This window comes from Evansella clarkii, assembly GCF_002019695.1.
Taxonomy (GTDB): Bacteria; Bacillota; Bacilli; order Bacillales; family Salisediminibacteriaceae; genus Evansella; species Evansella clarkii.
Genome location: NZ_KV917376.1, coordinates 273,789 through 331,459 on the forward strand (window position 1 = coordinate 273,789; position 57,671 = coordinate 331,459).

At 40.3% G+C, this 57,671-nt stretch carries 56 protein-coding genes (1 of these 56 only partly in view); 8 read left to right on the forward strand and 48 right to left on the reverse strand.

The window, feature by feature from the left end:
- On the reverse strand, positions 1-1,385 hold the 5' portion of the coding sequence (gene arfA / locus BK582_RS01130; protein WP_078597734.1) for an arabinosylfuranosidase ArfA. The gene continues 106 nt to the left of window position 1, outside the view; only the first 1,385 of its 1,491 coding nucleotides appear in the window; the start codon lies at positions 1,383-1,385; its stop codon lies beyond the left edge, outside the window.
- Positions 1,386-1,980: 595 nt separating this feature from the next.
- On the opposite strand from arfA, the gene BK582_RS01135 reads away from it, so the two are divergent.
- Positions 1,981-2,835, forward strand: a complete 855-nt coding sequence (locus BK582_RS01135; RefSeq protein ID WP_078592609.1) for a malate synthase — start codon at positions 1,981-1,983, stop codon at positions 2,833-2,835.
- A 270-nt stretch (positions 2,836-3,105) separates the two neighbouring features.
- Here the strand turns inward: BK582_RS01135 and BK582_RS01140 are convergent, their stop codons facing one another.
- From BK582_RS01140 to BK582_RS01300, 33 genes are all read right to left on the reverse strand, one after another.
- A complete protein-coding gene (locus tag BK582_RS01140) occupies positions 3,106-4,386 on the reverse strand; it encodes a TRAP transporter large permease (protein WP_078592610.1) in 1,281 nt (426 codons plus the stop codon).
- Positions 4,383-4,862: a TRAP transporter small permease gene (locus BK582_RS01145; RefSeq protein ID WP_139368195.1), complete on the reverse strand. Its 480-nt coding sequence runs from the start codon at positions 4,860-4,862 to the stop codon at positions 4,383-4,385. The genes BK582_RS01140 and BK582_RS01145 overlap by 4 nt, the downstream gene beginning before the upstream one ends.
- A gap of 23 nt (positions 4,863-4,885) precedes the next feature.
- Positions 4,886-5,983 (reverse strand): TRAP transporter substrate-binding protein, encoded by a 1,098-nt coding sequence (locus BK582_RS01150; protein WP_244895309.1) that lies wholly within the window; start codon positions 5,981-5,983, stop codon positions 4,886-4,888.
- 201 nt (positions 5,984-6,184) lie between these two features.
- Complete coding sequence (locus BK582_RS01155; RefSeq protein ID WP_078592611.1) at positions 6,185-6,373, reverse strand: 2-hydroxymuconate tautomerase; 189 nt, start codon at positions 6,371-6,373, stop codon at positions 6,185-6,187.
- Positions 6,374-6,377: 4 nt separating this feature from the next.
- A complete protein-coding gene (locus BK582_RS01160) occupies positions 6,378-7,151 on the reverse strand; it encodes a 2-keto-4-pentenoate hydratase (RefSeq protein WP_244895310.1) in 774 nt (257 codons plus the stop codon).
- A gap of 71 nt (positions 7,152-7,222) precedes the next feature.
- Positions 7,223-8,002, reverse strand: coding sequence for a 2-keto-4-pentenoate hydratase (locus BK582_RS01165; protein WP_078592612.1), 780 nt, complete (start codon positions 8,000-8,002; stop codon positions 7,223-7,225).
- Positions 8,003-8,734: 732 nt separating this feature from the next.
- Positions 8,735-9,529: a 2-keto-4-pentenoate hydratase gene (locus tag BK582_RS01170; protein ID WP_078592613.1), complete on the reverse strand. Its 795-nt coding sequence runs from the start codon at positions 9,527-9,529 to the stop codon at positions 8,735-8,737.
- Position 9,530: 1 nt separating this feature from the next.
- Positions 9,531-10,559 (reverse strand): 4-hydroxy-2-oxovalerate aldolase, encoded by a 1,029-nt coding sequence (gene dmpG / locus BK582_RS01175; RefSeq protein WP_078592614.1) that lies wholly within the window; start codon positions 10,557-10,559, stop codon positions 9,531-9,533.
- Positions 10,560-10,582: 23 nt separating this feature from the next.
- Entirely contained in the window at positions 10,583-11,458 is an 876-nt protein-coding gene (locus BK582_RS01180) for an acetaldehyde dehydrogenase (acetylating) (protein WP_078597738.1), read from the reverse strand.
- A gap of 41 nt (positions 11,459-11,499) precedes the next feature.
- Positions 11,500-12,279 carry a 2-keto-4-pentenoate hydratase gene (locus BK582_RS01185; RefSeq protein WP_078592615.1) on the reverse strand — a complete coding sequence of 260 codons (780 nt, stop codon included), beginning with the start codon at positions 12,277-12,279 and terminating at the stop codon, positions 11,500-11,502.
- Between the two features lie 108 nt (positions 12,280-12,387).
- On the reverse strand, positions 12,388-13,857 hold the full coding sequence (locus BK582_RS01190) for an aldehyde dehydrogenase (RefSeq protein ID WP_078592616.1): 1,470 nt from the start codon (positions 13,855-13,857) through the stop codon (positions 12,388-12,390).
- Between the two features lie 12 nt (positions 13,858-13,869).
- Positions 13,870-14,331 carry a RidA family protein gene (locus BK582_RS01195; protein WP_244895311.1) on the reverse strand — a complete coding sequence of 154 codons (462 nt, stop codon included), beginning with the start codon at positions 14,329-14,331 and terminating at the stop codon, positions 13,870-13,872.
- Complete coding sequence (locus BK582_RS01200) at positions 14,328-15,347, reverse strand: amidohydrolase family protein (protein ID WP_078592618.1); 1,020 nt, start codon at positions 15,345-15,347, stop codon at positions 14,328-14,330. Before BK582_RS01200 ends, BK582_RS01195 begins: the two co-directional genes overlap by 4 nt.
- Entirely contained in the window at positions 15,344-15,892 is a 549-nt protein-coding gene (locus BK582_RS01205) for a 3-hydroxyanthranilate 3,4-dioxygenase (protein ID WP_078592619.1), read from the reverse strand. The genes BK582_RS01200 and BK582_RS01205 overlap by 4 nt, the downstream gene beginning before the upstream one ends.
- A gap of 24 nt (positions 15,893-15,916) precedes the next feature.
- On the reverse strand, positions 15,917-16,435 hold the full coding sequence (locus BK582_RS01210; RefSeq protein ID WP_244895312.1) for an FAD synthetase: 519 nt from the start codon (positions 16,433-16,435) through the stop codon (positions 15,917-15,919).
- Positions 16,436-16,482: 47 nt separating this feature from the next.
- Positions 16,483-17,970, reverse strand: a complete 1,488-nt coding sequence (locus BK582_RS01215) for a 4-hydroxyphenylacetate 3-hydroxylase family protein (RefSeq protein WP_078592620.1) — start codon at positions 17,968-17,970, stop codon at positions 16,483-16,485.
- A gap of 608 nt (positions 17,971-18,578) precedes the next feature.
- Positions 18,579-19,370, reverse strand: coding sequence for a cyclase family protein (locus tag BK582_RS01220; RefSeq protein ID WP_078592621.1), 792 nt, complete (start codon positions 19,368-19,370; stop codon positions 18,579-18,581).
- A 40-nt stretch (positions 19,371-19,410) separates the two neighbouring features.
- Positions 19,411-20,727, reverse strand: coding sequence for a TRAP transporter large permease (locus BK582_RS01225; protein ID WP_078592622.1), 1,317 nt, complete (start codon positions 20,725-20,727; stop codon positions 19,411-19,413).
- A gap of 158 nt (positions 20,728-20,885) precedes the next feature.
- Complete coding sequence (locus BK582_RS01230; protein ID WP_078592623.1) at positions 20,886-21,377, reverse strand: TRAP transporter small permease; 492 nt, start codon at positions 21,375-21,377, stop codon at positions 20,886-20,888.
- A gap of 31 nt (positions 21,378-21,408) precedes the next feature.
- Entirely contained in the window at positions 21,409-22,413 is a 1,005-nt protein-coding gene (gene dctP, locus BK582_RS01235) for a TRAP transporter substrate-binding protein DctP (RefSeq protein WP_078592624.1), read from the reverse strand.
- Positions 22,414-22,534: 121 nt separating this feature from the next.
- On the reverse strand, positions 22,535-24,031 hold the full coding sequence (locus tag BK582_RS01240) for an aldehyde dehydrogenase family protein (protein ID WP_078592625.1): 1,497 nt from the start codon (positions 24,029-24,031) through the stop codon (positions 22,535-22,537).
- A gap of 105 nt (positions 24,032-24,136) precedes the next feature.
- Positions 24,137-25,846, reverse strand: a complete 1,710-nt coding sequence (locus BK582_RS01245; protein WP_078592626.1) for a thiamine pyrophosphate-requiring protein — start codon at positions 25,844-25,846, stop codon at positions 24,137-24,139.
- 123 nt (positions 25,847-25,969) lie between these two features.
- Complete coding sequence (locus BK582_RS01250) at positions 25,970-26,581, reverse strand: Crp/Fnr family transcriptional regulator (RefSeq protein WP_078592627.1); 612 nt, start codon at positions 26,579-26,581, stop codon at positions 25,970-25,972.
- Between the two features lie 32 nt (positions 26,582-26,613).
- Positions 26,614-27,240 (reverse strand): Crp/Fnr family transcriptional regulator, encoded by a 627-nt coding sequence (locus BK582_RS01255; protein WP_078592628.1) that lies wholly within the window; start codon positions 27,238-27,240, stop codon positions 26,614-26,616.
- Between the two features lie 192 nt (positions 27,241-27,432).
- A complete protein-coding gene (locus BK582_RS01260) occupies positions 27,433-28,185 on the reverse strand; it encodes an IclR family transcriptional regulator (RefSeq protein ID WP_078597740.1) in 753 nt (250 codons plus the stop codon).
- A gap of 193 nt (positions 28,186-28,378) precedes the next feature.
- Positions 28,379-29,575 carry an MFS transporter gene (locus BK582_RS01265; RefSeq protein WP_078592629.1) on the reverse strand — a complete coding sequence of 399 codons (1,197 nt, stop codon included), beginning with the start codon at positions 29,573-29,575 and terminating at the stop codon, positions 28,379-28,381.
- Between the two features lie 212 nt (positions 29,576-29,787).
- Positions 29,788-30,531 (reverse strand): arylamine N-acetyltransferase family protein, encoded by a 744-nt coding sequence (locus tag BK582_RS01270; RefSeq protein ID WP_078592630.1) that lies wholly within the window; start codon positions 30,529-30,531, stop codon positions 29,788-29,790.
- A gap of 89 nt (positions 30,532-30,620) precedes the next feature.
- Positions 30,621-31,193, reverse strand: coding sequence for an NADPH-dependent FMN reductase (locus tag BK582_RS01275; protein WP_078592631.1), 573 nt, complete (start codon positions 31,191-31,193; stop codon positions 30,621-30,623).
- Positions 31,194-31,464: 271 nt separating this feature from the next.
- A complete protein-coding gene (locus BK582_RS01280) occupies positions 31,465-31,983 on the reverse strand; it encodes a cucumopine synthase-related protein (protein WP_078592632.1) in 519 nt (172 codons plus the stop codon).
- Positions 31,976-32,410 carry a hypothetical protein gene (locus BK582_RS01285; RefSeq protein ID WP_078592633.1) on the reverse strand — a complete coding sequence of 145 codons (435 nt, stop codon included), beginning with the start codon at positions 32,408-32,410 and terminating at the stop codon, positions 31,976-31,978. Before BK582_RS01285 ends, BK582_RS01280 begins: the two co-directional genes overlap by 8 nt.
- A 24-nt stretch (positions 32,411-32,434) precedes the next feature.
- The gene (locus BK582_RS01290; RefSeq protein ID WP_078592634.1) at positions 32,435-33,931 is read right to left on the reverse strand and encodes a sodium:solute symporter family protein; all 1,497 of its coding nucleotides are present in this window, start codon (positions 33,929-33,931) and stop codon (positions 32,435-32,437) included.
- An 18-nt stretch (positions 33,932-33,949) separates the two neighbouring features.
- On the reverse strand, positions 33,950-34,228 hold the full coding sequence (locus BK582_RS01295; protein WP_078592635.1) for a hypothetical protein: 279 nt from the start codon (positions 34,226-34,228) through the stop codon (positions 33,950-33,952).
- Between the two features lie 28 nt (positions 34,229-34,256).
- Entirely contained in the window at positions 34,257-35,417 is a 1,161-nt protein-coding gene (locus tag BK582_RS01300; RefSeq protein ID WP_078592636.1) for an aminotransferase class V-fold PLP-dependent enzyme, read from the reverse strand.
- A 103-nt stretch (positions 35,418-35,520) separates the two neighbouring features.
- Between BK582_RS01300 and BK582_RS01305 the strand changes: the two genes are divergently transcribed.
- Both BK582_RS01305 and BK582_RS01310 read left to right on the forward strand, forming a co-directional pair.
- Entirely contained in the window at positions 35,521-36,231 is a 711-nt protein-coding gene (locus BK582_RS01305; protein WP_078592637.1) for a Crp/Fnr family transcriptional regulator, read from the forward strand.
- Positions 36,232-36,233: 2 nt separating this feature from the next.
- The gene (locus BK582_RS01310) at positions 36,234-36,602 is read left to right on the forward strand and encodes a hypothetical protein (RefSeq protein WP_078592638.1); all 369 of its coding nucleotides are present in this window, start codon (positions 36,234-36,236) and stop codon (positions 36,600-36,602) included.
- A gap of 269 nt (positions 36,603-36,871) precedes the next feature.
- On the opposite strand, the gene BK582_RS26355 is transcribed toward BK582_RS01310, so the two are convergent.
- From BK582_RS26355 to BK582_RS01340, 6 genes are all read right to left on the reverse strand, one after another.
- Positions 36,872-37,543 (reverse strand): thioredoxin family protein, encoded by a 672-nt coding sequence (locus BK582_RS26355; RefSeq protein WP_139368196.1) that lies wholly within the window; start codon positions 37,541-37,543, stop codon positions 36,872-36,874.
- A gap of 350 nt (positions 37,544-37,893) precedes the next feature.
- Positions 37,894-38,355, reverse strand: a complete 462-nt coding sequence (gene gerQ / locus BK582_RS01320) for a spore coat protein GerQ (RefSeq protein ID WP_078592639.1) — start codon at positions 38,353-38,355, stop codon at positions 37,894-37,896.
- Positions 38,356-38,379: 24 nt separating this feature from the next.
- Entirely contained in the window at positions 38,380-38,856 is a 477-nt protein-coding gene (locus tag BK582_RS01325) for a cell wall hydrolase (RefSeq protein WP_078592640.1), read from the reverse strand.
- A 213-nt stretch (positions 38,857-39,069) separates the two neighbouring features.
- Positions 39,070-40,209, reverse strand: a complete 1,140-nt coding sequence (locus BK582_RS01330) for a mannitol-1-phosphate 5-dehydrogenase (RefSeq protein WP_078597742.1) — start codon at positions 40,207-40,209, stop codon at positions 39,070-39,072.
- Between the two features lie 5 nt (positions 40,210-40,214).
- Entirely contained in the window at positions 40,215-42,302 is a 2,088-nt protein-coding gene (locus BK582_RS01335; RefSeq protein ID WP_078592641.1) for a BglG family transcription antiterminator, read from the reverse strand.
- 109 nt (positions 42,303-42,411) lie between these two features.
- Positions 42,412-44,325: a PTS mannitol transporter subunit IICBA gene (locus tag BK582_RS01340; protein ID WP_078592642.1), complete on the reverse strand. Its 1,914-nt coding sequence runs from the start codon at positions 44,323-44,325 to the stop codon at positions 42,412-42,414.
- Between the two features lie 397 nt (positions 44,326-44,722).
- On the opposite strand from BK582_RS01340, the gene nhaC reads away from it, so the two are divergent.
- The 3 genes from nhaC (at position 44,723) to BK582_RS26700 (ending at position 49,036) form a co-directional block, all read left to right on the forward strand.
- Positions 44,723-46,114: a Na+/H+ antiporter NhaC gene (gene nhaC / locus BK582_RS01345; protein WP_078592643.1), complete on the forward strand. Its 1,392-nt coding sequence runs from the start codon at positions 44,723-44,725 to the stop codon at positions 46,112-46,114.
- A gap of 343 nt (positions 46,115-46,457) precedes the next feature.
- The gene (locus BK582_RS01350) at positions 46,458-48,530 is read left to right on the forward strand and encodes a cation:proton antiporter (RefSeq protein WP_078592644.1); all 2,073 of its coding nucleotides are present in this window, start codon (positions 46,458-46,460) and stop codon (positions 48,528-48,530) included.
- Positions 48,531-48,892: 362 nt separating this feature from the next.
- Positions 48,893-49,036, forward strand: coding sequence for a hypothetical protein (locus tag BK582_RS26700; RefSeq protein WP_169910717.1), 144 nt, complete (start codon positions 48,893-48,895; stop codon positions 49,034-49,036).
- A gap of 387 nt (positions 49,037-49,423) precedes the next feature.
- Here the strand turns inward: BK582_RS26700 and BK582_RS01355 are convergent, their stop codons facing one another.
- From BK582_RS01355 to groES, 8 genes are all read right to left on the reverse strand, one after another.
- Positions 49,424-50,548 (reverse strand): NADH-dependent flavin oxidoreductase, encoded by a 1,125-nt coding sequence (locus BK582_RS01355; protein ID WP_078592645.1) that lies wholly within the window; start codon positions 50,546-50,548, stop codon positions 49,424-49,426.
- Between the two features lie 633 nt (positions 50,549-51,181).
- The gene (locus BK582_RS01360; protein ID WP_338066790.1) at positions 51,182-51,658 is read right to left on the reverse strand and encodes an FAD-dependent oxidoreductase; all 477 of its coding nucleotides are present in this window, start codon (positions 51,656-51,658) and stop codon (positions 51,182-51,184) included.
- A gap of 62 nt (positions 51,659-51,720) precedes the next feature.
- Positions 51,721-51,888, reverse strand: coding sequence for a hypothetical protein (locus BK582_RS28200; protein ID WP_338066791.1), 168 nt, complete (start codon positions 51,886-51,888; stop codon positions 51,721-51,723).
- The gene (locus tag BK582_RS01365; protein WP_078592646.1) at positions 51,885-52,295 is read right to left on the reverse strand and encodes an SRPBCC family protein; all 411 of its coding nucleotides are present in this window, start codon (positions 52,293-52,295) and stop codon (positions 51,885-51,887) included. The genes BK582_RS28200 and BK582_RS01365 overlap by 4 nt, the downstream gene beginning before the upstream one ends.
- A 32-nt stretch (positions 52,296-52,327) precedes the next feature.
- Entirely contained in the window at positions 52,328-52,921 is a 594-nt protein-coding gene (locus BK582_RS01370) for a YdeI/OmpD-associated family protein (RefSeq protein WP_078592647.1), read from the reverse strand.
- A gap of 118 nt (positions 52,922-53,039) precedes the next feature.
- A complete protein-coding gene (locus BK582_RS01375) occupies positions 53,040-53,360 on the reverse strand; it encodes an ArsR/SmtB family transcription factor (protein ID WP_078592648.1) in 321 nt (106 codons plus the stop codon).
- Between the two features lie 371 nt (positions 53,361-53,731).
- Positions 53,732-55,366, reverse strand: a complete 1,635-nt coding sequence (gene groL, locus BK582_RS01380; protein ID WP_078592649.1) for a chaperonin GroEL — start codon at positions 55,364-55,366, stop codon at positions 53,732-53,734.
- Between the two features lie 59 nt (positions 55,367-55,425).
- Positions 55,426-55,710: a co-chaperone GroES gene (gene groES, locus BK582_RS01385; RefSeq protein WP_078592650.1), complete on the reverse strand. Its 285-nt coding sequence runs from the start codon at positions 55,708-55,710 to the stop codon at positions 55,426-55,428.
- 446 nt (positions 55,711-56,156) lie between these two features.
- Between groES and BK582_RS01390 the strand changes: the two genes are divergently transcribed.
- Together BK582_RS01390 and BK582_RS01395 are read left to right on the forward strand one after the other, a co-directional pair.
- Positions 56,157-56,888, forward strand: coding sequence for a CPBP family intramembrane glutamic endopeptidase (locus BK582_RS01390; protein WP_078592651.1), 732 nt, complete (start codon positions 56,157-56,159; stop codon positions 56,886-56,888).
- Positions 56,888-57,097, forward strand: coding sequence for a YdiK family protein (locus BK582_RS01395; RefSeq protein ID WP_078592652.1), 210 nt, complete (start codon positions 56,888-56,890; stop codon positions 57,095-57,097). Before BK582_RS01390 ends, BK582_RS01395 begins: the two co-directional genes overlap by 1 nt.
- Positions 57,098-57,671 lie beyond the last annotated feature (574 nt).

Genomic DNA, 57,671 nt, shown 5'->3' on the forward strand with positions numbered 1-57,671 from the left:
TGTTCATTGCCTGATGTATTGGCACCCTTCGGATCATCATTTTGTAATACGACGTGTTCAGCTACTTCATATCCTTCAAATGATCGGGCGTCTATATCCACTTGCAATGTATTTTCCAGATGACGGTTTACAGCAAAAATAACAACCTCGTCTTTTTCCTCGTTATACACTACTGATGTATCTAAATAAGGCACGTCTGTATAGTCGGTACTATCATATTTTGGTGAGCTGATTATTGGGTTGAGTGCCACCCCTCTTCCATAAACAGAGGTGTAGTAAAAAGGATAGAAAATGGTTTGCTTCCAAGCCCCTCCGCCATTTTTTGTCATGATCGGTGCAATGACATTGACTAATTGTGCCATGGCGGCAATTTTCACACGGTCAGAATGGCGGATCAGCGTATTCAACATACAACCTACAAGAAGAGCATCCTCAAATGTATACACATCTTCTAATTGAGGAGGTGCAACTGACCATGGTTCCAGCTTTTTATCCTGGTCCTTGGAATGGAACCAGACATTCCACTCGTCAAAACTTAAATTAATCGTTTTCTTACTGCGCTTTTTTGCCTTTATATAATCACATGTGGATATAACCGTATGAATAAAATTCTCCATATCCAGGGAATTAGCAAGAAAATTTGCTGTATCATTATCGTGGTTTTCATAATATTGGTGCAGTGATACATAATCGGCAAAATCATATGTATGGTCTAACGTAATAGCCTCCCACTCCGGGAAGGTAGGCATGCCTGCACCGGAACTGCCGCAGCTTACCAATTCTATTGAAGGATCAACTAAACGCATTGCTTTTGCTGTTTCTGCTGCCAGCCGGCCATATTCCACAGGAGTCTTCTGTCCTATCTGCCACGAGCCGTCCATTTCATTTCCCAGGCACCAGGTTTTTATATTATGGGGTTCCTTATAACCGTGTTGTTTCCTTAAGTCGCTCCATGCAGTTCCCCCTGAATGGTTCGCATATTCCACCAGATTCCTGGCCGCATCGATTCCCCTTGTTCCGAGGTTAACTGCCATCATGACTTCCGAGTTTGCTTTCTTTGCCCAATCCAAAAATTCATTGGTGCCAACCTGATTTGTTTCAATCACACCCCATGCCAGCTCCAGCCTCCGGGGACGGTCCTCTTTTGGCCCAACACCATCTTCCCAGTTATAAGCAGATACCATGTTTCCGCCAGGGTATCTGATAATCGGCACTTGCAGCTCCTTCACCAGATCGAGAACATCCTGTCTGAACCCTTGTTCGTCTGCGCTTGGGTGGTCAGGTTCATAAATCCCTCCATAAACAGCCCGTCCAAGATGCTCGATGAAAGATCCGTAAATACGTTTATCAATGTTAGAGATTATGAAATCTTTATCAATTATCATTTTTGCTTTGGAAAAATCAGTTGCCAATCCACTCCGCCCTTTCTTCTGTACTTATTCAACGAGATCCTTTAAAGCGTTTCAAAGTCCTGTCTTTAATTGTATAGTTTCACCTCTGTCTCTACAAATTTTTTTAAGGTTGTATACAAATGAAGTAGCTCCCCATAATTTGATCAACTTATGAGAAGCTTCATTTTAAATTTCAGAATCGGAAAATCAAAAGAAATCTTCCTTTCTTTTATCCCGGCATTTTTGGATCAATGGTAATTCTTTTGTTGAATACACCTCTTGCCCTATATAGTCGTCAGGCGGGAGCTATTGTTTCCTGTTCCTGAACACAAAAGTATAAATCAAAGAAAATAACCTTTTATTTTAAACCACACTCAAATGTACTGTCAATAATAAATTTGCTAAATTTCTAAAAAATGTTATAATAATATTAGAGTTATTTTTTAATCGTATTCAAATTCTTTTGTAACCCTTTGCAGATAGAATTTGGATACGTTTTTTTATATCTATCCTTCAAAAGACGAGGACTAAATCGAACTAACCAGGACTCTGATAGAGAGAACCAGCTTATTACAAGGAGGCAAAAATAATGAATTTAATCAATAAAGAGGTAACCCACGAGCGTTTTGGCCAAGGGAGTGTTGTTGAACATACTGATTCTTTAGTAGAAATACACTTCGCAACGGATAATAAAAAGTTTGTTTTCCCAGACGCATTTGCAAAGCACCTGAAGCTGCATGACAAAATTACTGCCAAATCACTTGAAAAGGTTTTATTAAAAAAAGAGAGCGAACGGGAGAAGGCAGAACAGGCAAAGGAAGAAGAAATACAACTGCAGCGTGAAGAACAGCAGTTTCGCCTGGAACACGAAAAACTGATGAAGGCTCATAAACTTCATTCCAAATCACAAATGGTATTTTGGTGTGATACGGACGAACTGAGCAGTGTTTTTAAAGAGTGGAGAGTTTTTACTGGTGTAGTTAAAAGCGGTAATGACAAAGGAAAGCCAAAAAAACCTACCCGCACATTTCCAAACAGTGTCTCCCTTATAACAGCCAGAGATTCCGGCATGGCCGAAAAAGACAGACGTATCTTAGGTGTTTATATGGTAAATGAAGAGTTCATCGGTAAGTTCTGTGAAGATGGATATATTCCTGCTCATTCAGAATACAGGCTGCAACTTACAGAACAGGAATCTGACAGAATGCGTTTTTGGAAATATTACGTAAATGAAACCTCCCCTCACAGAATGAACTGGAATACAGGTAAATACCGTTATTTTGAAAATGTATGGATGGCTCAAATTTTACTTGATATCGTTTCTTTAAAAAGTGACACACAGGAACGAGAACTGGCACAGGACTTTTTTGAACATTTTTGCAGAATGAACCGGATTAGAGAAGATGAGTTACCAGAGCCAAATGGAGCTTTAATGCGTATATAGATTACTGCTCGTACCAATCAGAACGGGTATTTATACACAACCAATGCTGTCTCAAAAAGGTACTCTAAAATCTAAAGAAAAAAGGTCACGAGAATAACTCGTGGCCTTTAACTTATTGATACTTCTCCTCAAACGTATTCTACAACCAATCGCCGTATACCCACATTCGGCTATCAGGATTTTAATATTTCACTGTATTTAACGAAAATACTGGATAACTTTATTTAAAAGATGCAATTTAGACTGCATCTTATCTTTCATACTTTCATATTACAAACCTGCTATTCTTGGGATTAATAAGACAGCATCTTCCCAGTAAGTGATGATTAGCAGAACAACTATACCCATAATTAAAAATGGAAAGACTGCTTTTACTAATTTTTCAAATTTCACCTCAGCAATGGAAGAAACAATAAACAGTCCAGTACCAACCGGAGGTGTTAATAACCCGATTGTTAAGTTTATACAGATAATGACCCCAAAGTGAATCGGATCAATACCAAATGCCATAACCAATGGCATTAGAACTGGGATTAAAATAATTAATGCAGCAATACCATCAAGCACAGCACCTAGAAGAAGCAGCATTAAATTTAATAGTAAGAGAAACACCAGCGGATTGTCTGATAAGGACAGCATCGTATCAGCCACCATTTGCGGTATCTGCTCAAAAGCAATCATCCACCCGAAAATATTAGCCATTGCTATTAAAAAGGTTACAGTGGCGGTGCTGATTACCGTATTTAATAAAATCTTTGGTGCATCTTTAAATTTCAGTTTTCTGTACAAAAATGCGCCAACTAAATATGCTACCAGGCATGCAATTGCTGCAGATTCAGTTGCTGTAAAAGCTCCGCTTAATATACCAAAAATAATAATCAATGGGACGAGGAGTGATGGCAGCACATTTACAAAACTTAAGAAGATTTCCTTTCCTGTTGCCTTCTCGCTTTTTGGAAAATTATATTTGTAACCTAAGTATGAAATTAAAGCAATGAAACCAGCACCATACATAATTCCCGGAATAATCCCAGCCATAAAAAGTCCCCCGATAGAAGTACCGGATAAAGTTCCATATATGATGAAAATCATACTCGGCGGGATGATAGGAGCCACAATTGATGAAGAAAGTGTGAGTGCAGAAGAAAACTCCCTCTTATATCCCTCCTTTTCCATCTCGGGAACCATCACTCTGCTCATCATTGCTGCCTGGGCATTAGCAGAACCAAGAATGGATGCTAAAAACATATTAGAGATTACTGTTACGTATGCCAATCCCCCGCGAACATGGCCGATTAATACTCGTGAAAATTTCACCAGCTTAGTTGTTATCCCTCCGCTGTTCATTAACTCTCCAGCGAGCATAAATAAAGGGATTGCCAGCAGGCCGAAGTTTTCCAGACCTGTAAAAAGCCTCATTGGAGTAGTTTCCAGTAGCATAGGATTGCCCGCAAGCAGTAAATATAATACTGTTGTCATGCCAAGGACAAGGGAAATGGGTATTCCGATCAGCAGCAAAACAAAAAATGCTATGATAACTATTAGTGTCATTTAAGCTTTCCCTCCTGGATTGTTCCAATGAGATTATTCAAAATATGGACCGAGGCAAAAGTAAGACCTACAGGAACAGCACTATATGGGATCCACATAGGAATCTGCAGAGCGGTGGACCTCTGAAAACCAACACTAGGAGACATTACCCATTTATAACAGTAATACAAAATAAAAACTAAAAACAAAAGCATGAGAAGATAGCCTGTAATCTGAATTATCCGCCTTACATTGGCGGGTACATAATCGATTAAAATTGTTACAGAAGCCTGGGACTTATATTTAAGTCCCAGACTTCCGCCTATGAAGCTGATCCACGCTAACAAAAAGATTGATACTTCCCCTGCCCAGGATAAGGGGGAATTAAGGAAGTATCTGAAAATAACCGAGGCAGCTACAACAACGGCCATTATAAGCATCAGGAAAGCAGCTGTTACTTTTTCTATTTTTGCTATGCTATCACTTATTGTTTGCAAGAAGCTTCCCCCTTCAATCTGACTTAATTCCTGTATTGATCAATAAATTCCGCAATTAAAGGATCCAGCTCACGATATTTCTCATCAAACATTTCGATCTGCTCTGTAAATACGCTCCTGTCAAGTTCGTATACATTCATTCCTTCATCAGCTAATTGCTGTTTGAATTCTTCCTCCTGTGCAGATCTTTCTGTTACAGCATAATCAGCAGCTGCAGCTAAAGCATCTCTGATTATTTGCTGATCTTCCTCTGGCATATCTTCAAACACTTCTTTATTTACAACAGCTACTGACGGCCAAACCATATGATTTGTCACCGCTGCATGGTCCACAACCTCGGAATAATTATTCGTAATTGTTGCATCCAGGTCCATATCCATTCCGTCAATGACCCCTGTCTGTACAGCGGCATATACTTCCGGTAAAGGCAGCCCTTCTGTTGAAGCACCGGTAGAATGGTAGAAATCCTGCATTGGCGGACTAGGTGTTACGCGAAGCTGAAGTCCTTCCATATCCTCAGGTGACTGCACTTCTACATCTTTGAAAAGCATAACTCGCATTCCCGCAAATAAATAATCTAATCCGAGAAGGCCTTGTTCTTCAAGAGTACCAAGAATTTCTTTAGAAACATCTGACGTACGCGCTTCGTGTACCTCCTCCAGGGAATCAAAAGCATACGGCATGAACCAGGCAGAGAATGCAGTTGATCTCGAGCTTAAATATGCTGAAGTAATTAAACCGAAATCTACAGAACCTTGAATGATCTGCTCGACCATATCTGCTTCTGTTCCAAGCTGACTTGCAGGATAAATCTCAAGACTCATCCTTCCTCCTGATCGTTCATCCAGCTCTTCTCCAAATCTTTCGGCTGCCAGATGCCACATATGGTTTGTCGGTGTTATATGAGCCAGTTTGAAAGAATACGTTTCTCCAGGGCCTGCTGCATTGTTACCCGCCTCTTCATCTACCTCATCTTCAGTCTCTGAATTATTTGTATCTGAATTATTTGTATCTGAAGTACTTGTATCCTGAGCACCAGAATTGTCATCCCCGCAACCAGCCATAAACATAAACAATCCCATAAATACTAGAATGTAAAAAGCATTCTTTATAAATTTCATTTCGTCTCCTCCTGAGATCATTTTAATATTCAGAACATTATATATTTGCTGCACTGGTCCTTTACCAGCCCAGTAATTTTAAAAGTTTTGCTTTTCACCTAAATCAGCTAATTCTCTGACCCTGGAATATAATGTAATTAAGCCACTATCATACAGACAGTCTGGACAGCAGGATGACTCCAAGCTGCACTTCGGTTCACTTTAACCCTCCTCCAATTTAGTTATCCCAGCTGTTGCCCAATTTTCTTTTTTCACCTCTATCAGAAGAACCTTTATTTTTTCCGGCGGGGCACCTAAAGAACTTGCTATAGCATTAGTGGTTTCTGTAATAAGTTTCTTCTTCTCTTTCTGTGAACGGCCTTCGAGAATGTGGATATGCGCTATTGGCATTGCTCTACTCCTTGACTTCCAGTTTTACTTCAGCTAAATCATCGAAATAAATTTCTATTCTGTCTCCAGCATAAATATTGACTGCTTCTGTAATTCCACCGGCTAAAACAACCATGCCCGCCTTCAGAGAATGCCCTGAATTACTGAGCATTTTCACAAGCTCCACAACGGATTTTACAGGATGCTCCAGTACATCTGATCCCAGCCCGCTCTGTAATTTCTCTCCGTTACGATACATACTAACTTTCATTTTTTCCCACGAGGTATGGTATGGTGAGAAAGCTTGGTTACCCAGGTAAAACTTAGTCGAAGAAGCATTATCTGCGACAACATCAACTAATGTAAAGGAAAAATTTTTATATCTGCTGTCAATTACTTCAAGCGCTGGAAATATGCACTCTGTTGCAGCCCATACATCACGAACTGTGACATCTGGACCAGACAGGTCTTTATTGAGCACAAAAGCAAGCTCTGGCTCTACCCGTGGATGAATCAACCCCTTCATATGAAGAACTGGTTCTGAAAGCTCCATCGATTTAGTCAGCCTTCCATAAATCGCTTCATCTACCCCTACAGACTTTTGTTTAGCAAGGCTTGTCAGCCCCATTTTCCAGCCAACAAGGCTGTCACCTCGTTCTATAGCTTCATCGACGGCTAACTCCTGTATCTTGTATGCATCTTCTACTGTCAATCTGGAATTTTCAATGGTAATTTTGTCCATTTCCACACCAGTTTGCTGGTGTTGGTCAATTTTTAAAGCCAGTTCCTGTAAATTCAAGTTGTTACCTCCTCATAAACTTCTATTTTTTACACAAAAGACATTTTTACATCAATATTCATAGTATCCCTTTAAATAAACGTGACCGCCGCTTCCCCAAGTTCACTAATACTTGCCCGGAAACTATCGCCCGGCTTAGCATCCACTGCTGCTGACAGAGCCCCGGATAAAATCACCTCACCGGCTTTTAGGCTGATCCCGTAATCAGCAAGCTTATTTGCGAGCCATGCAACACAATTAGCAGGATGTCCCAGAACATCGGCTCCTGCCCCTGTATTAATAAGTTCCTCATTTTTATACAAGTGCATTTCTATATCAGCCAGATTTACTTTATCAGGGTTAATCCGCTTTTCACCGAGAACATACAATCCAGAGGAAGCATTATCAGCTATTGTATCTGCAAGTTTTATTTTCCAGTCAGCTATTCTGCTGTCAACAATCTCAAGTGCCGGAAGCACAAAGGCCGTTGCCTTTAAAACGTCCTCAGATGTAATATCCGGGCCGATTAGGTCTTCTTTTAAAACAAAAGCCACTTCCCCTTCAACTTTCGGTTGCATTACACGGTTAAATGGTACTGAACTATGATTCTTTATATCCATGTAATCAAATAAATGACCGTAGTCCGGTTCCGATACACCCAGCAACTGCTGCATTGCTGCTGAAGTCAATCCGATTTTCTTTCCAGTAATCTTATGTCCCTGGTTTAGTTTATAACCTACAGTCTCAAGCTGGATCTTATAAGCTTGTTCCACGGTAATTTCAGAAACTGTTTCTGTAATCGCTTTAACTCCTTCACGCTTCTTCTCTGCCTGCAGCAGGTATTCGGAGTAGTCTTTTATTTTTACACTCATTTTTTTCTCTCCTTTCTATTACGCTCTTAGTTTAATAGTTAAATTTGATAAAGTACTGTTAAATCAAGCTATGCATACCGACCTCCTGCCCTATGTCTATGAGTAATCAGTAAGCGCTTTCAAGTAACTTCATATAACCTAGCTCTTTGAAATGAGCTTTGCTGTTTTACCACACTCTGAATTATGTATCTTCCTTCAAGACAAACTAAAGGAATAACCAACTACTCTGGAAATAGAAATCTTCATCTCGTATAAACTTTTGATATAAATTGTTAAATTAACAAGCTTTCCACTATCATTACCTAGTTTTCAGCAATATTATAAATTAGCTGAAAATTATAAAATATCTTTAAATTTCAAATTATGAAACTTTTAGTTATTTTTTATGATTTTTCCTTCTTTTAACAAACTAATTATGTGCCAGTACCAGATCCATCTGGACGGGTTACACTAGTGAGTGGGGAATGATTTCTTCCTACGGAGATTCAAATAGGAGATTCTTATATGTTGACGTATGTGATATGTCATGAGGAATTTGAGAATGAGCGAGACTTTCTCTGCCTTGCGAGGCAGCCGGAGTAGTGAATATTATTTTACAAAAAACAGAGACGGCTTTCTTGCAATTGAACAAGAAAGCCGTCTAGTTATGAGGTCAATTTATTTTTCATACAGACAATACTAAAATTACCAGTATAATCCATTCAGCGCTAATAATAGGGTGATGTTAACTTATCACTCTGAAACTGATATCGACACTACACCTAGACCATCAAAGGCAGCAATCACGGAATCACCAGCATTTATTGTAATTGCTTCAGACATTGCTCCACTTAACACTATATCACCTTTTTTAAATCCTCTTCCTCTTTTGGCAAGACTTCGTGCTGCCCATACCATTGCTTTTAAGGGATGCTCTAGAACAGCTGCACTTGAACTTGTCTGTTCAACATATCCATTTTTACTCATAACCATCCCTATATTCCCCAAATCCAGAGACTCAGGCAACACTAACTTACTTCCAATTATAAATTTAGCTGAGGAACAATTGTCAGCAATAACATCAACAAGTTTAAATCGAAAGTCCTTATATCTGCTATCGATAATTTCCAGAGCTGGGGCAACATACTTCGTTCCTCGCAAAATATCTTCTTCCGTTATATTTTCCCCCTGGATATCTTCACCAATCAAGAATGCTATTTCCGGCTCGACTTTCGGGTGTATTAATTCAGAAAAGCGAATCGGCTCCCATTCATATGCAAGCATATCAGCATGTAAATATCCATATATAGATTCATTTACACCCATCATTTTTTGTTTCGCTTTACTTGTTAATCCTAATTTTATCCCGGCTGTTTTTGTATTTTTTTCTTTAAGCCGTCTTTCAAGCAACCCATCCTGCAGTTCATAGGCTTGACTGATTGTCAATTCAGAATGTTCATCCGTAATTTTAATAACTTCATGAGCATCTCTTTCAGCATACAGCAAGTATTCGATTATGTCTTTATCCGTACTTGTTTTCAATGTCATGCTACACCTCCACCCTCTTCTCCTTTGCCAGATTAGCTGCCACATCTAAAATCATATCTTCCTGACCGCCTATAACTTTCAATCTTCCAAGTTCCATTAAAATATCCCGGGGATCAACTCTAAATCGTTTGCCTGCTTTTTCTGCATGGAGCAGGAAGCTTGAATAAACCCCTGCATATCCGAGGGCCAGGCTTCCTTTTTTGATTTCCTGCGACCCTTGAAGAAGAGGACCTACTACATCTTCAGCAAGATCCATCATTTTATAAATATCAATCCCCAAATCATAGCCCATCCTGTCTAATACAGCGAGCAATACTTCTGTCTGTGTATTGCCTGCTCCTGCACCGAGACAGCGGACACTTCCATCAATTCTTGTTGCGCCTTCTTCAATAGCAGCAAGTGTATTTGCTACAGCGACGGAGAGATTATTATGAGCATGGAATCCTACTTCTATCGATAGATTCTCAGCTAGAGCACGGACACGGTCCCTGACTTCATCTGGAAGTAATGCTCCCGCAGAGTCCGTAACGTATACCGCCTGTGCTCCGTAACTTTCCATTAATTTAGCCTGCTCGACTAATTTTTCCACAGGGACAGAATGGGCCATCATTAAAAAACCAAGTGCCTCCATTCCTGCTTCCCTTGCATAATTTATATGCTGGGCGGATACATCTGCTTCCGTCACATGGGTCGCAACCCTGACGAGACTCGCTCCACGATTTTTCGCTTCTTTTAAATCATGTATCGTGCCAATGCCAGGCAAAAGGAGAACGGCAATTTTAGAGGTTTTCGCTTCTTCAACTGCAGCCTCAATCAGCGCCAATTCATCAACGAGTGACCTTCCGTACTGTAGTGTCGAGCCTCCCAGTCCATCTCCATGGCTCACTTCGATGTAATGCATTCCCGCATCGTCCAGTGCCCTTGTTACATCCCTGACCTGTTTTTCTGTAAATTGATGTGAAACCGCGTGGCTTCCATCACGTAATGATACTTCAGTAAATTTAATATCTTTACCTTTTTGTTCCGTCATTGGATTACTCCTCTCATTCGAAATTACGATACGGTATTTAATTTACGTGCGAAGTCCTCGCCAACTTTCTTTGCAGCCGCAGTCATAATATCTAGATTTCCTGCATAAATTGCAAAATAATCCCCTGCGCCTTCCACTTCAACTAAAATCGTCACTTTATTACCGTCAAACAGGGGCTCTTGTTTTAAATGGTAGCCCGGTACATATGATTGAACGGTTTTCACCATATCGTGAATGGCTTTACTAATCTTTTCTTCGTCTAAGTTTTTCACTTCACAATAAATTGTATCTCTCATCATAATTGGAGGATCGGCTGGGTTTAGAATGATAATCGCTTTCCCCTGATCTGCCCCGCCGACTTCCTCAATGCCCCGTTTTGTGGTAATGGTAAATTCATCAATATTTGCTCTCGTTCCAGGTCCGGCACTGGCACTTGAAATCGTCGCGACTATTTCCGCATACGTGACATCCGCCACTTCATTAACCGCATGAACAAGGGGAATAGTTGCCTGACCGCCGCATGTAATCATATTTACATTATCATACTCTTTGTTCTCTTCCGGCTGCCCGACTGCCGGACAAAAGAATGGACCTACTGCAGCGGGAGTTAAATCGATCACCATCTTACCAAGCTCTTTTAAAACTTTCGCATGTTCGATATGAGCTTTTGCCGATGTGGCGTCAAAAAATAAATCAGCGAGGTCCGGATTGTCAATAACTGCCTGGATTCCATTTACAAAAGTTTCGTAGCCTTTTTGCTGAGCTCGTTTAATTCCATCAGAATCCGAATCAATTCCTATCATAGCTGCCAATTCAACAACATCGCTGTTTTCAAGCTTATACATTAGGTCGGTACCAATATTACCACTGCCTATGATTGCGGCTTTTACCTTTTCCATCATTTACCCCTCTCTTTCGTTAGCCTTTTACAGCCTTAAACTTACTTAAAAACCACTCTCACTGTGCCAAGCTGTCCAAAATCTGCTTCAACCTTATCATCTTTTGTAACAGGAACGGCAGCAGACAGGGCTCCTGGTAAAATTAATTCTCCTTTTTTCAATTCAATATTAAAATCAGCGAGCTTATTGGCGAGCCAGGCAATTGCTTCCGCCGGGTGACCGAGGACCGCGGAACCTGAACCTGTTCCGACAATTTCATTATTCTTTCTCAAAATCATCCCATTGGAACGCATATTGATTTCATTTAAATGTATTCTGTCATCTCCAACGACCACCTTGGCACATGAGCCATTGTCCGCCACTGTATCCTCGAGTTTAATTTTCCAGTCCGCAATACGGCTGTCAATGATTTCGATTGTTGGCACAACATAATCCGTTGCCATAAGTACATCCAAATATGTAATATTTGGACCGGCCAGATCTTCATTCAAAACAAAACCTATCTCTGCTTCCACTCTTGGCGCAACCAATGAATCAATGTGCACCGTTCCACCATTCTTGACTTTCATCCCTTCAAAGAGGTGGCCATAGTCCGGCTCCTTCACGCCTAACATATCCTGCATTGCTTTACTAGTTAACCCAACTTTTTTCCCAATGACTCCTACGCCCCGCTCTTCTTTCAGTTTCACAGTTTCAAGTTGTATATGGTAGGCGTCCTCAACCGACAATAATGGGTCACGTTCTGTAAAAGGCTGAATTCCTTCTGTTTTCTCCTCTGCTTCCTGAAGTTCTATTGCATAATTCAATAGTTTTAAAGACATCGAGCTACCCTCACTCTCCCTTGCGAGAAATTTAAAATAACAAGACGCCATTCAGTTTAGGAGTAAATGGCGTCCTAATCAAACATTGAGCAAACGATTAACCGGGATTTACTTTTTTATCGTAATTGTTTTAGCTTCTGAATAAAATTCAAAGCTGTGCCTTCCCCCTTCACGTCCGATTCCACTCGCTTTCGAACCTCCAAAAGGTGTGCGTAAATCTCGGACGTACCAGCAATTGACCCATAACAGTCCGGAATCGATGGAAGAAGTTACCCTGTGGGCTCTTCTTAAGTCATTTGTCCAGACCACTCCCGCAAGTCCGTAAATCGAATCATTCGCTATATTTATTGCTTCTTCTTCAGTTTTAAAAGGAATGATGACTGGAACAGGACCGAAGATTTCTTCCTGTGCTACCCGCATTTTATTGTCTACATCGTATAAAACAGTAGGCTTATAGAAATTTCCTTCTTCAATTCCTTGCGCTCTTTCTCCCCCGTAAGCAAGCTTTGCTCCTTCATCAAGTCCGATTTGAACATAATTATCTACAGTTTCCAGATGGCTTTTTGATACAAGAGCCCCCATATCCGTCTTCTCATCCATTGGATTGCCCACTTTTATTTGCTTGACGGCTGCTGTAAATTTATCAAGAAACTTGTCGTAAATACTCTCTTGTACGAGAATCCGTGAGCCAGCCAGACATATTTCCCCCTGGTTGCGGAAAATTGCTTCTATGGATCCTTCTACCGCTTCATCTAACTCAGCGTCTTCAAATACAATATTTGCAGATTTTCCACCAAGCTCTAAGGAGACTGGGATAAGGCTTTTTGCGGCGTTTTCCATCACTGTTTTACCAGTTTCCGTTTCGCCGACAAATGATAAACGGCGAACGTTTGGATTTGTCGCCATTTCTGTTCCCACCACACCCCCAGGACCGGTAATTATATTTAATGCCCCGGGAGGGAGACCCGCTTCATTAGCTATTTCCCCTAATTTAACGGCACTTAATGGCGTGTAGGATGCTGGCTTCACAACAACTGTATTCCCGGCAGCAAGCGCGGCGGAAGCTTTCCATGTCATCTGCATGAACGGTAAATTCCAGGGAATAATGAGACTCGTAACCCCGGCCGGCGCATACTGAGAAAATGACATAAATTTACTCATGTCATAATGTTCCTGAGTCATATATTTGGCCAATTCTGCGAAAAATCTGAAATTGGAAGCCGCCCTTGGGATATCAAAATCTCTGCTTTCCCTAATCGGCTTTCCAACATCCATTGTTTCAATATAAGCAAGCTCATCCACCTTCTCAAGAATCAGGTCGGACATTCTGCATAAAATTTCGGATCTTTCTTCAACCGGCATTTTACTCCATACACCGCTTTTAAATGTCCTTTGAGCCGCGTCAATTGCCCGCTTCGTATCAACTTCATCTGCACTGGCTACCTGCGCCAGTACTTGATTGTTTGCCGGATTAATAGTTTCAAATGTTCTTTCGGAATGAGCATCCACATATTCCCCGTCTATAAATAGTTTTGCATCTTGTAAACGCTTTTGATTAGAAATTAATTCCTTCGCCACCGTCATTCCCCCTTAGTCTTCAACTTCAACGATTATTTCTATTTCAATCGCTGTGTTATTCGGCAGTTGAGCCATACCTACTGCTGAGCGTCCATGCTTCCCCTTTTCGCCGAATACCTCGCCTAACAGATCCGAGGCGCCATTTGCCACAGCCGGCTGCTCCGTAAAATCTTCAGTGGAATTTACCATAACAAGGAGTTTCACAAATTTATTTACCTTGCTTAAGTCTCCTAATTCATTTTTGACTACAGCCAACAGGTTCAGCATCGATTGCCGGGCTGCTAAATAACCATCTTCGGTTGTCAGTTCACGTCCCAGTTTGCCGTGATACTGATCAACACCTTGCCCTGCTGTAAACAGCAGGTTTCCCGTCCGCACACAACTTATATAATTACCGACGGCAGGACGCAGCTCAGGGAGTTTCAGCCCAAGTTCCTCCAGCTTATCTTCCGGGCTTTTCACTTGACTATTCACTTGCCAATCACTTCCCTCACATCAACATTTAAGAATTCCAATGCATTCATCCCTAATATTCTTTTTTTGACACTGTCCGAGAGTTCCACTGTTTCATCAACAACTTTTCCAGGCGGAATTTCTCTTAACAGGAATGGATAATCTGATCCCATCACAATTTTTTCATAGCCAAAGCGTTCGATTAAGTAGTTTAAATTTTGCGGATCATAATTTAATGAATCAAAGTAAAAGTTCTTCGCATAGTAGCTTGGAAGTTCGCTCGTTTTCCGAAGATGCGGCCAAACTTTCCAGCCTTGATCCAATCTCGGCAAAATGTAAGGGAATGAACCTCCCCCGTGGGCAAAACATACCTTGAGATTCGGGAACTGCTCTATAACCGCCCCGCATATCAGACTGGCGGCGGCAAGTGCCGTTTCACTTGGCATACCGACCGTATACATGAAATTATGACGGGGCATTCTTTCCCTGCCCAAAGTTTCCCATGGATGAACAAACAGAGGTACCTGCCATTCTTCCGCTTTTCTGAAAAACTCGGTAAATGCAGGATCATCCAGGTTTTTCCCATTTATATTCGTTCCGATTTCAATTCCCTTTAAACCAAGCTCTTTTACGCATCTTTCCATTTCACGAATCGAAACATCCACGTCCTGAAGCGGAACAGTCCCAAGCCCGATAAATCTATCCGGATTATGTTTAACGGTTTCGGCAATAAAATCATTCTGAATTTTAGCCATTTCTTCGGCCGCTTCTGGTTTCGCCCAATAAGAGAAAGTCACAGGAATGGGCGACAACACTTGAATGTCGACGCCTTCCCTGTCCATATCCTCAATCCTTTTTTCCGGACTCCATACCTGATCCGTTACCTCACGGAACACTTTTCCATCAACCATAATGTTTGCTCCGCATGAACATGTTTTTTCCAGTGTAGGCCAGCGTCCTCCCCCATACTTTTCTGCAAAATCAGGAAGGCTTTCAGGAATAATATGAGTATGGAAATCTACTCTTACATCCTTCATTTAACTTCCTCCGGGGTCCATTCTTTGACTTCTTCAGGCATAACATGGCCGCAGTGATCGCAAGTTCTCAAATCTTTGCTGGCATTAAATTGATTAATCGCTTCCTTTAATTGTGTCGCAATATCTGTGAGCTCCAATGTGACACGGTGCATTTCATGGTTACAGTTATCGCAATACCACACCATGTGCTCCTTAATTCCCTCACCTCTAGGCTCTTCTATAACCATTCCAATCGTATCGGCAATCCTGTGAGGGGAATGCGGCACATTAGCCGGGAGCATGAAAACTTCTCCTTCTTTAACAGTTACGACTTCCCGTTCTCCCTCATCGTTAATGATTTCAACAAAGCAGTCGCCTTTAATCTGGTAGAAAAACTCTTCTGCCGGGCTGATATGAAAATCGCGGCGTTTGTTAGGACCGCCTACCATCATGACAATCATGTTTGATCCTGGGAACATTTCCTTATTATTTACCGGCGGCTGAAGCCTGTCCTCATTCTCCTTAATCCAGCCTTGTAAACTAACTGCATTAAATTCTCTAGCCATTTCTATTACCTCCAATTTTATTTTTTACAGAAGAGGGATTGCCTGTTCCATCTTCCCTTCTGAAATCAACTGTCTAATCCGCGTAGACGAAATCCGTTCACCGTCTGCACAGCATACCGGGCGGATCGTCTCCACCTTAAAATAATCTCTCAGCATATTTACATCTCCCGCCCTTTTATAACCAAACTTAAAGTCTTCACCAACGATAATATGGCGGGGGTTCATGTTTTTTAATTCACAGATAAAGGAAAAGGCGGATCTGTTTAAATACTCCCTATTGAACTTAGCAACAACTACGTAATCGACTCCAAGCTCCCTTATTTTCTCAATCTTTTCTTCATAAGGAAGAAGAATCCGGGCCTGTTGAAAATAAACACGCGGCGAGGGAGAGAAGGTATAGATCACACTCGGAACACTAAGCTTTGCTGCTCTTTCGACCGTACACCTTATTACTTCCTGATGTCCTTTATGAATTCCGTCAAAGGCGCCGATCGCCATTGCAGACCCTTCAAGCTTAAAATTGTGAGAATGATGGACTTGCACGATTTTCCCTCCCCTTTAACAAGAATGAACAATTCTCGTTTACTGTTTCAGGCTTTTAACTTGCTTTCATCAGCTAATTCAATGCCTTCTTCAAGCGCTCTTTCCACACGCGGATAAGTTGGGTTCTTACCTTTATGCACTTTGTAAAAAACGGCCATTTTTCTTACCGGGTCTCCTGAATAGTAACGTTCATACTGAACAAGTCTCTGCCCGAACGCTTCTCCGCATAAATCCCATGCCAGCTTGAACAGGCGCACTCTTCTTTCTGAAGTAACATCCGTTCTTCCTACATAATACTTTGTCATTTCGTCTGCAATAGCAGGGTTATTGAAATCGGCTTCTGTCGGCGACATTAAGAGGCCTCCCGCTCCAATAGTCTGAAGAATCTGAATCGCCCTTGGATAAGCGTGGGGCATTAATCCACGAATAGTTTCTAACGGAACTAAATTCGGTCTGACTTCGCCTGTTTCTGTTACTTCATATTCTCTCTCTGCAGTCCTGACTAAAGCGCGGATTGTCTCTGCCGATTGAATCAGCTCAGACAGCTGGTTCTGCACATTCAGATAACCATCTACACCAATAGAATCTGCTACGGAACAAGCTACATCAGCAACAAATGAAATTTTTGCCAAAGCTCTCACTGCTGATTGATGGGAAGGCTGCTGATTAACACCGGTTCCTGCATAAAGTTTATTCCCGGCTTCCGCATTTTGATTAATAAATACACGTTCCCAAGGGACTAACACATCTTTAAATACCAGCAGTGCATCTGCCTCTTCAAATCTGGAGGCTAACGGATGATCCCAAGTAGAACGTTCTCCCGATTGTGCTTGTTCCCGGCAGTAAAGGCTGAGTCCCGGCGTATCAATCGGCAGAGCAAACGAAATCGCATATTTATCATCTCCCGGAGCAAAACCAGGATAAGAATAAACGATAACTTCGTCTGTGATTGGCGCTAATGTGGCAAGCATCTTTGCTCCCCGAACAATGAGCCCGTCTTCTGTTTCTTTCACGACGCCCAGGTGAGTGAATTCATCCTGCTGGCCATGAGACGATTGGCTCCGGTCATTCTGGGGATTGACAATTGCATGTGTTAAGAAAAGATCATTATCTCTGACATGTTTATAATAATTTATTATGTTGTCTCCGTACTGCTCTCCATATTGTCTAAAGAACCCGTCATTTGCAGCCATACCGGTGACAACAGTGTTTAAGAAATCAGGTGTTCTTCCCATTAAACCAAAAGTAGATTCTGCCCAGACTTCGAACAGACGCCTGCGCATTTGTAAATGTTCCGGTTTTGTCGGGTTGAGAAATGAATTATTTATCCTTTGACCTGTTTCTTCGTCAATATGTGTAATTTCATCCTGGTATTCCGGATCATGCTGCATATCATATAATTTTGCTATTTCTTTAACTGGCTGTGCGAAATACGGGTGATCCACCACATTTTCTATTTTCTCGCCACCAAGCCACACATCTGGTTTTTGTTTTCTGATTGCTTGAATATATTGTTCTCCTGTTCTGATACTCATTTAATAAATTCCTCCTTTGTCCTCTTACTGAGTGTTATTATTAGCTCTTGAAAATTTTTCTTTATAAAGCAACAGACTGTCATTTTTCCGCCCGATACCACTTCCGGTTTAAAAAGAAAGTTAATCTTTTACACTGCGGATCCAATGAAGCAGATGTAAATTTGTTAAGGTTATTCCTCTTCAGCTACCATCCCCATCATTCCAAGTCACCACTGTGATAAGGGGGCAAATGATCCAAGCATTCTCTTAGCACCTTTACATACATTTATTAACCTCCTTCATTTTCTACTATTTACACTATAGTGAAAGCGTTATCATTCCTCAACGTGACTATCTCATAATATGAGATTTAATTAAATTTTCTCAAATTTTTGAATTTACTTTTTTATATGAAAGGAAATATAGTATTAATAAGTGACTAACAGGAGGGGGGGCCGCACTTTCTATAAGCTATTCAAAAAAATAAAACAGATTAAGTCCTTGTGCGACTTAATCTGTTTTATTTAGTATAATTTTTTGGTTTTACAGGCTATTTTATAGTCTCTGTCCCCAGCAGCCCACGCTGTAATGAAACCGAGTTCTTCTAAGATTTTCGAGAATTTTAAGGCTTATTTTTCCACCAGAGCCATTACCCGCGCAGGGCTTCCACTTCCACCTTCTATTTTTAAAGGACTCGCTATTACTATTGACCCTCTTGGAGGAAGCTTATCTAAATTTGTCAGGGAAGCTAAACCGTATTTATTTGCTCCATGCAGGAAGTAATGATTCGGAAAAGGCGGATCAAATGCAGCTGCTAATCCAGCATCCGTACCTACTGTTTCAACACCCACGCCGAGAATATTTTTCTCATTGGCCAAAAATTTCGCCGCTTCCACGGTCGTCCCAGGTGTGTGAGGATGGCCGTCCTCTCCCACATTAAAAAACTTCTCATGATCATCGTTATACCTGGCCCAGCCTGTATAAATCAGCACCCAGGAATGATCTGGAATTTCTCCGTATTTCGCTTCGAATGCTTCAATATCCTCAATCTTGAGACAGTAATCCGGATCTGCCTCGCACTTATCTGCTATATCAATAACACAACCTTCGCCAATCAGCTTTTTTGCCGGAATCTCATCAACGTGTTGGTAGTCCTTCCCGGATATCCAGTGCACCGGCGCGTCGAAATGAGTTCCGCAATGTTCTCCCATGGATATATTATTCCAGAAAAAGAAAGGGCCGTTATCGTCATACTTTGATATTTGTTCCTTTTTGAAGCCTTTCGTATCAACAAATGGATCGGGCAGAGAGATTATGGGAGTTTCTTCATTCAATACGTGCGTCAAATCCACCACTTCAATTGAGTTGTCCCTTAACTTATTCACCACATCTGTTAATACGTTTTGGTTTAAAGATTTCATTATACTTCTCCTCTCCGTCTAATAGAATTTCACTGATTTTTTACGTATGCATAATTTGTGGAAGCCAAGTCGCTATGGACGGTACCATCATAACGATTGCCAAAAGTACAAATAGAAGAATGATGAAAGGCGTAGAAGCTCTGTAAATTTCCATCATTGTCGTACCTTCTGGAGCAACCCCTTTCATAACAAACAATCCCAGACCAAAAGGTGGGGTTATTTGACCAATTTCAATAGCGATTAACAGTAATACAGCAAACCATAACAAATTAACATCCAGCACTTCTGCCAACGGGAAATAAATTGGGACAGATACCATCATTATTGAAAGTGATTCCATAAACATGCCCAGAAACACAATAATAAGCAACATCATAATGACAATCGCAATAGATGGCAGTTCAAACGAGCTGACAAGAGCCACCAGATTACTTGCTATACCTGTAAAAGACAAAATTTGGCTGAATGCAATAGACCCAGCTACTATCATTAAAATCATTGCTGTCAGCTTTAACGTACCTGCCAATGATTTAATTAGAATTTTCAGATTCATTTGCCTGTATACGGCCGCTAATATAAAACTGCCCAGCGCACCCATTGCAGCCGCTTCTGTCGGTGAAGCAATCCCTAAAAAGATGGAACCGATAACTAAAAGTATAATAATACTAAGTGGAAGAATATACATCATCGTATCTTTCAGTCTTTCAGGCATAGATACAGGAGCAACAGTATATCTTGGTGTGAAATCAGGACGGAGTTTAACTATTGTAATGATATAAACTATAAACAACAATGCCATGACCAATCCCGGCACAATAATCGCTATTAAGAATTGTCCAACTGAAATTTTTCCCAGTGAAGCAAGTAACACACCTAATGCGCTAGGTGGTATCATGACAGCCAGTCCCCCGCTTGCTAATATAGGGCCAATCGACATTCTTCGGTCGTATTTTTTCTTTTCCATTTCCGGAACCAGTGTTGAACCAAGCATAGCCGTGGTTGCCATTGTTGAGGCTGTTAAAGTTGATAATAAAGTTCCCCCGCTTACCGCCAGCAGACTTAATCTTCCAGGTATATTACCTAACCATTTGTCCAGCGTATTCAGCATTTTTGGTGCCACACCGGAATGGAACATAATTTCTCCCATTAAAATAAATAATGGGATCGGAACAAGAGTAAAGGTTGTTAATGAACTTTCTATACTATTAACTAACAACTTTAAACCTTCTTCACCATTCCAGAAAATAAAGGTTGCAACAATATTAACGATTAAAAAAGCAAATGCTACCGGAACTCTAATAAACATTAAGGTGAATAAACTTAGCAGTATGATGATCAATATAAGCCACCAATCCATAATAACTCCCCTCGCTTGCAGTTTAGACCGCTGACTCCAAATCCGCAACGGTCTGCATGGAATGTTCAGTTTTGGAAAAAAGAGTATACAAGCACTTTAACAGATGAACGAAATTACAAGACTATTCCGAGCAAGCCACTTTCAGGAAGCCTCAACCTTTACAGTGCTGATTCATTAAAAGAATGAGTTAATGATCTGATAAACTCCAGCAGCATCAAGAAAGAACCGACTGGAATAACGATATACACATAAAATTGAGGAGTTCTCAGCACTGTTGTACTGGTCACACTATTTGCCAGCATGTCATATGTGACAAGTGAACTGTAATAAACCAATATGGCCATTGAGAGCACTCCAAGTATTGCTACAATGATTTTCAATATTTTAGAAGAGCCTTTACTTATAATGTTATCAATCAGGTTAATAACAACATGGCCATGATTGCGTAAAAGCCAGGCTCCAGCCAAAAATGGAATATATAATAATAAATATTCATTATACTCTTGCACCCAGACAAAGGAGCGGCCTGTCATATTGCGCCTTATGATTTCTACTACGATGGTGATCATGGAAACAAAGATTAAGGTTCCGGCGATTATAGCTAACATATCTTCTATTTTTGTCAGACACTTACCAAGCCAGTTCATCATATTAAAGTCACCTTCAAACCCTCATTTATTCCTAATCTTCAGATAATAAGAGCGATTTTAATGTCTCTATTTGGTCAGGAGCATCGCGTTCCAACATCGACCAGTACACATCATCGACAATCTGCTGAAATTCCCTGGAATCTTCTTCCTTCAAAGTAATTCTTTCAATTCCTTCTTCTTCAAGCAGCTCCCATGTCTTTTCGTTCTCATTGTTAAAGTGTTCGTACATTTCTTCTTCAAATTCTGCTGTTAATGTAATTAGTTCTTCCTGTACATCTTCTGGCAATGATTCGAATGTATCTTTATTGATCAATATTGTCCCATTCTGATTTAAAAATGGTTCGTCAACAAGATATTGCGTAACTTCTGTCCACCCATCCTCGTATGGACCAAGCAGCGGGAACCCGAAGCCATCCACCATATTTCTCTCAAGTGATGTATATACTTCACCAGGAAGCACATCTACCGGCGTTGCATTTAAAGCCTGCAATATTTCGTGATATGTGGGATTTGACCTTATTTGTAATCCCTGAAAATCATTAATTGTACTGATTTTTTCATTTGTCCAAAAGTAAAATGGGTTTGGTCCCAAAAACCTTCCTAAATAAACCTGGTTTTTCTCATTATATCTTTCGTTCAGAAAATCAAAGTACCCGTTTTCTCTTTCTTCTAGAGGTGTATAAGGTGACATATGCAAAGAAAGGGTTTCAGGCATTAAGTGGCCATAAAAGGAACTCGTATTGAATCCAATGTCAACAATTCCATTACTTACGGCATTAAATTGATCAGGGGTCGGAATCGATTCAGGACCGGCCGTCCATTCAAGTTCCAGCTTCCCGTTTGTTCCTTCCTCAATCTTTTCGATCCACATCGGAATAATGTCCCTGACAAACTGGTGATTTTCCGGAAGGAAACTTACAATCTTAAGTGACGTAGAATCTGCACTGTCTCCACTCGCTGTCGTATCTTCCCCGCATCCTGCAAGTATAAGGGAAAATATGATAATTATAAGGGGGATTACTACTTTGTTTTTCATATATTTATCTATTCTCCTTTTGACTTTTCGTTTAATATAGCCGGGACATCGTAGTTTGTTTTTTAAGATTGCTCTCTTAAAAACTATGTCCCGGCTATTTGTAACCTATTACATTATATTTCTACAAAAACGTCCCATAAGGCGGCCGCTTATAGGCAGCTACTATTGTTTTTGACTGGCTGTAGGAGTCAAGAGCTTCTTTGCTGTACTCTCTTCCTACACCGCTGTTTTTATACCCGCCAAATGGCGCCCCTGTCTGGAAGTTAAAGTAGGAGTTAATCCACACACTGCCTGCTTCCATTCTGTTGGCCACAGCCAGACCATTTTCCATGTTATCAGTCATAATACCGGCTGCAAGGCCATAGTCCACCTCATTAGCAGCTTTCACGACCTCATCGATATCTGACCAGCGCGTTACAGTAGCTGCCGGTCCGAAAATTTCTTCCTGTGCAATCCGCATATGCGACTCTGCTTCAATGATGGTAGGTTCTATGAAATACCCATGCTCATGTCCCGGCACAGTTACCCTGTTTCCTCCATATAAAATTTTCGCTCCCTCATTTCTTGCAATTTCAAAATAATTTAAAACTCGCTTGCCCTGTTTTTCGTTAATGAGGGAAGCTAACCTGGTCGAACGATCTGTCGGCGGCCCAATTTTTATTTCCTTTGCCCGCTCGATTAGCTTATCAACAAACTCATCATAAATATCATCATGAATGAACAAACGCGTACCAAGAATACAGCTTTCACCATTAAAGAAAGTATAGCCGAGAGTCGCATTTTCCACTGCTGTCTCGATATCAACATCGGGAAAAATAATATGAGGTGCTTTTCCACCCAGCTCTAACGTAACTGGAAGAATTCTGTCCCCTGCCGTTCTCCCTACGAGACGGCCAACTTCAACACTTCCGGTAAAAGCAAGTTTATCTATGTCAGGGTGATCGATTAGTGCCTGTCCCGCCTCATTTCCGTAACCTGGAACCATATTGACGACACCTGGAGGCAAAATATCAGACAGCAGTTTTCCGAATTCAATGACAGAGATACATGCATCTTCTGCCGGCTTTAGCACAATTGTGTTTCCCGCAGCGAGTGCTGGAGCAAGTTTAAAAGAAGTCATAATCATCGGGACATTCCACGGAATAATCTGTGCACAAACGCCGAGAGGTTCTTTTTTTGTAATCAAATAACCATTATCAACAGGCCGTGAATCTCCTTGATAATGTGTCAGAATCGCTCCCGCAAAATAGCGGAATTGATTTATTGCCAGCTGATAATCCAAATCAAATTCATGTATCGCTCTTCCTGTATCCATACATTCGATTAATTTTAAACGGTCCTGGTTTTCTTCGAGGACTTCCGCAATCTTATTTAACAGAATCGACCGTTCTTCGATGGAGGTGGACGCCCAGGATGGAAAAGCAGCCCTTGCTGCTTCAACTGCTTTATCCACATCTTCTTTACCGCCGCGTCCCAGCTGCGCGAGCACTTCACCTGTTGCCGCATTCACCGAATCAAAATAACCATTCGCCGCTTCAACAATTTCTCCGTTAATGAGCGGACCGTATTGATCAGCCAATTTTAAATCAGCCACATTCGCTTTACCTATTGCTTCCATATCATATCTCCTCCACTTTCTTAATGTTTTTTTGCAGAGTGAACCTGTGCTTCTGATACTTCTTGCTTCAGCAGGAAGGCATCCCCCCTTAAAAGTTTCAGATTATCAGACTTTAGGAATTCTTACATCCAATACAGCAGAACGACCATTTTTCACATGTGTTAGCGCAGTTTCCAATGCTCCCTTCACTCTTCCTGGCTCTTCTACTACTTCTGCATAAGCGTTGCCTGCAGCCTCGGCAACTTTCGCCAATTGGCTGTTCGGATTAAAGTTAATCCAAAATTGATTGGATTGTTTTGCGATCCCTTCCGGATGCACGCCTAAAGTCGAATGTTTCGGCGCGTTCCAGCCAAAATTGTTATAAATGATAGTGAGAAATGGCGTCTCATATTGCTCGGCCATCGTATGGACAACAGAAGGGACACTAAACAAATAACTTCCGTCTCCCGTTAAGCTAATCACTGTTTTATCCGGATGAGCCAATTTCATTCCGAGCGCTGCTCCTCCATTCCACCCAAGTGAACCTGCCCCGCTGCTGAAATAGGAGCCTGGCCTTGTTGCACCAATATGTGAAGTGACTACGCCATAATTAGTGATTGCTTCGTTTAAAATAATTGTATTGTCATCCATTACTTCACGGACACAAGCAGTAAGATATTCAGGGGTAATAATATCCCTGTTCAACTGTTCAGCGTTTTTTACTGCTTCCTTCATTTCCGAATGAAAGGCGGTGATCTGTTCCCGTCTTGCAGACACTAAAGACTCATCTGGTGATTCTTTCTCCAGAGCCAGATTGATCTGTTTCAAAGCAGTTAAAGAATCTGCCTGATGAAATCGTCTGGACGGTATATACCAAAGAGGCATATCTTCTTTCAGTGGATCTGCATCAATATAATAGATCACTGCATCTTCTGACGGCTTATTTTTCACAGGGATCCACGGGACATCACTGTCAATGGCCAGGATGACATCGGCTTTTGCCAAAACCGGGTGCTGTTTATCTTCATTCCACTGATAACCCACATGCATCGGATGGTCGGCCGGGAAATTCATTGTTTGAGGAACGGATTCAAAAACAGGTATTGCCAGCTTTTCAGCGAGTTTAACCAGCTCCTCCACCGCCGCTTCTTTTTTCCCAAGGTATGATGTGACAACCAACGGATTATTGGCTTTTAGTAAATGGGAAACCAGTTCCTGTACGTTCTCAACCGGTAATGCACTCGGTGAGACTGGTGTCCACAAAGATGAATCTATTTCGACCCGTTCTGTTTCTTCCTCCATCGTCTCTCTCGGCCCCATTAAGTAAACAGGGCCCTGCGGTTCGCTTTTTGAAATTTGCAAAGACCGGTGGACCAGTTGTTTCACATTTTTTCCGGTGCGGATTTCATTATCATACTTCGTGTATCCTCGCATAATGCCGCGCTGGTCATTGACATCCTGGTACCAGTGAATAAATTCATTCCGACTTCCAGTCAATTCACCTTCCTGGGTGTAGGGCGATGCGCCAGCATATACAAGAACAGGAACTTTAGCTTTAAAAGCGTTGTGAATCGCTCCTCCTAAGTTTTGTGTGCCGCACTCCACATGAACGATGACTCCCTGCGGTTCTCCGGTTAGCTGCGCATAGCCATGTGCTGCGCTCATTGCTACAAACTCATGGGGACTAATAATCACTTTCGGCAACTCTTTATTTTTATTTGCCGCATCTGTTAAGCTTTCAATTATTGCTGGATGGTCACTCCCGAAGTTTGCAAAAATATAAGAAACACCGGCCTCTTGAAGCGCTTCCAAAAATGCCGTGCTAGTTGTGTACATAATGAACCCTCTCCTGTCTCCTTACGATTTATAAAAATTATAATCCAGGAGAGAACAACTTAATGTTAACTAATTAACATTATTCTAAATATTTAGATATTTATATGTAATAAAAAAAAATGACTATTTTACTGCACTTTCGATTTCTCTCAGCGCTTCAATATCTTTTATAATAAACGTTTTACCTGATGTAACCACAATATTTCTTAAACGCCAGTCTTTTAGAACTTTCCAGACAGCAACCCTGGATTTTCCGATATAATTTGAAATCAACTTTTGTTCAACTTCAAGTGCGTTTTGCCTTTTCTTCTCACGTAAATTCAATAAAAAATGCGCTAATTGAATATCTATCGGCGCATTTTTCATCGAATTAATTTTCGCAAGCATACGGAGCTTCTTAATTAATGAGCAGCTGAATTCCCGGGAGACCTCGGGATACTGTTCTGTCAGGCTTTCAAAACGCTCTTTTGAAAAATAGTAAAGGGTGGAATCCATTAGCAGCGTTGCCGTGGTGAAAGAAGTATTCCCGTCAATCAGCTGCTCCCCAAGAAGAGTGTCTGGAAAGACAAGGTCAATGATACGATCATATCCGTCTTCCCGTAATACACTGATCATTACTTTACCTTCGTTTAAAAAATAAAAGCCGTTTAATACATCTCCCTGTCTGAACAATACCTTACCCTTTTTAAGGCTTCTTTTCTCTGCATGATCCAAGTACGGCGACCAATCAAACATCAGGCTGTTCACCTCACTTTACATGGTTACGTTTAATATGCCGCAATTTTTTCCAGCACTCCAATATTTTTAATCGTTATACTTCGGTTTCTCAAAGAAATAACGTCGTTGCCCCATTTTTTAAATATGTTGTAAACGGTAACCCTGTTTAAGTTTGTATACTGGCTCAGTTCCTGCTGGGTAAACGGAATCTGATCACTCAGAAATATCTCCTGAAGTGTTAATAATTTTCTGGCCAGCAGTTTTTCTGAAGGCAAGGAAGCTGTTAAAACATTATCAGATAATATCTTTAATTTTTCTGTCAGACTGTTGTAAATGAGCATTCTATACCGGTCATCTTTCTCCAGAAGCATGCTGTTCACTTTATCAGGAAAATAATATATAATACTATTTTTAATCGCGATTGCGGTTGAGAAATACTTTTCTTCATCCACGGCCTGTTCCCCAAAAGGTTTGCCATTGCAAACAATATCGAGAATACGTTCCTCTTCCAGGTGATTCGTTCCGGAAATTTTCACCAGTCCTTCCTCCAAATAAAAAAAACCATTGCAGCTGCTATCCTTCTCTTTATAGACTACTGATCCTTTTTCATAATATTTCCTTTCACCATATTTAAGAAACGGTTCCCAGCTGACATGTTCCGCAACTAAATTTGACATGGCCAACCTCCGTATATATTGATTCTCACTAACAGTTCCAACCGGCTGAATATGTATGAAAAAAGCTGGTCAGAAAACATCCCTGAATCCTGACACGAGTGTTTTCCCAGCATGCTGTAAATCGAACAATCAAGAAAGGCGTTTTCCAAGATACTCCCCATTTCACTTTAGCAAGTAAACGGAAAACAGAGGTTATTGCTCAAGCTCTATATAGCCTAATTCACGTGAAACAGCATTCCCTGTGTTTACGATACTCGCAATAATTTCTTTTGTGTTTATACTTTGCATATAACTGATTGGACCAACTAAATTAACTGCAGCAATGGTTTCACCTGAATAAGATTGAATTGGAGCTGCAACAGCATAAGTAGAAGTATCATTTTCGTTATTGCTGATAGAATAACCTTTTCTCCGGATGTCTTCTAATTCTCTTTTTAAGGCATTTACTTCCGTAATTGTATTTGGTCCTTGCTTGGAGAGACCTCTTGAAATTGTCTCTTTCAAGTATTCACGATTAAAGGCTAAAAGCACTTTTCCAATACTAGTACTATACGCAGGTTTTCTCGAGCCTAAAAAGGTTGGCACAAAATCCGCTTCAGCTGAGGAGATTTTTAATACAAAAATGACATCTCCCTTATCATACATTCCGATGTGTGCAGTTCCGCGAAATCTTTCCGTCAATCCTTTGACAAGAGGTAAAGCGATATTGTAAATATCATGCTGGAACATCACTCCATTATTCCATTCAATAATCTTCCAGCCAAGCCGGTATTTGCGGGAACCATCTCGCATTAAAACACCTTGATCACACAACGTTTTAATTAAATGATGCGTGGTGCTCCTGCTTAAATTCAGCTTCTCGGCAATTTCAGCGTTTCCAAGCACAGGTTCCTCAACTGTAAAACAACTTAAAATATCAATTGCTCTTTTTACTGAACCAATCACCATTGCTCCTCCTGACTGTTTCACAGTTATTTTGTTTTTCCCATTCGACGCAAAGGAATTTTTCGGCCCTCCAATTAAATAAAGCGCTTTCAATTCTAAATATTCTAAATAGTTTATATATAATGATATACAAAACAATATCAAAAGACAAATATAAAATTTAAAATAGTGAAATTTGAACCATTTCTTATTTTTAACTTTCTTTAACGAACAAAAGAGACAGGATTGAAATCACCATTAATAATGTCACAAAATTCCAGCCAATGGAGTAAAGCCCGGTCCAGTCAATTAAAATTCCAAAAACAGGCGGGAATAAAATCGCCCCCCAGGAACTGAGAGTTATACTTGCTCCTGTTGCCGTTCCGGCATAGGACTGGGGTGCAATTTCCGAAGTGGCGTTCATCCATACACCATTAAACCCAGAAGCGCCGAAACCAAATATAAAAACAATAACAGCCATGAGGTGAAATGGCGTATTTTGAGGCAGCAGAGATGTAATGAAGGATACGACAGCAACAAGTAAAGATATTAGCAGTAATACGATTATTCGTTTTCCGGCAAACAATCTGTCACTTAAAATACCCCAGGTCAATCTCCCCAGTGCTCCACCAAATTCGGCGATTCCTAATAATACACCGGCCAGCATAATACTGATCTGCAAATAATCATAAGCAAATATGACGATAAATGTATTTAATATTGTCTGGGATGCGGTAAGCAGCATAGCGCTTAACGTTACGAGCAGAAGCCCTGGGTGTGTCAGCAGTTTGGGCAAACTTACCGGCTTCCTTCTGGTTAGAGATGAAGCCGGGCTTTTTGGTTCTTTATATGCCAGGTAAAGAATTATTCCGATAACGAGCAGGCTGATAGCAGGGATGAACACGGCCGTTCGCCAGCCGAACTGACTAGCAGCCGGCAGGAGAAGAAGAGCAGAAAGAGCTGAGCCTGCTGTCACACCCATCTGCTTTATTCCCATCGCGGTTCCTCTTCTTTTCGAATTAAACCAATCATTTACCCCCTGGTTTGTCGCCGGATGGGACGCTCCGTAACCAAAACCGGCAAGAAAAATAAAAAACAAAATAAGCATAAAAGAAGAGGAAAATGACAGCAGAAAAAAACTACCGCTTAAACCGAGAATAATCATTAACAGGATCTTTTTAGAACCTGCTTTATCCGTGAGTATTCCCGCAGGCATAGATATGATAGATTGTCCCAAAAATAACGCAGCTGGAAGTATACCTACCTGGGACATCGTCAATTGTAAATCTTCTCCAATCTTCAGGCCGAGTGGAGCAATGCTTCTCGCTGTAAAAGCTATGAAAAGCTGAATGAGGAATAAATAAGCGAGCATTTGCCATGGATTAGGCTTGTTATAGTAATAATTTTCCATATATTATTAATCCACCTTTTTCATCTCTAGGACCAATATTAATCAAAAGGGATACTAATAATTTCTTACTAAAATTCAGTAGTGAAAAGTAAAGTAAAAGCAGCCGCAAACAATCTGCAACTGCCTTCTCCATTCGGCGCATGTCTCGCCGGGCTTTTTTTTCAGTTCATCTATTTCATGAATAGTTTAGTATTTTTTCCAGTGAAAACATTTTACATTATAATACCAAAATACTCTTTCAAAACAGCGCTCTTCTCCCCGTCTGAAACTTCCTTTTTATTCTTTTCCCCGTTACCAGTAATGGTTAATACGCTTCCGGTCAATGTGATCCTTCCGTCTTTTGTAGCAATTGTAGCCATGTCCCTTTTCGTTAAGTTGGAGTCTGGGGATACCTGGTGAAAAACACAGCCTCGATAAAAGAAAGACAATTCTCTCTCCAGATCACTAAACCTGTATAAAGTCAGGTTCGCTGATTCCTCTTTACGAATTAAATCAAAATAATGATCGGACTGCAGTTTAATTTTATAAGTGCCGCTAATGTCTCTGTATTCCTTCCCATCTAATGTTAAAGGCTGCCGGAAAGAGTCTCCGAACCCCACATCTACAAGGTATGGCTGATCCAGTTCCACGATAATCGCAACATGGGAATCTTTTTTTACCCAGCCTCTATCCGGGGTGTTGACCGTTCCTGCCACCATCCGCGCATTATAGCCCAGCTTTTTCAATAGCCAGGTAAATAATCCATTGAGCTCATAACAAAAACCGCCACGATGGTTCTCAACTAATTTTTTATAAAATTTACTCAAATCGAGATAAATCGGACTGCGGTACATAACATCCAGATTTTCAAAAGGAATATTATACATGTGCAGCTGCTGTAATTCCGTTAAGCTGGCCAAGCTGATTTCTTCCAGTCCTGTCGCATCAAAACGGGCCATATATTTTTCATGGTTCATGTGTTCTTTCACCCGCCCTGCCAAGCGATTTATGCTTCAATAAAAACAGCTTTGAGATAACAAAAGATATTATCTCCATTATTAAGGCTTTATCTGACAGTCTGAGGGTTATATTGCACGAGGGGGCCTGCATCCAGCACTCTCTGAAAAGCCACCATTTCTTCTGCAAGAATTCGAATGCGTCTTAATACATCTTCGTCAATGATTTGATTATTTAAGTCAAAATGGTCACTATTCGCGTAAACATAATTTGGTGCCACATACGAACGGAAAAAGCCTGCAATCGGCTTTAACTGGTTTTCAATCATAAGATAATGCTGATAGGTGCCTCCATTCACTACAAATCCCATAAGCTTATGGCGAAATATTGATGGGTCTACCAGATCAAATGCGTTTTTCAGCGGTGCCGGTATAGAGCCATTGAATACAGGGCTGCCGATGAGATATGCATCAGCATTCTTTATTTCTGTAATAATCTTTCTCGTATCCTCATTATACGAATCGAAGTTTCGTCCGTCGCTGAATTCCATCTTATAGTCTCTTAAATCCAGTATACTCGTTTCCACATTTGAATCGGCTTGTTTTATTTCATCAATAACCGAATTAACCAGTATAGAGGTTTTCGCTCCTACAATTGTCCCTGAGATACCAAGAATTTTCATTCAACATTACCTCCGTTTTTTAGTTTATATACTTTAAAGTATTTTAATGTTGTTTATATTATCTGTAGTCCCGGGATATATAACAACGCGAGGATTTCATAATGGCAAACTTTTTTAAAAGTTTTAAAAATATTTCGATATTTTTAACTAATTTTTGCTTCATCTGAGTATGGAGTGAACTTGCCCACAACCTGCCTGCCTTGATATGCGTACAAAAAAGGGCCCGCTGAAATCAGCGGACTCTTTTTAAACTATATTGGGAGCCATAAAACTATTTGTTTATTAGTTTATTATATACTTCCTTATAATCTTCAGGGTTCCTTTGCTTAAAATAAACACTTACTCCCCAAGGAAAGATTTGGTGCATCCATAATTGATATCGGTTAGTTAGTGTGAACATTAATTGAGTCACTTCTAAAAACTCCTCTTTTGTCTCAACATCATCAATGCTTATATAATATTTGTTTAGAAGTGATCCATAGACTGGAAGGCCAAAATACCCTATAACCCCGCAGTCAATCTTCAACATCCTTTTTACCATAATTTTTAAGTGGCTCAAATGAAATTCCTCATGCTCCGCTAAATCCAGTAAATCAGCGAAAATATGAATGCCTAAAGCCCTCATCTCTCCGCCAAGCATAACCAGCACAGAAAAGTACTGATCATAGATTCCAGCCCCGGATGGTAAATAACCTTTTTTTAACGCATAGATATCCTCAGGCTCCTTGAGCCATATTTTATCAATTTCTGTTTCAATCTCTTCCTTAAAGAGATAAATCGCCTTACTCATTGGAAACACCTCCTGGAAGAACTTTAACTAAAAGGTACTCTTCTGAAAACAGTAAATTATTCCATACCTTTTCTCCCACTTGGAGTAATATCGGTATATCATCTTCTATTACTTGGGCAACAGCTAAAGCAGGGACTGGTTCTGTCATCGGGCCATAATTTATAGAAAGATACTGAAAATCCAATTCTATATTTATTCGCCCCAATGGTTGTTTATCCATACTTTCGAAGTTATATCCCTTCCCCATAGGCAGGAAACGAAAAGGAAAGTACATCTGCTTTCCAGCGACAACTGCATGGCTTTGAATACTTTTAATTGGCATAGTATCTTTTAATTCCTGGCATAATTCCGGGTTTAAATCTACAAGCAGTCTGGCTTTCACTTCCATTTCTAAATCAGGCCAGAGGATTGTTATTATTTCATTCATCTAATAACCCCTTTTAATGTTAACTTATTGTCTCAACATGTTTTTTGCTTCATCTGAATCCAGAAAACCATGAAACTTTCTTATTTTTTCAGCAGGCTGAGGCGGTGTTAATAAACTTACAATGATAAATACTAAGAAGTTTACTCCTAAAGCCCATATCCCTGGCATCATACCAAAAAGATTGATATTACCTAACTCGAACCATACCATAATAATTGTACCTACAATAAATCCAGAAATAGCACCGGCTTTAGTAGCTCTCGGCCAGAATAAAGCACCAAATAACATAGGGAAAATTTGGGCCATACCTCCAGTGGCAAGAGCTATTAACATAGCCAGTAAAGGAGGTTTTTGAATTGCGGCATATGCTGAGAAGATAAATATTATTAAAATGGCGATTCGGCCTACATTAAGAAGCTGTTTTTCACTCGCATCCTTCTTCAAAGTATTATAAACATCTCTGGTCAGCAGGGCTCCTGAAGCATGAAGCTGGGAATTAGCAGTAGATAACATAGCAGCCAGCCCTCCAGCACAAATTAACGCGGCAAAAGCAAGTGGCGTGTATTCGAAAAGGAACCGGGGAAGAATTTCGTCCGGGTATTCTATTCCAGGAAATAATGCTCGAGTGCCCATTCCGAACCAAATATAAGAGATGTAAATCCATACCAGAAATATCGGAGAAAGTACAGCAACCCATTTAAGTATTTTAATTGAAGTAGCGGAAAACATTCGCATAATAACATGAGGCGCTGCTACACTAAGGCCAATCGTGATAACTACAGTCCAGGAAAAGGCCATAGGCAGAGTGAAATACCCTGGTTCCCCTGGAAGAACAAGCTGCATAGGGGTTGTTTCTTCAATTGTTAGCCATGCCTGAGTCGGTCCGCCCAATAAAACATTCGTTAAATACCAGCCCCCTGCAACGATCGCAAAGAACATAAAAACACCCATAAAAATGTCTGTCCATGCAACAGACCGCATACCGCCAAGATATACATAAATTAATACTACCAGTCCAAGCGCTACTGCTCCCCATACATAAGGTACAGCCCCAAAGGTTACAAATTCAGTAATCCAGCCCGCCCCTGCCAGTTGAAGTTGTACATAAGGAATTACAAAAGCAGCTAATACAATACCAGTTAAGACTTTTAAAAACTTGCTATTATAAAAATCGCCTAAAAGGTCACCCGGAGTATAAAAATTATATTTTTTTCCAAGAAGCCATATTCTGCTTCCGAAAATATACAGCAGCAATCCTCCTATGGTTTGTGTGTAGGGTCCTATAGCCCAGTACGCTATTCCGTGGGCATAAAGAAAGCCTCCTGTTCCTAAAAAAGCCGAGGCACTATGATACGTGGCAGTATAAGTGAAAAACAAAGCCGCAAAACCCAATGTTCTGCTTGCAACAAAATAATCCTGCGTGGATGTATCCAGTTTTCGCGCCCATCCGAATATGCCTATTGATAAAACCACAAAGGTAAATAACACAACTATAAGTATCGAAATTACCACTTGATCCATTAAAATTTCACCCTCTCCCTAAATCCAAAGTTTCTTCGCTGCATAAAACCCGGTGACCATGATTACATGCACCCAGAAAGTTAACCACACATAAGTAAATGGCATACCAAATATAAAAGGATATGCAGTGTTAGCCCAGATTAAGCCCGGGTAAACCATTAAAAAAGAGACTATTATTATTAATGTGAGAATCCAGCCCAGCCGTGTCCTTGGAAAGATATAAGTATGCCGCTTTATCAGTTCATAGACATCTTCCTCTTCCTGTACCTTTTCAGCTTGAACAGGTCTTTTACTCATTTGTTGTCCTCCTTTTAGATTTTTTATATTAACTTTTTAAAATCTTGTCTACATGTTTAAAAACAGTTTCTAAGTTTTCTTTAGTAGTAAAAAAGTGAGGGGCAATACGAATAACATTTCCTCTGGCAGAAGCAATTATCTTCTGATCTTTGAGCTTTGCTTCAACATCATGGGCATTGTCACATTCGATGGCGGTTACTGCGCCTTTTTCCTCAGTATTAGATGGGCTTGCTATTCTCATTTTATAATCCTGGGCGAGATTTAAAGAGAACTGTGATAATTCTTCTATTCTTTGTTCGATATTTTTTGTCCCGACTTCGTTAATTATCTCCATTCCTGCCCGTGCAGCAAACGCAGTTAAAATTGGAGGTGTACCAGTGTCAAACCTTCTTGTTCCGGCAGCGAAGTCTAAGTTTTTAATTTCAAAGGCAAAAGGGTTTTCCATTCCAAACCATCCAGTAATAGACGGTTGTAATTTTTCAGCTAATTCACTTTTCACGTATAAAAAAGCAATTCCAGGTATTCCAAGAAGATACTTTAAATTGCCTGTAGTTAAAATATCAATATCCATCTCTTTTACATCTACATGGGCTGTACCAATCGCCTGATACGCATCGACAAAAAAGATAGATCCTTCCTTATGAACAATTTCACCTATCCTTTTCAAGTTTTGTTTAAACCCATTTTGATAATATCCAAATGTGACTCCTGTCAACAGAGTGTCGGCATCAACATATTTGTCGTATTCTTCCTCTTCTATCTTTCCATCCTGAACCGGAATAAAATCCACTTCGAAGTTCCCCTTCTCAGCCTGGGCAAGCGTGACTTGCCCAATGGTGGGAAACTCCATTTCTGTTAATACAACTTTCGATCTGCTCCCCTCCGGTTTAAGGGAACCTAAAACAGAAGCAGTTGCCATGGAAACGGATGAAGTTACAGCAATTTCTTCCTCGCTGGCATTAATGAGTTTAGCAAATTCTTTCTTCGCTTTATTAACTTCTGTCACCCAATAGTCCCAGTCCATACCTACCGTCAACCAATTATCCAGGTATTCTTCAATTGCTGCCCTTACTCTTCTTGACTGCGGTGCCTGTGAGCAATTACCTACATGAATTACTTCTTTTAGTATAGGGAATTCTTTTTGCCACTCTTTCGCAATTTCCTCTGTGATTATCTTTTCCTTAATCATCTGAAACCTCCTTCATAGATATTGTAGTATTTATAATAATTTGATAACTTCTAATATTCTGTAAAGTAGTTTACAATAATCACATAAAGTGAGGTGTAAAATAGTGGAGGGCAAAGAATATAAAAAGGTTAACGAAGCCTGGATTCCATCTCCGTGGTTTAATAACGCTTCTAATGATTGGAGGACGGTCTTTAAAGAAGCGCCGCAAATAATTTACAAAAAAAACGAGATGATTTATCAGCAAGGGGAAATAAACACTTATATTTACTATGTCATTGAAGGCAGAGTCAGGGTTTCACTACTAGACGATACAGGCCAGGAGAAATCCATTATCATTCTTAACCAGGGGAGTATATTCGGGGAGAGCTGTGCGATTGAGCAAACGCCAACAGAAGTTACAACAACCGCTAATACAATATGTAATCTTGCTTATATTCACAGAGATCAGTTTTTACCGGTAATATTAAACAGTCCATTATTATGCGAGAAACTAATATTCAATCTAACCAGGAAACTAAGTTCACTGCAACATCATATTAGAGAGATTACATTTATGAGTGCACATGAAAGAGTTATTATTTACCTGTACAAGTTATCAGTTCAGTACGGAAAAGACACACATGAAGGCAGAAAAATTTCAATAAGCTTTACGCACCAGGAAATGGCTGATTTATCAGGCACCTCCAGAGTTACTGTGTCTAACATTATGCGAGTTCTTACTATGTCGGGGATTGTCCAGAAGATTAATGGTTATTATTACATTAGAAATACTGAAGAATTTACTAAATGGATACCAAACGGTGAAAGGAGATAGAAATGGAGAAAGAAGCAGAGATACTGGTGCCAAAAGTGACTTCACCAATAAGAGTAATGTTTATGTTTGAATCAACAGGGTGGTTCGATACAACAAAAGAATATAAAGAAGAAGTTATTATTCCGGAGCTTAAAGAAATTATTAAGGAATGGGAGAAGAACGGGGCAAAATTAATAGGAACAATAGATGCGGACGTACTTGCAGCGGGACGGACAGGACAATTGGGATGGCATGCATGCTTTTTATATGATGTTCCTGATTTATCAACTATCACTGCTATGACACATGCTTTCAGGGCCAGGGAACTTGACCGTTATTTTAGGATCGAGGCTGTTATCGGGAGACCATTTGTGCTTCTAGAAGAAAAGTAGAGGCAGTAAAAAACTTATAGCTGGCGGCTCCGAGAAAAGATATCTATTATCCTCAAGTAGAATTCAGTTGGTTGTCGGTAAGTTATCCCCAGGTCGCAGGTAACAGACCTGCGACCTGGTTCTTTGAAACATTGCCTTGAAACAAGGTTGTTCGGGTGAGCAGAGTGTATTATGGTAAACAAGTTAAGGCTGATAGTTAAATAAACTAAAGCCTTCAACTTCAAGTTTTCGAAAGCTCCCCCACAGAACAATATGATAGAACTTTTACTTTATTCTTTAATCGAGTCTTCTTTTGAGCCCTGCGCCTTATTATCGCTTCCCGGAATAACGCATCCCTCAGGGTCGCAATCCATCCTGTTCTTTAGATCTGCTTCTTCCTGCTTTTCTTTTTCAAGTTGTTCTTGCTGCCATTCTGTATCAATCATCGGAGAAAACTTTTCGGGGTGTCTGATATACCAGCGTTGCTTCCTTATCAGGAAGTTGTCTGTGTCGAGCATTAATGCTTCATCCAGTTCGTTTAGAGCTTCTTCTTTTTTCCCGTTCCTGTAATATTCCATCCCCAACTTGAACTTTGTTTCCGAGAGTTGCCTTTCAATCTCGGAAGGCCCACTTTTTGGGTTATAATAGGAATCATCTAACACCACTATTTCTGCCTCATTCAGTATAAGTTTTTCAACAGCCTCATAATGAGTTTTTTCCTTGATCCTGAACCCTTGTTTAATAAGTCGAATATATCCTCTTTCATCAACAAATACTCCATTTGGGACGATTTTAAACCCGAAATAATTGGCCATTTCATTTCCGGAGTCAACGACTGTAGTAAACTTGGTGTCCTTTACATAAGGTTTAACTACCTCAGGTCCCTGAATATCTACCGATACAGACAGAATCTCAAAATCTTCGTTTTTATACTTTTCATAAAAGGATTGCCATCCAGACAATTGTTTTCTGCAGCGTCACCAGGATGCCCACATAAAGATTAATGTTTTTTTCCCTTGAAACTCAGTAGTTGATATCTTGTTCCCATTTAAATCTTCCAGTTCCATATCCGGAAATCTCTCCATCAGCAACTCATCCAGCCCCTTCCTGAAAGTGATGTTTATGATTAGCTGTCATGTTGTTTAAGTATTTGTACTTTAACACAGAAAAAGACAAATATAAATCCTTACTGCATCATAAACTATAACCATTATAATCACCGGTTGGTTGATGGATTCTCAGGAAAGAGCTGTGATGATGAGTGGTAGATAAAAAAACCCGCCAATAGGCGGGTTTTGCTCAATCTTTTAACTTAATCCGATTGTTCCAGCGACTCCTGGACAGCCTGACTAATTTCAGTACGAGGATAGTTGATTCGTTCCCCGAATTCTACCCAATCGAGATTCGCCATCAAAAGCAGGTAACGTTTCCCGCTGGCCGGGTCGCTGATGATGATGTGGTCACGGCCTGCCGTTTCCACACGCCCCTGGTAAACCATCGCATTCCATCTGCTGTTCCCTTGGTAAGTAAAATAGAAGGTACCAATCTTACCTTTGTTGAAGCGAATGATATTTTCGATAAATGATTCCTGCATCACGCCTCCCGGAAATTGCTGACCAGTTCCCAATGGAACCACCGGGGTGGAATATGCCGGTCCAGAAGGCATATCAATAGGGAATCCACCTTGTTGTTGTGCGGCTCCCCCCATTACTCTGGAAGCGGGATAGTAACCAGGATAATTCATTGGATAATAACTGGAGTCTCCATATGTCATGTGAAGTACAGCTCCTTTCTTTATTTAGCGGTAAAACTCTGGGCAATAGCCCGGTACACCGACATAGTAGCAATGATTTTTATGTGCAAACTCGAACTGCGTCATAGGGGATCTTGGCATCGTAGGGGTACAGGGATCCCGGTATGCTTGCCCAGGGCTGGGATTAAAAAACCACAAGCTCATTCTGGAGCGAGGTTCCCTGTAACCTTGCAGCAAATCCCTGGCCCTCTGGAGGTCAGCTTCATCGGGACGCTGCGTATACAAAGTTCCGTTTAAGACGGGTTCGAAATGAGGGATACCAGTACCAGGGATTTCCTGATAAATCGCATGCCTGATATTGCGTAAGTTTTCGAAGTCCGGAGCACAATCTGCCTCCACCCGATTGGCGACAACCGTCCCTACCATGTTCATTCCCAGAGCTCCTTCTCCAATCGCTTCTGCCAGCATGAGCCTCGCTAACGATTCTACGTCACGGGTAGTATGCTTAATTCGTCTACCCATCTACTCACCCCCTTCAACCTATACAACTAACTTATTGCCTGAAGATAACTTTCGAAACTTGCCAATCAGCCCAAACTGGGGGAATTCATCAAAAATCAAGTTTAATATATCAATAAAAAAACACATGCGATTTAAAAATGCATGTGTTTTTGCTTATTGGCTTGTTTGCGCTCCCTGGAGTATCCATGTTACTTGTTACTCTGCTGCAAACTTTTATTTTTTTAATGTTTCATATTGGCGTACTACTTCTTTTAATATGTCACTGCCTTCATCCAGTTTACTGATAGTCTGCAGAACATAAGAAGGACCGTGTTCTTCGATCATTCTCTGAATTTCCATCGCTTCCTCGTCCTCCTGATGATCAAACAACAAGGCAGCAGCGATTGCCTTTGCAAGGTTTGTGAAAGGCAGTCCCGCTTTTTGCGCCTGTGTTGCAGGTCGTATCAGCCTGTCTTCCGGTCCAAGTTTCCTTATCGGTGAGCGTCCTACCCTTGTAACCCCATCATTTAAATATGGGTTTTTGAAGCGTTCAATATTCTTGTTGATGTATGTTAAATGCTCTTCTTCATTGAGGCCGTACTCCTGAACCAGATATGCACCTGTCTCCTTAAGTGTTTCCCTTACCTGCTTAGCGACTGCTTCATCCGCTAAAGTCTGGTCAATAGTTTCTTTTCCTTCAAGATAACCTAAGTAGGCAATTACCGCATGTCCTGTATTAACCGTAAATAGTTTTCGCTCAATAAACGGAGCCAGTTCCTCTACAATCTTCATTCCGTTTATTTCTGGAATACTTTCCTTTGTTTCCACAACCCATTCATAGTAAGGTTCAACAAGCACATCGAGAGAATCCTGGTCCTGAATCGGGACAATACGGTCTACTGCCGAGTTAAAGAAATAAATTCTTCCTTCCATTTTCCCCTTCGTTTCTTCATCCAGATGGTCAATAATATGGTTTCTTAAGATATCCGTGGCGCCAATTTGATTCTCGCATGCGATGACATAAAGCTTTTCTTCCGTTTCAGTAATATGCTTTGCTATCCCCCGGGCAATCAACGGTGCGATCCGTGGCAGAATATTGGGTCCAATCGCAGTAGTTAAATAGGTGGCATTCTTAATTGCAGCTATTACTTCATCTTCCTGGGTCATGTTATTCAGTCCTGAAACATTTTCGATCGTCATTGTCTCATTTTGTTCCGTTGCGAGCTTTACCTGGTATCTTTTTTCATCATTTAATTTATTTATGATCTGCTCAGCAATATCCACAAAAGTTACATGGTAACCAGACTGCGAAAATAGTGCTCCTATAAAACCTCTGCCTATGTTTCCTGCTCCAAAATGAACTGTCTGTTTCAACATCATCATTCCTTTATGAGATTATTTTGTAAGAAATTCAGAAATAAATCTTCGAGTTTTTTTCGTATCAGTGGTTCATTAGAGGAAGAAAAAACCATCATTGATACATCGCTTTCAATCAAAGCTGTACTGATCAAGTTAAGTATTTCCTGCTCCCGCTTGCTCATGTTTTCAGGCGCCAGCATCAACAGCAGATTCTTCATTTGCATATCCTCGCCGTCCATCCCTTTAATAGTACAGGGCTTGTCCAAATGGGCCACCTGGAAAATCAGTTCCAGTACTCCTTCTTCACGGCAATGATACAGACCCATATTTGTATTTGGTATCCCAAGGCCGCCCTTTTTCTCCCGCTCCTCCAGCTGCCGCATTATGTCAGAAGTGTTGTTGACCAGGCCATCCTGTCCGGCCCTGTCGACCATTTCCTGTATCGTCTTCCAGTGGTCACCAACTTGCTCCATTCGATAGACACGCAGATTAGTAAGAATCGACTCCATACTTGACTGGACATCTTTTATTTCCTGCAAGAGAATATTTATATCCTGCCGCTTGTTTTTTGCTGTAGCTTTAAAGCGGCTGCCAGCAGACAAATACTGCTTTTTTCTAGTCAGCTTCCCTAAATTTTTTTGCAAGTAGTTCTGAATAAAACCAATATCCTTATTGCTTAATAATGGACTTACCAGTATATAATCCAGATCAGAAAAAGGAAGCCTGACAGTGGATATTACAATATCGAATTCACTAAGATTAGCTGTCCGGAAATCCTTAATCGATAAAATCTCCACGTGAGTAATCTCCATAAGCTCTTTTTTTATCCGGCTCGCAAGCATCCTGGAAGCTCCTATACCTGTAGGACAAACCACAACGGCATTAATTCTTATCTTCTCTTCATTCATTAGCATAGCCGATCCAAAATGAAGAACAACAAACGCTATTTCATCGTCCGGAAAATCGATATCTTCAAATTCTTTCTCCAGGCTGTCCTTTACAGCAATAAATAAAACAGGATATTTTTTCTTAATTTCATTTGTCAAAGGGTTGTACAGATCGAGATTCTGCTGCAAACGGTAAATGGAAGGTTCCATATGTGCCAGTAATCCCTGGAATAAAGAAAAATCATCGGTAAAATCGATATTCAGCTTTGATGAAACAGCCTTTATTACCTTTTTAATCAGTTTGCCCAGCAGGACACTGTCATAATAGATTACCTCAGCGGCTTGAACCTTTGAACCTTTTAAGATGACTGATAAAAAATGCACGTCACTTTTTGTTAAAGGAATTGCAAGTTTTTCCTTCAGCTCTGTGCATATCAATTCTATTAGCTGAAATTCATCTGTATATTCATTTCCAGCTTGATATTCCTGTTCCAGCAGGAATTTACTTTCATTTCGCTGAATTGTAAGGCAAATATGTACAATGAGGCCTATATAATCACTATCTGCCAGTCTTGTCTGCCAATTGTTGATTTTATAATTTACAAGGTGGTCAATTAAAAATAAATACCGAGGTGAAAAATAACCGAGTATTATCTCCTCCGGCTCGTTTCCCTGTTGGAGAAAATACAGGCTTTCAATCAAATCTTCGTAAAAATGTACCAGAAAGTAGCTTGCGAGTGCATGCCGTTTATCCGCTTCTTTTCCCGAAAGTTCCATCCCAACACCCCTTTTTCTGGTAAGGGTGATGGAGAATTTATTAAGCCAGTCCTCAAGGTCATCCAGGTAAGATGTCAGCGTTACAGCGCTGACTCCCAATTGATTTGCGAGCACCTGCTTTTTAAATGAAGGTCCTTCATGGAGAAGCGTGATCAGCAAACGCAGTTTTCGCTCTTCCGGAGTGATATCAGTAGGGTTAACACCGGTCAATTTCTGTATTAGCTTATAAATATGCTCATTTTTGCCGTCAATAAAGAGACCATCATTAGATGTACGTTGCAGTTTCAAGTGAAATTGCTTTAATGTTTTTTCTACCGATTTCAGGTCCCTCTGGATTGTCCTCCCGCTCACATTTAAGAACTCGGAAAGTGAGTGGACTGTATGCCTGCCCGAAGTTTTTACAATTAATTCAATGATTGATTTTTCCCTCGAGGTTATAAACATTCTTCTCACTCATTTCACTTATTAGAAGTCCATTTTCAGGAGAAAATGCCTGAACACCTTTTATATTCAAACAGAAAGGCAGGTATACCCCGCCTTTCCAGTTTGTTTATTATTTGCTGTTGATAATATCCATGAGCTCTTTCGCCGTTTTGGCCTTTACCATTTGATCCACATTTTCCTGTTCGGAACAAATGATAGCAATGCCTGATAGTATCTCTAAGTGCGTACCGTCTTTTCCGGCGATTCCGAAGATCAATTTAGCTTGCTCTCCATTGAAATCTACCCCGTTTGGTACCTGGATAACCGTGAATCCTGACTTAATGACTGCTTTCTTCGCTTCTTCTGTACCATGCGGTATAGCTACATTATTGCCCATGTAAGTCGATGTGATTTCTTCACGTTCGATCATTGCCTCTACATAGCTGTCTTTCACGTAGCCTCCTTTTACCAATACTTCACCGGCAAAACGGATCGCTTCCTCTTTTGTAGCGAACTCTTTACCCATAAAGATGTTTTCTTCAAGCAGGAGATCATCGTCTTTATCCATATTCGGCTCTGTATCTGCCGCATCTGTTTCAGATTCTTCAACCAGCTCAGCCTGTTCTTCCGTAATATCATTTTGGAGGCTTGCAATGAGCTTATCATACTCAGGACTTGATAAGAAATTATCAACGGAAATGTGATAAGCACCAGGCAGCTTGTTCTGTGCACGGGGAGTCAATTCCTCCTGCGTGATTACAACCTGGGTATCAGCAGGCAGATTGCTGATCGCTGTATTCGTAACTGTTATATCAAGGCCAGCTTCTTTTACTTTCTTCCTCAGCAGGGAAGCTCCCATCGCGCTGGATCCCATACCCGCATCACATGCAAAGACAATTTTGTTTACTTCTTTTGGTAAAGCACCTTTATTTACTGCTGCTTCTCCAGCTGCAGTACTTTTCTTCCCTTTCATTTGTTCCATCTTCTTTGTAGCTTCGTTGATATCTTCATCAATCTGTTTGCCTGTTTTAAGTACAAAAGCAGAAGTGACGAAGGAAACTGCAGTCGCTACGAATACTGCTGCAAAGTTTGCCAGGTAAGCTGTTCCTTCCGGAGGTGTTACAGCTGTAATTGCTATAATACTTCCTGGAGAAGCTGGCGCTACAAGTCCACCGCCAAGAAGCACAAGCGTGAACACACCACTCATTCCTCCCAGGATGACAGAAACAATAAGCATTGGCTTCATAAGCACGTAAGGGAAGTAAATTTCGTGAATACCACCCAGGAAATGTATGATTGCCGCTCCCGGTGCAGATTGTTTCGCCAGTCCTCTTCCAAAAATCATAAATGCTAATAGCACACCAAGACCTGGTCCCGGGTTTGCTTCAAGCAGGAAGAGAATCGAACGGCCGATATTCGATGCTTGTTCCAACCCAATCGGAGTCAGAACTCCGTGGTTGATTGCGTTATTTAAAAACAGGATTTTTGCCGGTTCAATTAATATGCTTGTAAGGGGAAGCAAGCCTGCGTCTACCAGCCAGTCAACACCTGTTACGAGAACTCGTGTGAATGCCTGGACAGCCGGGCCTATCCCTAAAAATGCGATAATAGCAATAGTTGCACCAATAATACCTGCAGAAAAGTTGTTGACGAGCATTTCGAAGCCGGATCTGACTTTTCCTTCGATTGCCTGGTCGAATTTTTTAATAACGAATGCTGCAAGCGGTCCCATAATCATGGCCCCTAAGAACATTGGAGTATCAGGTGCACCAACAATAACCCCCATTGAGGCAATTGCACCTACCACACCACCGCGCTGATCGTGGATTAATTTACCTCCTGTATAACCAATTAACAGAGGCAATAAGTAAGTAACCATCGGGCCAACTAAACTGGCAAGGTTTTCATTTGGAAAGAAGCCAGTAGGAATGAATAATGCTGTTATTAATCCCCAGGCTATAAAAGCCCCAATGTTCGGCATTACCATCGAACTGAGGAAGTTACCGAACTTCTGCACTCTGACTTTAATTTTTGACTGAGCCATTATATTCTTCCTTTCAGTAAAAATAATTATTGACTTTTAACTTACATATATAATCATAGTCTAATTAGATCCGCCGATTCAATGTTATTGAAAACTAACTTTGTCGTGCTTATAATGACAAACCTATTGTTTCTCAATATGCCGCTGTTATACTTACAAAACCATGTAAGCCGCCCGTTTCACCAGCAGTAATCATAAGGGCTTGAGCAGCTGGGACACCGGGGGCCACCTTCCATAATATTGCTCATTATTTTGTATTGACTTCTATCAAAAATCTCTTTATAGTTTTACATACGTTTTACTTTACCACTTAAAAGCGTTTAAGCGTTTAAGTGTTTTAGTGAAAATCATCTCGGGTTAAATATTTCAAAAGGTATTTAGAAAAGGAGAAAGTGAAATGATCAATTTAAGAGGTTGGGAAGCCCTCCTTATTATCGCTATTATTTTAAGTGTAATTGGTGTTTCCTTAATTCATTACGGTGCACATCCCCATGTTCCGATTTTCATAGTAATTATTTTTATTATTGGGTATGGATTTATAAAACGTGTCCCATGGGCTGCTTTAGAAGAGGGAATGATTAAAGGGGTAAAAGCAGGTATCGTACCAATTATGATTTTCATGTTAATCGGGGTGCTTATCGCCGTCTGGATGGAATCGGGAACGATTCCTACGTTGATAGCGTATAGTTTGCATATTGTTTCAACTGACTATTTCTTACCCAGTGCCTTCATCGCAACGGCTGTTGTTGGGATATCACTAGGCAGCGCATTCACAACAATCTCTACCATCGGAGTTGCGTTTATGGCGGTAGGCAGTATTCTGGGCATTCCTTTACCGATGGTAGCTGGAGCCGTTATTTCCGGTTCTTTAGTGGGTGATAAGTTGTCTCCATTATCCGATACCACAAATCTTGCATCTTCTGTCGCCAAATCCGATTTATTTGAACATATTCGTCATATGTTATGGGTTGGAATACCTGCTTTTACAATCTCCCTTATCTTATTTATTATCATTGGACGGACAAACACGACTGTTCAACCTGAAAGAATGGAGGAAATGCTTACCTCCTTACAAGAAACGGCTATTGTTCATCCGTTTGCACTGCTGCCAGCTGTATGTATTATCGTTATGGCAATCATGAAAAAGTCAGCTATACCAACAATGATTATTGGTATTACAGCAGGTCTGGTAACATCTATCCTTCTGCGAGGAGACATATTTATAGCAGACTGGATGCAACTCATTCAAAACGGCTATATTTCAGGAGCGGCAAATGAAGATCTGGCAAATATTCTTGACCGTGGTGGAATCCAAAGCATGATGTGGGCTATATCTCTTCTATTATTAGCATTAAGTATGGGAGGCTTATTGTCTGTTCTTGGCGTGATTGAGAGATTAATTCAATTGATACAAGGCGCAGTCAAAACAACAGGAAGACTTGTGCTTTCTACCGTTTTATCAGGAATTGGTATTAATGCAAGTCTTGGAGAACAATATATGTCTATTATTTTGACAGGGGAAGCATTTCAGAAGCGCTATAAAGAAATGGGGTTTACGGGTAAACAACTCTCTAAAGTGTTAGAGTCAGGTGGAACGGTTATTAACCCGCTAATCCCTTATGGGGTAAGCGGCGTATTTATGTCGAGTGTTCTGGGAGTACCAGTTCTTTCTTATTTACCCTTTGTATTTTTCTGCTTACTTTGTCCATTGATTACAATGGTTTATGGATTTACTGGAGTAAGCTTCTCTAAGAATAATATTGAGAGTGTTGAAAGAAAAGCGGCTTAATCGGAGAGATAAAGAACAAAAATTCAAAGAGGCTTCTCAAAAGTTTAATCAACTAATGAGAAGGCTTTTTTTGATTATATATACCCAGAAGTGAGCAGCTATTACATCGCGCGCCCCTAAAGGTGGGAGTGTGCAATATCTATTATGGCTTGTGAAAACTGCAAGCATTACCTACTTTTTTAACTTTAGTTCCATCAGCTAATTCAAAGCATAATAAAATAGCCGATACATAAAATATTTATGTTTATAGAACACAGAATTTTTTCTATTTTAATCAAAATATTTTTCCGGCCGGATTATTATGTTATTTTAATTACTTGATCTAAAATCATTGGGGGTTTTTTTGATTAATATTCCAATAGATGAACCAGTTATTATATTTGCGTTGGCAATGGCAATTTTCTTTATAACTCCATTATTAATGAAAAAATTAAGAGTACCAGGCATTATAGGTCCCATATTAGCAGGGGTTATTATTGGTCCCCATGGCTTACATCTTTTAGAAAGAGATCAAACCATTGTATTATTAGGGACCATAGGATTGTTGTTTATCATATTTATAGCAGGATTAGAGTTGGATATTGATGGCTTCAAAAAATATCGAAGGAGAAGTATTCTGTTTGGTTCCCTGTCGTTTAGCCTTCCGTTTATTTTAGGGACAATCGTTGGTGTTATGTTTGGCTATAGCATAACAGCCTCCATCCTCCTGGGATCAATACTTGGTTCTCATACTTTACTGGCTTACCCTATTGCAAGCAGACTGGGCATTTCTAAAAATAAGGCGGTAACAACTGCAGTTGGAGGGACACTTCTCACAGATACTTTGGCCTTGTTAGTTTTAGCTGTTGTCACAGGGGCTGCAGCAGGGGAATTGTCACTTGTGTTCTGGCTAAAAATGACCATATCACTCATTGTTTTTGTTTTTTTAATACTTTGGGGAACACCGAGACTTTCAAGGTGGTTTTTTAGAAATGCAGAAAATGAGGGTGTGACTAATTTTACTTATGTCATGGTTATTCTTTTCGCTTCCGGCTTCTTAGCAATGGTTGCCGGTATGCACCCAATAATAGGGGCATTCCTAGCGGGCCTGGCCCTGAATCGTTTTGTTTTTGATAACGGTACATTAATGAATCGTATCCGTTTTCTTGGAAATGCGTTATTCATACCATTCTTTTTGTTATCTGTAGGAATGTTAATGGATTTAAGTGTGTTATTTACCAACCCAAAAGCGTGGATTATTACTTCAGCCATTGTTCTTTCAGTATTCATAGGAAAAGCCGCCGCTCCTGTAATTATTAGTAAGGTTTATAAATATTCCAGGACAGAACGTAATGTAGTCGTTGGTTTAACCATACCGCAAGCAGCAGCAACACTCGCTTCTACATTAGTTGGTTTTGAGGTTGGTTTGCTGGATCAGGCAACTGTCAATGCAGTAATCATAATGATTTTATTAACATGTATCGCCGGGCCCTATTTTGTTGAGAAATACGGCAGAAAACTGGCGCTGCAGGAGGAGCAACAACCTACTGAGAAAAAGGAAGGGCCTGAGCGTATCCTTATTCCGTTAGCCAATCCACAGACAATGGAATCTTTAATAGACCTTGCCAACTTGATTAAAGATCCCAATTCGGATGAACAACCTGTATATCCCTTGACAGTAGTACAAAAAGATATAAGAACTGCACAAGACGAGGTGGCAAACGCGGAAAAGATGTTAGGGCATGCGGTTATGTATGCGTCGGGTTCGGAGATTCCCGTGCGTCCAATAACAAGGGTAGATCGAAATGTATCGAACGGCATAATAAGGGCTGTCGCCGAAGAAAGAATTAACACTGTTGTTATTGAATGGAATGCTGAAAGGAAAGCCAACGAGTTATTTGGGGGTATTATTGACCGATTTGTTGACCAGACAACTCAAACCGTATTAGTAACAAAATTAGGTCATCCAATTCATACAACAAGACGGATTATTATGATCATTCCATATGGCGAGGATCACAAGCCTGGATTTTTCGAAGCGTTAGAACGGATAAAAATGCTGACGGCCCGGTTAAGTGCCTCCTTATTAGTTTTAGTAATTAATGATTCTGTAGAAACATATGAAAAATATTTAAAGAAAATTAAGCCCAATCCTCCTACTGAGATTAGGAAAATAGATAGTTGGTCTTCCATAAGAGAGAATTATGAATCTTTGTTACAACAAGATGATATTGTAGTCATTATGAGTGCAAGAAAAGGTACGATTGCCTGGCATCCTGAGCTTGAGGAATTGCCAAAAAGGCTGGCAAAATTAAAACCTGAAAGTTTCATTGTTTATTATCCAGCAGAAGAAGAGGAAGTTGATATCAGAGGCTCCAGGGGTATAGAAGTCCCCAAAGAAATGCTGCGCAAAAAAGATTATGAGGAATATGATTAAATGTGAGCAGGCGTATAGCCGACGCTGGAATGAATTTCGGTATTCATTTCTATGTTCATATTTAATTGAATCCATTTCATAATTCAAGATTTACAACTTTAATACGAACAAATTAGATTTACGCTACAGACGGACGCGTTCTGCGGGCACGGCTTCAACTAATTTTTGATGGCTGAATGCCGTCAAAAATGGATTTTCAGCTCGCGCTTTTCCCGCCAGAGTCGCCGTCTTCCGCTGCAATCGAAAAGAAGCATTCGTCTTTTTATACATAGTCTATATATGAAATACAGTCAATGGATAACTCTATCCTTTTTTACACATCATAAAAACTAATGAAGATACAAAAAAAGAAAGGATAAAAAATGAAGGATAAAAACAAAACGATTGCAGGAACTGATATTAATGAAGTAAAGCGCCTCAACGCTCAATCAGGTCTTTCTTATAATGAAGCCAAAAAAGCAATGGCACAAAAGAAAGGTTTTCTTACAAACAAAACGTCAACATAAAGAGACTGGGACAAAAGCATATACAATAAAAGAAAAAACGAATGAGAACCAAAGGAGGAGCTTAAATACCGCTCCGGAAATATACTTCGCGTCCGCGGGCATAGCCTCAGTCTCCTCGGCAAAAACCAACCTGCGGGGTCTTCGGCTCATGCTATTCCCGCAGGAAAGAGCATTCACTTCTCCGCGAATACGTCGATTTGTCTCGACGGATACGCTTAAAAGCAATGCTCGCAGAGGAAGAGACAGTCGTATATTTCCTACGCTAAACGAGTTCATCATTCGTTTTTTTTATTGAATACTTATTTCTGTCCCAGCCTCTTTTAATTCCTTTCACCTAAAGAATAACAAGACACCCCTCTGCCCAAACAGAGGGGTGATGACTTTTGTTTAGTCCTCAACTGGAAACCAGCCAGGTGTTTTCATAATAGTGGACCAAAGTACATCTGGGACTTTTAACCTTTCCTGATCATCTTTTGTTAAAGATGTTGCTATTGTACCTGTTTCTCCAGCTTCCACTTTTTGAACCCATTTTGGTTCGATGATGAGTTCACGCCCTAAAGCAAGTAAAGGTACTCCAGTATCAAGTGCTTTTTTCACATCTTCTGGTGTATACAAGGAGCCTACACCAATGACAGGGACTTTATTTCCTACTCGTTCCTGAATTAATAATACTCTGGATTTTTTATCTTGCTCATCTCTTATAGAGCCTTGCCAAAAATCCTGCACGGAGACACTTAAATAGTCCAGCTCCTGCTCAGCCAGCGTATCAACAAACGGTAATGTATCATCCATAGTAATTCCTGGGTTTTCCATCTCTTCTGGTGAAATTCTATAGCCAAACACGAAAGGATCCTTTGCATGTTCTTTTACTGCAGCTTTTACTGAATCAATAACAGCTAAAGGAAACGCCATTCGCTTTTCAATTGTTCCGCCCCACTTATCTGTTCTTCGGTTGGAGTGAGGAGAGAAAAACTGTTGAATTAAATACGTATTTGCCCCATGAATTTCTACACCGTCAAAACCAGCTTGTATTGCACGTCTGGCTGCATCCCCAAAAGCTTGAATAATTTCTTCAATTTCAGTCTCAGTTAACTCTCTCGGAGTGACTAATCCAGGCCGCGGTGCCGCAACTGCACTTGCACTTACTGATTGACCATCCTCTAACAACTCAGGAGGGGCCATTCGTCCAGCGTGAAAAATTTGCAGGATCGCTTTTGCACCTTCTCCTTTTATCGTATCGGCAAGACGCTTTAGCCCTGGTATCTTATCATCAGAGTCAGCTCCAATTTGGTTGACAAAACCTTTGCCACCTCTGATAACGTAAGCAACTGCAGTTACAACTGCACCCACACCACCTGAACGTTCTTTATAATAAACAAGCTCCTCATCACTCACGACACCATTTTCTTCAGATGCAAAATTAGTCATTGGAGCCATCAGAATTCGATTCTCTAAACGCACACCACTTTTAAAAGTAAAACCCTCAAATAAAGGATTGTATTTTGAACTCATTCCATAACCTCCTTTTTTTCTTTCCTATCCTACACTAAAGTCCTTTTACTATTCAAAAATAATGCTTCACGGCAACAGTAGTGTAAAAAGCTTGAAAAATAAAGAGTGTCTGCATAAAAAGGAAACGCACTTGAGGAGTTATTTTAGCTCCACCACTCGGCGCTGGACTGAACTAATTTCCCAACTTTTAACTGAACATAAAGTGAACCTTCAATCAGTGGGGGTTTTGTTCATCCCCCACTGATTGTTAGTTGAACCAATCGGGATGTTAGCGTCCGTTATCTCCCACCTAAGCATCACCGGTTCAACTCATGTTTTGAGGTGGGAGTTTTACGGACGATTTCATCGGGATAAAAAAAGAGGCTTCCCAGAAGTTCAAAGAACTAATGGAAAGCCTCTGTGACCTTTTTGTGACCCGTAGAGTAACTGCTTAGCAGCTACTCCTGGGCCTCAGGGAATGATTACATCATTCCGCCCCTAAGGTGAGAGTGTGTAATATCTTTAACCTGATGTGCTAAATGTGCGGAATACTAAGGTTTTGTTAAAATCTTACTGTAACATCTTTAACAAGAATTAACACTTTTTCACCGGGTTGCGTTAGCAATATGTTAGCATTTTGCTAACGTATATTAACTAATACCCATAAAATGCATCCTTTTTGATATTCTTCTTTGGAATATGTTTACTCTTTAAAAAGTCAAATACCGACTTCACCATAGACCTTGGGCCTGCGATAAAGTACTTGCCATTACCCTTATTTAAGGTGGAGAACGTATCTATCTCTTGAAATAAATCATCCCTCGAATCCAAGTAAGTAACATTGATTGAAGTATTGTTAGCAATCTCATCAAGTTCATCTTTAAATATATATGACTTAGTGCTATCCAAATATAGTAGATGTATTGGCTTGTCGATGCCATTTCCTTCTGACTCTATTTGTTTTAAAATTGATCGAAATGGTGTAATGCCAATTCCACCTGCGATGAAAAGAGAAATACCGTTATCTTTTAGATTAAATGACCCTAAAGGCCCAGCCATGTTTATTGTCATTCCCTGTTTCAGTTCCAGCATTGCTTTTTTGAATTCACTTGGATTTTCACTAATACGCATCGTTATTCTAACTACCTTCTCAGTTGGAGACGATGCGATAGTAAATGGGCGTGTTTTATTTTTTATTTTTTATGACTTATCGTAAACAAACCATGTTGCCCTGCTATCCAACTTAAATCGTTCTCTTTTTCAAATAGAAAGGTATAAACATCTTCTGATTCTTTGTAGCTTTCTAAAAACAATAAATCTCTCTTCTTAAACACTGCTAAAGCATCTTGAAAAAAACTCATTCGGCTGCTCCCTTTTCTTCGATTCCTATTAACACTTTCTTAAGTTCTTCAATCTTATACGCCCAACCATATTTTGCACCGTTGAATGCTTGATCTTCTTTGTCAAAGCCTGTATGGTCGAGATGTAAATATGTTATTCCATCCTCTTCCTTCAATGTCCATGTGACAATAGTATTTATCGGACCACCTATCCATGTGTAAGATAACTTATGAGGCTCGTCCACTACTAATACTTCACTATCTACAATTAAATCTATTTCCTCATTACGAAACTGACATTTGTGTCCGACAATGGGTTTAAAATTATTTTCCATTACCCATTGTGCAAGCGTATCTGAATTTGTTAAGGCTCCCCATACTTTATTGATTGGACTCTTAAATTGAAAATCTAACGATATATCTGCCATTATCTATTCCTCCATATGTTATATATAAAATTCTAATCATTTAACCCTTTTCCATCTAAAATTTTCTGCATATATTTTTCAACTCTTGAATATCGGGTTTTGGATTGTTTGGCTCCAGAAAAATAAAAAAGATATGCTCTTTGTCGTCCCGGTGTTAACGATTCAAATGCTGATTTCAATTCAGGGATTTCCTCGAATTTAGATTGTAATTCTTCAGGAACAGTATATTCAGAAGTTTTTTTGAATTCTACTTCTAAACCAGCTTTTTCTGCCTCAATAGCATTATGAATATAGGTTTTCAGGATAGTTTCCATGTCCATTATTTCTTGAACATTGGTGAATCGAATTTGGCGTGCAGACTGCGTATTCTCGGTTTGTTGGATAAGTATATGATTAGGATCCTTTAACAAGGCACCTTTGTGAAACAAAAGAGCACAATACTCTTTAAAGCCGTGAATTAAAACAATATTCTTTCCATCTAACGTGTAACATGGGTGCATCCATTTAAATTCTTCTGTTAGCCCACAATCTAAAACTATTTGTCTTAACTTTTCAAATTCACTCTTCCACTTTTTCTCTTTTCTTAAAAAACCATCAACCTTACGACTATCTGCACTACTAGTCATTCGGCGACACCTTCCTTCAATTTTTCGAAGTAACATTCAAGAATAATAACCTTAATTTCTCATCGGCATTTCGTTATCTTTGAAAAAAATATCCTAATTCGGTTAATTCGGTTATTTTCTATTCCTCCAAAATATTCTTTAGTAATAACGCTCTTTCATTCCAAAACTTTTCATAAAAGGTTAACCAATCTTTCACTTCCTGTAAGGGAGCTGCATTTAGTCGATACCTTGTTTCTCTGCCTATTTTACGGTTGATTACTAAATCTGCTTCTTTTAGGATTGATAAATGTTTTGAAACAGCAGTACGCCCCATTTGAAAATGAGGAGTTAGTTCATGTAAAGGTAACTCTTCAGTATCTGCCAACAAACGTATTAATTTTCGTCTTGTTGGATCTGCAATAGCTACAAAAACATCATGCCTTTGGTCAGTCTTGTTCAATATCTTCTCTCCTTCAAGTAAAATAGGACACCCGATAGTGTCCTTTATTATACGACACCATATAGTGTCCAGTCAATAATATATTTGATACACTTATATCAATTCTATTTTTACGGGTTTGCTTTCGATCAATACGTGATTACAAATTTTTTTATTAAGTGATATATCAGTCTTCAATGGGTAATCAATTCATACCTGTTGACCGGCTTAGGCAATCTGATAATATTAATAAGTTAATAGTTGTCTCCATGTGACACTATAAATAAAAAAAAGAAGCTTCCCATAAGTTTAATCAACTTATGAGAAGCCTCTTTTCATTTTGTTAGCAAAACCCTAACAATTCCTTGTATACCAAGGAGCTGGGGGAATGATTACATCATGCCGCCCATTCCGCCCATTCCGCCCATGTCAGGCATTCCGCCGCCAGCGCCAGCTTCTTCCGGCAGGTCAGCAACTACAGCTTCAGTAGTCAGGAACATAGCTGCCACGGATGCTGCGTTTTGAAGTGCAGAACGAGTTACTTTAGTTGGGTCAACGATTCCAGCTTCGACCATATTTACATATTCGCCAGTAGCTGCGTTGAATCCAATTCCAACTTGTTCGTTCTTCAGGCGCTCAACGATGATTGATCCTTCAAGGCCAGCGTTGTGTGCAATCTGGCGTACAGGCTCTTCAAGGGAACGAAGAACGATGTTAATACCAGTAGCAACGTCGCCTTCAGCGTCGATAGCTTTAACAGCGTTAACTACGTTAACAAGAGCTGTTCCACCACCGGATACGATACCTTCCTCTACAGCTGCGCGAGTAGAGTTAAGTGCGTCCTCAATGCGGAGTTTGCGCTCTTTCATTTCTGTTTCAGTAGCTGCACCAACTTTAACTACCGCTACACCGCCGGCAAGTTTAGCAAGGCGCTCCTGAAGTTTTTCTTTATCGAAATCAGAAGTAGTTTCTTCTAATTGTGCTTTGATTTGGTTTACACGGTTAGAGATTTCAGCTGCATCTCCAGCTCCGTCTACGATTGTAGTGTTGTCTTTTGTAACAACAACTTTAGAAGCACGGCCTAGCTGAGTGATGTTGGCAGATTTAAGGTCTAAGCCTAAATCTTCAGTGATTACTTCACCGCCAGTTAGTGTACCGATATCTTCAAGCATAGCTTTACGGCGGTCACCGAAGCCTGGAGCTTTAACAGCTACAGCGTTGAATGTTCCGCGAAGCTTGTTAACTACTAGTGTTGCAAGAGCTTCACCTTCAACATCTTCAGCGATGATAAGGATTGGCTTACCTTGCTGAACTACCTGCTCAAGTACAGGAAGTACTTCCTGGATGTTGCCGATTTTCTTATCTGTGATCAGGATATACGGATCTTCAAGAACCGCTTCCATCTTCTCAGAGTCAGTAACCATGTATGGAGAAGCATATCCACGGTCAAACTGCATACCTTCCACTACTTCAAGCTCAGTAGTGAAACCTTTGGACTCCTCAACAGTGATAACTCCGTCGTTTCCAACGCGTTCCATAGCTTCTGCAATCAGCTTTCCAACTTCTTCGTTGTCAGCGGAAATAGCAGCAACCTGAGCGATAGAATCTTTTCCTTCGATTGGCTTGGAGATTTTTTGAAGCTCTTCTACAGCTGTCTGAGTAGCTTTTTCGATACCACGGCGGATACCCATTGGGTTAGCACCGGAAGTTACGTTTTTAAGACCTTCAGAAATCATAGCCTGTGCCAGAACAGTAGCAGTAGTAGTACCGTCACCAGCGATATCGTTCGTCTTGCTTGCAACTTCTGATACAAGCTTAGCACCCATATTTTCGAAGTTGTCTTCAAGCTCGATTTCTTTCGCGATAGTTACACCATCGTTTGTGATTAATGGAGATCCAAATTTTTTCTCAAGAACCACGTTACGTCCTTTTGGTCCTAAAGTTACTTTTACAGCATCTGCTAATGCGTCAACACCACGCTTCATGGAACGGCGCGCGTCTTCGCTGAATTTGATTTCTTTAGCCATGCGTTCATCTACCTCCTATTATATGTAGTAGTTTATTATCAGTAATGGTTGAAGACTTCTTAGCCAATAACAGCAAGTACGTCGCTTTCACGAAGGATCAGATATTCCTTGCCTTCATATTTCACTTCTGTACCAGCATACTTGGAGAAGATAACAGCATCTCCGTCTTTCACCTCAAGTGCCACACGCTCACCGTTTTCAGTTACGCGTCCAGTACCCACAGCTACAACCTTACCTTCCTGCGGCTTTTCCTTTGCAGAATCAGGAAGTACGATTCCGCTAGCTGTTTTTTCTTCTTGCTCCACTAACTCAATGACAATACGATCGCCTAATGGTTTTAACAAGGAAAACAACCTCCTTTAAATTTTTTATTGCTGCAATTCCAGCTGAAGTTCAGCCGAAATGAGCATTATATATTTATGTTTATTAGCACTCGCCAACGTTGAGTGCTAACACATTTATATAATAATCAAATGATTTTTTTTTTGCAACCCTTTTGCCCATTTTATATGTAATTTTTTTCACCGGATTGCCTTTACTGTTATTTACTTTAAATTTTTATTTTATACGCGAATGGGCTGGGGAAAAAATCATGGTGATTTTTTAATAGCCTCAGGACCTCTGGGCAATATTATCATTTATCTTATGTTAAAATAGAAATTATCGCCGCTCTGTATAATGTAGCTGTCTCTCAGGCCGTTTCTGCTTAAAACGGCGGGACAGTTCAAGTATAAAGGATATAGCGGAGCACTACAAATTTAAGGGAATTTTTAAAAAGGGGTCATTCACGTTGTCGAAAAAATACTGGCTAATTTTAATAAGTTTCATTGTTATGCAGCTTTCAACTTCGCTTGTTGCACTGCTGCTTATTCAGTTTGGTTTTCAGGGCACAGAAGCAGAGCTTCTTGGTACAGCTATATTGATAACATTTTCTATTGGTTTTGTTGTGATTGGGTTACTGGCATTAAAAGCAAAACCTGACGAAGAGTTTATCCGCAACAGGACGAGTGGAGGAGAAACCATCGTCTGGATTATCGCAGGTATATTTCTTGCTTACGCGGCCCAAATTGTCGCCGGCATGATCGAGATGTATTTATTCGGTATTGAACCTGGCTCTGAGAATACACAGGTGATAGTGGACTGGGCAAATGCTGTTCCTCTCCTTATTATTGTAGTAGCTGTTCTCGTACCGATCATGGAAGAGATTGTTTTCCGGATGGTTATTTTCGGAAGCTTATATAAGCGGTTTGGTTTCTGGATAGCAGCCTTGCTGAGTGGTTTTATCTTCGCCGTTGTTCATATGGACTTTGAGCACCTGCTCGTATATCTGGCTATGGGTATAGTGTTTGCATGGCTCTATGTGAAAACAAAAAGAATTATCGTTCCTATTATGGCCCACGTTGGCATCAACTCTTTCGTCATGCTTGTTCAGGTCATATTCGGAGAGCAGATCCAGGATCTTATTGAGCAGATGGAAGAAATGGAAGCTATGATTCAAGCTATAATTGGAGGATTGTTTTAATGAAAAGATCACCTAAATTTTACGGATATCTCTATTTCTTACTGGCTACTTTTTTTCTTATTTTCGCCATCCAGCAGAATAACCGTACAGAAGGCTGGGACGTTTTAACGATTATTTTAATGGCAGTTGCAGCAATAGATTATTTAATTGCATTTAAGCATTTTGGGGCTGCGAAAAGGCAGAAGAATAATAACAGGAAAAGTTCATAATAAACAGGCCGCACATCGATGTGCGGCCTGTTTTTATGTGTGAAGGTTTGTTTCAGGACAAATTAATGTTTATTATAGTGGATTTGTCCCGCAACTGAAATTTGCTGGACAAATCCTGACGTTCGCAGCGAGATTTGTCCAGATTCCAGGCTTTGCTGGACAAATTTCTCCTTACTCTGCAATATTTGTCCAGTAAATAAGTCCTTTTTACATATTATCCCATATATAGGCGCGTTTCCTGGACAAATTTATGAAAAGCAGCTTAGATTTATCCAGCAACTGAAATTTGCTGGACAAATTCTGCCCTTCATAACAACATTTGTCCAGATTCCACGCTTTGCTGGACAAATTTCTCCTTACTCTGCAATATTTGTCCAGTAAATAAGCCTATTTTACATATTATCCCATATATGGGTGGCTTTCCTGGACAAATTTATGAAAAGCAGCTTAGATTTATCCAGCAACTGAAATTTGCTGGACAAATTCTGCCCTTCATAACAACATTTGTCCAGATTCCACGCTTTGCTGGACAAATTCCCCGTTTCATCCTGATATTTGTCCCGATTCTCATTCG

Coding starts and splice junctions, on each gene's coding strand:
- BK582_RS01135 (WP_078592609.1), top strand. CDS start 1,981: ATGAATTTAATCAATAAAGAGGTAACCCACGAGCGTTTTGGCCAAGGG.
- BK582_RS01140 (WP_078592610.1), bottom strand. CDS start 4,386: ATGACACTAATAGTTATCATAGCATTTTTTGTTTTGCTGCTGATCGGA.
- BK582_RS01150 (WP_244895309.1), bottom strand. CDS start 5,983: ATGAAATTTATAAAGAATGCTTTTTACATTCTAGTATTTATGGGATTG.
- BK582_RS01155 (WP_078592611.1), bottom strand. CDS start 6,373: ATGCCAATAGCGCATATCCACATTCTCGAAGGCCGTTCACAGAAAGAG.
- BK582_RS01165 (WP_078592612.1), bottom strand. CDS start 8,002: ATGAGTGTAAAAATAAAAGACTACTCCGAATACCTGCTGCAGGCAGAG.
- BK582_RS01170 (WP_078592613.1), bottom strand. CDS start 9,529: ATGACATTGAAAACAAGTACGGATAAAGACATAATCGAATACTTGCTG.
- dmpG (WP_078592614.1), bottom strand. CDS start 10,559: ATGACGGAACAAAAAGGTAAAGATATTAAATTTACTGAAGTATCATTA.
- BK582_RS01180 (WP_078597738.1), bottom strand. CDS start 11,458: ATGGAAAAGGTAAAAGCCGCAATCATAGGCAGTGGTAATATTGGTACC.
- BK582_RS01185 (WP_078592615.1), bottom strand. CDS start 12,279: ATGTCTTTAAAACTATTGAATTATGCAATAGAACTTCAGGAAGCAGAG.
- BK582_RS01200 (WP_078592618.1), bottom strand. CDS start 15,347: ATGAAGGATGTAAGAGTAGATTTCCATACTCATATTATTCCTGAAAGC.
- BK582_RS01205 (WP_078592619.1), bottom strand. CDS start 15,892: ATGGCTAGAGAATTTAATGCAGTTAGTTTACAAGGCTGGATTAAGGAG.
- BK582_RS01215 (WP_078592620.1), bottom strand. CDS start 17,970: ATGAGTATCAGAACAGGAGAACAATATATTCAAGCAATCAGAAAACAA.
- BK582_RS01220 (WP_078592621.1), bottom strand. CDS start 19,370: ATGAAATCTTTAAACCAAAACGTATTAACAGATGTGGTGAATAAGTTA.
- BK582_RS01225 (WP_078592622.1), bottom strand. CDS start 20,727: ATGGATTGGTGGCTTATATTGATCATCATACTGCTAAGTTTATTCACC.
- BK582_RS01230 (WP_078592623.1), bottom strand. CDS start 21,377: ATGATGAACTGGCTTGGTAAGTGTCTGACAAAAATAGAAGATATGTTA.
- dctP (WP_078592624.1), bottom strand. CDS start 22,413: ATGAAAAACAAAGTAGTAATCCCCCTTATAATTATCATATTTTCCCTT.
- BK582_RS01240 (WP_078592625.1), bottom strand. CDS start 24,031: ATGGAAGCAATAGGTAAAGCGAATGTGGCTGATTTAAAATTGGCTGAT.
- BK582_RS01245 (WP_078592626.1), bottom strand. CDS start 25,846: ATGTACACAACTAGCACGGCATTTTTGGAAGCGCTTCAAGAGGCCGGT.
- BK582_RS01250 (WP_078592627.1), bottom strand. CDS start 26,581: ATGTTTGATTGGTCGCCGTACTTGGATCATGCAGAGAAAAGAAGCCTT.
- BK582_RS01255 (WP_078592628.1), bottom strand. CDS start 27,240: ATGTCAAATTTAGTTGCGGAACATGTCAGCTGGGAACCGTTTCTTAAA.
- BK582_RS01265 (WP_078592629.1), bottom strand. CDS start 29,575: ATGGAAAATTATTACTATAACAAGCCTAATCCATGGCAAATGCTCGCT.
- BK582_RS01270 (WP_078592630.1), bottom strand. CDS start 30,531: ATGAACCATGAAAAATATATGGCCCGTTTTGATGCGACAGGACTGGAA.
- BK582_RS01275 (WP_078592631.1), bottom strand. CDS start 31,193: ATGAAAATTCTTGGTATCTCAGGGACAATTGTAGGAGCGAAAACCTCT.
- BK582_RS01280 (WP_078592632.1), bottom strand. CDS start 31,983: ATGAGTAAGGCGATTTATCTCTTTAAGGAAGAGATTGAAACAGAAATT.
- BK582_RS01285 (WP_078592633.1), bottom strand. CDS start 32,410: ATGAATGAAATAATAACAATCCTCTGGCCTGATTTAGAAATGGAAGTG.
- BK582_RS01290 (WP_078592634.1), bottom strand. CDS start 33,931: ATGGATCAAGTGGTAATTTCGATACTTATAGTTGTGTTATTTACCTTT.
- BK582_RS01295 (WP_078592635.1), bottom strand. CDS start 34,228: ATGAGTAAAAGACCTGTTCAAGCTGAAAAGGTACAGGAAGAGGAAGAT.
- BK582_RS01300 (WP_078592636.1), bottom strand. CDS start 35,417: ATGATTAAGGAAAAGATAATCACAGAGGAAATTGCGAAAGAGTGGCAA.
- BK582_RS01310 (WP_078592638.1), top strand. CDS start 36,234: ATGGAGAAAGAAGCAGAGATACTGGTGCCAAAAGTGACTTCACCAATA.
- gerQ (WP_078592639.1), bottom strand. CDS start 38,355: ATGACATATGGAGACTCCAGTTATTATCCAATGAATTATCCTGGTTAC.
- BK582_RS01325 (WP_078592640.1), bottom strand. CDS start 38,856: ATGGGTAGACGAATTAAGCATACTACCCGTGACGTAGAATCGTTAGCG.
- BK582_RS01335 (WP_078592641.1), bottom strand. CDS start 42,302: ATGTTTATAACCTCGAGGGAAAAATCAATCATTGAATTAATTGTAAAA.
- BK582_RS01340 (WP_078592642.1), bottom strand. CDS start 44,325: ATGGCTCAGTCAAAAATTAAAGTCAGAGTGCAGAAGTTCGGTAACTTC.
- nhaC (WP_078592643.1), top strand. CDS start 44,723: ATGATCAATTTAAGAGGTTGGGAAGCCCTCCTTATTATCGCTATTATT.
- BK582_RS26700 (WP_169910717.1), top strand. CDS start 48,893: ATGAAGGATAAAAACAAAACGATTGCAGGAACTGATATTAATGAAGTA.
- BK582_RS01355 (WP_078592645.1), bottom strand. CDS start 50,548: ATGAGTTCAAAATACAATCCTTTATTTGAGGGTTTTACTTTTAAAAGT.
- BK582_RS01360 (WP_338066790.1), bottom strand. CDS start 51,658: ATGCGTATTAGTGAAAATCCAAGTGAATTCAAAAAAGCAATGCTGGAA.
- BK582_RS28200 (WP_338066791.1), bottom strand. CDS start 51,888: ATGAGTTTTTTTCAAGATGCTTTAGCAGTGTTTAAGAAGAGAGATTTA.
- BK582_RS01365 (WP_078592646.1), bottom strand. CDS start 52,295: ATGGCAGATATATCGTTAGATTTTCAATTTAAGAGTCCAATCAATAAA.
- BK582_RS01370 (WP_078592647.1), bottom strand. CDS start 52,921: ATGACTAGTAGTGCAGATAGTCGTAAGGTTGATGGTTTTTTAAGAAAA.
- groL (WP_078592649.1), bottom strand. CDS start 55,366: ATGGCTAAAGAAATCAAATTCAGCGAAGACGCGCGCCGTTCCATGAAG.
- BK582_RS01395 (WP_078592652.1), top strand. CDS start 56,888: ATGAAAAGATCACCTAAATTTTACGGATATCTCTATTTCTTACTGGCT.